Origin of the sequence: Pseudoalteromonas sp. APC 3691 (genome assembly GCF_030408135.1) — a bacterium.
Taxonomy (GTDB): domain Bacteria; phylum Pseudomonadota; class Gammaproteobacteria; order Enterobacterales; family Alteromonadaceae; genus Pseudoalteromonas.
The window spans coordinates 1-55,172 of record NZ_JASDCB010000016.1; the positions used below are offsets into that span (position 1 = coordinate 1).

Below are 55,172 nucleotides of genomic sequence, written 5' to 3' on the forward strand. Positions count from 1 at the left end.
CCAATGAGTATGTTCGTTAATCATAATGTGCCCTCAAACAAGATTTGAAGATCTGATCATGACATTGAGATTTAGTTCAAAAAAATCCCCGCTAATTTCTTAGCAGGGATTTGTGTATAAGAGACAGCTCTTAGGCGGCTCTGTTTTTTTAATTTGCTGATTTGAACTATCTGGAATTTCCGGATTGTTGGATTGAGCTGTAGGATCTTGGTTAAATAGAGGGGGCTCGCTATCACCAAACATATCAGGGCCGTTGTCTTGCTCTGTGCTTTCTGGTTCTGCTGCCGTTTCTTCTACTTGAAACGTATCATCAATGCCAAATTCTTTACGCAGTTCGCTGTACGCTTGTCGGTTAATACTTTCTGGTGTATCACTATTAAACTCTTGATACGTTTCAAACGATGATTCAGCTAGGGCTTTATCAATGGCTGGTTCATAACCTTCTTCTATTTTAGCCATGGCAACATCAAAGCCAGGCGAGCCTTTTTTAAGGCCCTGCTCTTTGGCTTGGCTCTGTAACCATTTGCGTTTAGTGGTTTTTAGTATTGGTGGTAGCTCGGCTGATTGTTCAGGATTAACAGCGTCTTGTTCACTATTTTCAAGTTTTTGCTCTGGAATAACACTGTTTTGTTCATTTTTAACTTCAATTTGTTCATTCGTAACAGTCTGGCTATCCTGCGTTTCAGTGCTGGGCATTTCTTTAGCCAATGGCACTAGTTGTTCAATAGGCGCATTTAAGCGGATCACTTTTACTGGCTCGCCTTTTTCGCGGGCGGCTAGCCACTGGTGATGTCCGTCGAGTACATATCCGTCATTCGATACCAATATAGAGCGATTGCCGCCCTCAAATTCCATTGCCTTTTTAACTTTGGCTGGTGAAAATTCTTGCTGCGTTGGTTTTAATGAGCTTGCTTGCACCTCATCTTTTTCATTTCCAATATCACGCGCTTTCATAAAATTGACCATGGCTCCGCGATTTTCAGCTTTGATCTGTGGCATTTCTGAACGCGGTATATTTTTGGTGCCGCTCTCCTTTGTAAAAGATTGCCACTCATCATCAAGCATTTCACCTGCTATGTTTTTATCATCTTCATCTTTACCTGGTGCCGCATCAACGTTTAAAGATAAAGCTTCACTTTCTTGTTGGGCTGGTTGCGCTTGATCGCCCTGTTCATTTTGCGCAACCGTATCAGTTTCAGGGCTTTGCTCCGCTGCTGCCTGTTCTAAATCTTGCTTTGTGCCATCATCGCCTTTAATCGTCCAGCCAAAACCATTATCAAAACTTACCGCTTTTGTTTTGTGGCCGGCTCTGCGTGCTGCTCGCGCTTCTTTACTCAGTAGCGCATCGCGCTTAGTCTTGAACGGTTCGCCACTTTTAGCAACGTTTACACCGCTTTCATTGCCTGCAAAAACAATATCTTTTTGAGGTAATAAATTTTGCGAGTCTTTACCGGCTTGTTTGATCTGCTCTGCTGCTCGCTGTTTTGGTCGGCCATCTTCACCAAAAATAATATCCTTTTGATCAATACCTTTAGGCTGTGACTCAAGATCAGCTTGTGCTTGCTCGCGCATTTCACGGTTTTTAGTTTGCTCTGTCGTTGGGAGCTTGCCTTGCTCTGGCACTACTTGGCCGTCTATTGGTGCATTGTCTATCCCTTGCGCGTTTTCCGCATCAGGGCCTAATAACTCGCCTTCGTGTTGGTATTTAATAGGACTAAAGCGATCCTCTGGCGTTGGTGACTTGTCAAACGCTGCCGCTTTTACTCGCTCGTCTACAGTAGGTGCGTTGTTGCCTGCTTCTAAGTCTCTTAGCGACTGTTGCGCTGGGCTTGTAAGCATATCACCATACTGGCCGGCTGCTTTTGCTGTCTGGTCAAAGCCTGCTTGTCTTGCGGCTGTTGGCGCATCGTAATCAATATCATCATTTTTAAATACAGGCGTTTCGGTATCTTCTGGTATTGTTTGCGCTTGCTCTGTTTCTTGTGATCCCGGCTGATTTTGTTGGGCTGCGGCTGTAAACAAAGGATCATCAATGCCGAATTTTTCTTTCATTGTACGGGCGACTATTGCGGACGCTTCAACCTCTGTAAAACCTTGCTTAATGGCTGAGTCGTATTGCTGCTTTTTAACTGTTTCAATGGCTTCTTCTGGTGCTGCGCCTGCTTCTACAAGCTGATCAACACCTTCCTTAACGGCTTCTGCTGATTTTTGTTGGTATCCCATAACCTTTTGCGCCGTTTCTGAGCCGGTACGCATAACGCCACCAACCAAGAGGCCACCAACAAAGGCTTCGTCTAGCCCTTCAAATTCATCAACGCTTTTGCCAGCACCCCATTGCGCTAGTGCTTCTTGCCCTGTCTCAGTTAAACCCTCTGCGCCTGCGCCTTTCAGTATGCGCTTAGCAAAGGTTGGATCGCGTACCGCTTCGACCAGCTCACCACGGCCCATGCGTTTAGCCGTTTCGACTACGCCATCTTTTAAAATGTCTTTACCAAGTTGGCCCATGCTAACTTTGATACCTAAACGCTCAAGTAACATTTGCCCGGCACCGGACGCAACCGCTTTAACTTCGTCTTTTTCGCCTTCTGGTTGTTTCTCGTAAGCTTCGTTAGCTAAGCCGCCCGCCATACCAAACGCACCAACACCGGTAGCCGCACCCGCCATGTAGGGCAGTGAGCCCGCAACTAGTTCGCCTGTGTAGCTACCTAAATCGCTGAGGCTTTCAATGTCCTTATATGATTTTACTGTCGGCTCGTACTGCTCTTGCTCTTTAACGTTACGATCAATGCCTTCTTGAGCCCACTGCGATAACGCTCCGCCTTGACCTATTGCACGACCTATAGCACCCGTTTGTTCTTCCTCTGGCACTCCAACGTCAGTAAAGCCCTTAACGGCTCGGTACCCAATCTCTTGTAACTTATCAACACCTGCCCCTAGTGCTGCAGACATACCTCCTTCAGCTTCTGGCTTTGCAAAGGGATCGATAAATTCAATTTCTTTATTAGTAAATGGGTCTAATATTTTATTGGCCATTTGATAAGTACCCTTGTTGGATAGCTATTTGCGTAGCTTGTTGTTCAGTAAGATTTTTGTTGACTTCCATAAATTTATTGATAACACCGCTTGCATCGACACCATCTATCTTGCTTATATATTTAGCTTTATTTTTTCCATTTCCTGCCTCTGGCGGTTCTTCTATGGCTTTTTTGCCATATATCTCACCTAGCTTATTCTTGCGCTGCTCAAATTGGCTCCTAACTGCCGCTATCGCTTCCTTTTTATCCGCTTCTTCACTTGAGTCTTTTTCAGGTTTTCCATAGTTGTATTCTATTTCAGCAAGCGCACTAGATTCGTCCTCGATTATTTTTACCCTTGCCTTTCGGTACTCGGACTCTTGAGGGGCTTCTTTTTGCTGTACGCTTCTTCTTCCAAAGTTTGCAGCAACTTCGGTCCCCATTTTGTCCCAGTATTCAGGGCGCTCTATCATATCTGCCATCATTGCGCGTGTTTTGATGGTGCTAACCAACTCTTTAGGCGTATAGGTCATTACAGGATCATCGCCCTCTGACGTTCGGCCCTTAGTCATTGGCTTTACTTTTTTTGAGCCATTTTCATAGGTAACTTGTAACGCCAGGGCTACGCTCCCATCTTCACGTTCTGCCGGCACAAAACCAGCAAACTCAACATTAGCAATTTTTGACTTTACAGCTTCGTCATACTGGCCAATGGACGCTTTTATTTTGTCGCCAAACACGCCATCAAATAGCTTGATGGTTTCAGGGGAGTTGGCTTGTGCCATATTTCCACTTTTAATAACGGTATCAAGCTTTGTGCTTAATCCTTTTACCGCTTCACGATATTCAGGTTTCATGTAAGTACGCGGGTCCATGCCTTTGTTGCGCGAAAGCACATCGTTTAAATCTTCCGGTATCCGGCCTGTTTCTCTGAATGACTGCCACGCTAAAGGTATTGCTGGCTGGTCTTTTTCCCATATATCTTGTTGCGTTTTATAGTTTTGCTCCCACTGCCTTTGTTGCTGGTTAGCTTCTAGTGTTTTATTGCGATATTCACTATTTTGATTAGCTTGGTTTTCACGAAACTTAACGTCCTGCTTGCGGTTTTGAACGCGCTCATTATCAAGCTGAGCTTGTCTGTCTAACCCGTCTTGATAACGCTGATCGTTTCGCTTATCCATATCAGCAAGGCGAGCTTTATTGTCCTTGCGTGCTTGATGGCGCTCCATCATTTCAAAGCCCTTTAACGCCCCGTCTACAAATGCGCCTGCCATACATTACCCCTTAAAGTGAACCCGCAACTAAACCAACCGCCGCACCAATAGCTGTTCCCCAGCCAGGCATAATCATTGTCCCAATCATTGCACCTGAACCAGCGCCACTAAGTTGTGCGCTTTTTTGCTGCTGCTTTAGGTTTTCGTTAGTCATATCGCGGTTTTGTTCCATATCAGATAGAGATTTAAGCGAGCCTGTAGCCTTATCTTTTGTGCTTTGACCTGCTTGCAGGATTGAATAAGCCATTATTTACCACCTATATCAGCTAGAGACTTAGGCGCGCCGCCTTGCCCCGTTAGAATTGAGTTTTGCAAATCATCTACTGACTCGCGTGTTTCGTTATTTACAGAGGCCGTTGTAAGGCTTTTTAATAAACCTGTATTGGCGCTGCTTTGCTTTGTTTCATCTGGCGTTAAACCGTATCGCCCCAAGCGTTGCGACTCGGCCACTTTCGATTGATTGAAAGAAGTGCTTATATTTTTTTCATTGCGCGCCATCTGTTCATTTAGCAACTTGTCGCTTGTCGCTAGGCCAAACAATTCCTCCTGGACCGGCAAGAAGCGCGTTTTATAATCTTCAAATTGCTGGCGAGTTAGATCGGCTAAGGCGTTTTGATATTTATCGGTTCTAATGCTTGAGCTATCAACACTGTAAATATCGTAATCAAAATCATCTTCCATAGATCTCTCCTATGTAGTCCAGTTGTTAGGGTCGTTATTTGGCGTGCCAGTGATCACGTTATCCATATCAGCAAGGCCGGTATCCGCTGGCAAGTTGTTGTAATAACTACCTGCCGCACCTGCAACTGCGCCAGCCGCACCTAAAATAGAGTCACTTTGTTGTCTGCTATTGCTTGCATCGTTAAACGCTTTTCGTTGTGAGCTGCCGGCTATATCGCTTAGCGTTGCTGTCGCTTCCTGTGACTGCCCTTGCCCCATAGCCATTACATTTGCCATCTTGCCTGTGTAGCGCTCCTGCCCCGCAACTTGTGAACGTGATTTTGCATCGCTTGTTACTGACGCTTCGTTGTCGGCCATATCACTAACAACGTTTTTGAACTTGCCGCTATTTGGGTTTATGCCGTTCGCTTCCATACTTGAAAGTGCGTTATTGCTGGCATCTGAAAAGGATTTTTTATAACCAAGATTTGTATTCTCGGCTATGTCATCGTAAACGCTTGCGTCATTGGCTTGCTTTGCTTCGTCAATAACTTGGTTTTCAAACGGCACGATGCTTTCTTGGTAGTAAGCCCATTCTTCGCCGTATACTTTGGCAAGCTCTTTTTCGTACTCTGTTTCTTTGACTTCGTTGGACTTACCCATGAATGTTAATCCCCTAAAAAGTGTCGCCACACGGTTAAATCATCACGCACGCCAGCGTGAGCCCAGCCATGTGAGGGAGCTACTTTGTTAAACCCGCGTCTAGCGGTTGCAAATTCGATAAATTGAGCCTTGCCGCACTTAGCAAGCCTAATGATGTGATGTAGGTAACGCTGCGTAGCATTCCCGCCGTGGCAAGACGCTACAGTTATTTCGATAAAGGTTTGGTTTTCAATATGGCGAGGACGCAAAATAAAAAAACCATCCGGCACCAAAAACAAAAAAGCCCACTCGTTTGAGCAGGCTTTATTGATTTCTTGGTATAGGTGCGGGTCGTTTGCAATGTTGCCTATTCGAGTTATTGGCTCTTTAAGCCGATCACGGTGTTTATCCCATGATACGCATTGCAGATAAGACTTTTCCATTGTGTAGAAATACTAACCTATATTGGGGGGTTTATCCATTATGAAATTGAGCTCGCCTTTTTAAACACAGAGCATCGTATATCTCCACCCACAGTAGGGAACCCATCCCTATAAGATGTAGACTGATTTAATTTTGCTGTATATGTTCTTGATGTATTTGCTGGTATGTCGTGGATAAAGTTACTAAATTCCTCACCCGCTGATGCCTTTTTTCTTGATACTATCGAGCTTGACCCGCTTCGATAAAAGTCAACGGTTCCGTATATGGGGCCGCCTTCATAAGCCGCGTAACCACTGCATTTTATGCCGGTTATCTCTACCTTTCTTGCAAATGGTTCAGGTGAAATGCTAAATGAAACAATAGTGTCTCCGCTGCTATTTATCGAAAGAGAAATACCCTCTTTTATAAGCACATCATATACATCACCTTCAAGATTTTGAGCATATACGGTGCCGTAAAAGCTCGCATTCTGCCCAAACAGCGAGTTGATATACGCCGTATCTATTTGCGCGCTACCAATAGCGCCATTGGCAATGTAGGTAGTTACATTTGAGCTCAATATTTTACTAAGTCCTGCGAATGGCCCAAGTGAAGGCTTGCCAGTTATGCTGTTGTAAGCGAGCGAGTTTAAGTAAGCTAGTGAGCCCAAGCTCGGCTTTCCTGTCACTTCGTTGTAAGACAATGAATTTTTAGAGGCTAGACTTCCAAGTGTGGGTCTGCCGCTCAAGTCTGAATAACCTAAACTACTTAAAAACGCGAAAGTTCCCAGGTTTGGCCTACCGCTAAGCTCGTTGTAGCCAAGCGAGTCTTTAGAAGCTAAATCGCCTAGCCCGGTCACTTTGGATGAAGGTATTGCGCCGGTGGATGACATTACAACGTTGCCGTTATTATCTTTAATGGTTACAGATTGAAGCGTGGCGCTTTTAGCAAGCATGTTCCCGTTCGGGTCAATCGAAAAGTTACTGCTGCGAGCGCCGTTGCTTGGGTTGTAGTTAATTGATGGTGTTGTCAGTCTTGAGCTAACAAGCAATCTATTGGCAAGCAAATCGTCAGTAACAAGGCTTTTTATAAATGCCTCGTCAATAATTGCAGTATTAATAACTGTCTTACCATCTGACACCGCGAATACTGGCGTTAAATCATCCCCGCTCTCATTTATAATTGCGAACTTTGCTCCCTTAATTGCAAATAAAGGATCGGCACCATCATTGATAAGACCAAAGCTACTCTCAATACCGTTAACGCTAGTATTAACTCCCCACATAGCTTCAAATTTTTGATCGTTACTTACAACTGTATTACCAATGACCTGAAGTGTAGCCCCTACACTATCTCCGTTCTCATCTTCAATAATAGATCTTAGGGTGTTTATTGAGGCTGTTCTGGCGCTGTCGGCTGTTGCCTTTGTGTAATAGTTATTTTCAATATCGGACTTAAAAGTTTTAAAATCGTCATTTGCTGATTTTATGGATGCGCTTATACCTTCTATAATCTGAGCTGTTGACGTTTCAGCATCGCTAAATGTTTCCTCTAATCTAGCTATTGTTGCCCTACTATCATTAAAGCTTGTATTTAAAATAAACAACTGTTTGGCTGTGGATTTCTGCTCGTCTGTAAGCACCTCTTTAGTTATAAGTAAATCGGCTTCAATCGCTAACCTTCGCTCAATGTTCAAGTCGTTTGCTAACGCGTTTTCTATAACTGCGTATGGCCCCTGCTCATACTCAGACCTTAACCTTTGAGTGAGGCTTGCTTGTGATGAGTCGCTATCTGCCTTTGTCTGATAGTCGTTAATCAGTATTGCGCCAATGCTGTTACCGTCAGGATCTTCTATTTCACTTTTTAGTGCTTGCGTTGAGGCGGTTATAGCCGACTCTGTATCTACCTTTGTTAAGTAGCTTTGTTGTAATATAGCCTCTCTATCGTGACTTACTTTTGACTCAAGCAATAAATTAGCTTCTGAGATACTATCTCTTAACAATGTTTTTGTTACGTAATTAACGGTTATGTTAGAAGAAACATCATCCACCACACCTTGAAGTCTAGTTTCTGCTGCTGATATGGCGAAATTAGTATCAATCTCGGTAAGGTATGCACTCTCTAAAAAAGCCTGGTTCTCATTTATTTTAGATAAAAGCTGATCTGTTTTTTGTGTGGTGGCTTCTGTCTCACTGGCAAACGCAGATCTTAGTTGTGTTATTGATGCGCTACTATCGTTAAATTCCGTGCTTATTTTTGTTATTGTTTTCGCTAGCGCTGATACGCCATCCGATATAGCCGTCTGCTGCTGCAGTATATTTGCCTCCGACTCAATTCTTTGCTGATTGCTAATGTCGTTTGCTAACGCATTCTCTATAATAGCATTATTTATATTTGAGTAAGAGCTATTTAACTGCTCAACCGTTGAGGATATGGCGCTGTCTACGTCAGATTTTGTATATATCTCATTAAAAACAAAAGATCCTAAACTATCACCCTCCGGGTTTTCTATTGTACTTTTTAGCAATTGCGCCGCTGAAGCTATCGCTGCGTTTGTGTCTACAGTCGTCATGTAGTTATTAGTAAGTGACGAGCTAACACCCTCTATAGTGGTGCCTAGCGATTCGCTTAATTGAGTTACCGCATCATCAACACCCGCTTTTGTGTAGTAATTTGTAATTAAGTTTGCGCCAATACTGTTACCGTCAGGATCTTCTATTATTGATTTTAACTGAGTTCCATGGGCAGAGATTGCTTCGTTTGTTTCAACGGTGGTTAAATAATCATTAAATAGCAAAGCACCAACACTACCACCATTAGTATCTTCAATTGCTGATTTCAGCTCATTAGTGGCTATTGATATGGCGCTATCGGCTGTCGCTTTTGTGTAGTACGTATTCTCAATATCGCTTGTTAAGGCAATGCCATTCTCTTCAATCAAAACCTTTATGGTTTCAGCGGCAGCGGCTATAGCTTCGTTAGCCTCTGTCTTTGTTAGGAACTCCGCAGTTATTCGCGCATTAATTCCTTCAACACTCGACTCAAAATCAATTAGTTTTTGTGTGTTGTTTCTCCAATTTTCATCACCAACCAGGGCCGCGTTTATAATCTGCCTTGCTATGGATTCGGTTTCATAGCTTATAACCTCTAAGCCCTCCCTTGCTTCGTCTGCGTATTGCTGCGCATCCTCCACTTCGCCATCAAGCCTTGCAATATTGTCGTTTATATTGCCAATATCAATAATGTAGCGATCTGACAGCTCGCTTATACTCTCCAAATCTATATCCCTAAGAGTGTCCTCAACAAATGATATTTTTTCTATGTCGCTAGTTAAAAACTCGCCTAAGTGGCTTTTTTCTATTTTTCCACCTAGCTTATTAAGTATTTCCTCCGCTGAATCCTGCGTTTCTGCAAACACAGCACTTGTAGCATGTATTGGCCCTTTCATATCTGCTACGTTAACGAACCTAACCCAATAGTAAAAAGCCGAGCCCATATTTACTGTGTCGCTAAAAATATCAGTTACCTCAGTAGCAATAAGAGTCGCGTCAGAAAAAATATTACCCTCAGACCTCCAGATCTCTGCGTAAGCGTGTCCTCTATACGTAGGGCTGTCCCATCGTATTGCTATAAATGTAAACCCACCAACACCAACAACACCTAAAGGTTTATGTGGGGCCTCAATACCTCCTGTTGTGGTTATGGGCAAGCTGCCATTATTGCCGCCACTTCGGGCATTGTTGATTAATGCCTGCCTTTTCATTTCATCAAGGTTAATCAAATCCTTGTAGAGTAAAGCCCTGTTCCCTAAATCTCCCCTTTGACCGGTTAGTATTTCGATATTTTCAGTTATAGCGCTTTCGCTTGGTGTTTGGCTGGAATTTCTGCTTATGCCTGGGAACCCACTCTTTGATGTAGCCATTAAGAAACAACCTCTCTCATTGTCGTAGATAAAGTGACGGTATGAATAACTCCTTTCCCAAAAATCTCAACGGCCCAAGAATCCCCTCTTGCCTGCGGCAATCTAAATGCCGCGCTCGGCATATCACCAATACCAATATTTAAAACGGCTTCGTTATCTGCGTAAACAATGAGTCCGCACTTATCTAGATTAACACCTCGAACTAACGCGCAAGAAAAGCTAAAATCGTTTGATTGATACTCTTTTGAACGCCACTCGTAACTTACCGGCTCGATACCTCCCTCCCACCGAAACACTGCTCCGCCACTACCAATATAGAGATTATCGTCCTCTAGGTTATTAAATCCATATTTGGCCGTGTTTGTAAAATGCCTAAAGTCACCCGTTTTCGGATTGAATATAAACCCTTTATTCAAATCTTCACCATAAAAAGCAAGGTACTTACCCTCTTGGTGATAAGCTTCTATTGTTTCTGGTTTAAAATATTTCCATTGCTCTTTAGTGATCACACTACTGGTTAGAATTTGCATTCCGTTTGTTGATAAAGACACCAAACCATCAGGGCTAGCATATATAATGGCCCCTTCAATTATTACCGCAGACCGCTTACTGGAACATGACTGTGTAAATTCAAGCTTTTGGCCTGTCATAGAGCTAGGTGTTATCCCGCTAAATAAATACGGATACCCTTTTGTTAGCACAGCAAGCGTATTCCCAAGCGCCTTAACGGTAACTATTTCATGTTCTGTTGTTTGTTGGTAGCCAGTCGGCCAAGCGTAAGGCAAGTAAGCCTCACTAAAGCAAACTGTACTATCAAAGAAACCAGCTAAAATACCGTTAGCCATTGTTGTTAGCCCTATCATATTCTCGTTAGGCATTTCGTAGTCGTATGTATCAAGTGACGCGCCAAGCTCACTTGTATTAAAGTCGTCAACAAATAAATCTTGCGATATTAATATCTCCGCAACAAAAAGATAATCCGCAACACCTCCACCTGTGGCTGTTCTGTATATTCTACGGCTAGTTATGTTTGAGCTGTTTGTGTTTGGCGGTGAAAATGAAAGTGTCACAAAAGTACCTTCTTCATCAGGGTACTTTATTTCAATTGCGTTTGACGCTTCACCTGGCGGGCCTTCCTCACCTTGCTCAGTAACAAATGTATGTGTGTAATATCTTGTTTCATCATCGTTAGGATCTGCTCTTAAATCTTCATCTTCAGGCGCCGATTCGCTTACCACTCCTATTATTGGCACTTCTGGCGCTTGAATGCCTAGCTTGTAGGCACTGGCTGGCATGTTAGTTCCTTGAAAGATCGTGTTATTAGTTACTTTTGGGTATCCGTCACCAGTAAAATAAACGCGACTCCATGGATCGCTAGCTACCGGACTTGCCACTGCGTTAACATCAACACTCCAAGAGAACCAATATTCATTTTCATGTAAATATATTGTTTTAGTATCATCGGGCACAGGGGCGGCTATTTCTAAATGCTCTTTTAATGGTGATAAATTTCCATTATCAAAGTGACAACCAAACGCTTTTGTTGCCGCTTCGTTGGGTAGTAGGCGCGGATCTAGTTTTGGAATTTCACCGCCAAATGTTTTTATAGTAATAACCGGCACAATTAAACTCCTAAAAAAGTTGCAGATCAAAGCCCGCAACCAATTGATTTTCAGGCTAAAAAATAACTTCATCCATAGGCATCAGCGGGAGACCTAACCCACCCTCATACTCAGAACCATCGTAAAGAATATGCTTGTAAGGTGCGTTTGGTTCAACCGCTGCGCCGTAACTAAGCGGTCCACCGTAACAGTATCGAACTAATGCGCCCTCAGCCCAAGCATCTTCACTTTTGTTTATTTTAAGTTCAGAGTTAATGATTGAAGCAACAAAACCTGAGCGAGTCCAAGTTCCGCCCGCATCTTCTGATATTTCAAAGCCATAAACGTCAGAATCAAAACCATCAGTTCTAAGCCCTGTGCCTGCGTTCGGAAGGCTAACGGCAACAGTTAGTGTTGTTCTTGACGCATTCACACTAACGCCTTGTATGTATGGGTCTTTTGACGTATCGAAGCCTAAACCTCTTGCTACACCAATACCACACCGGTAACCTAGTCTCCACGTACCTTCTGATATATCTCTGTCTTCATGTGGTCCACCATACCCATTGTCACGGATAGCCATATCAACTGTCTCTGGTCCTGCTGTAGCAAATTCATGAAGATCACAGAATGAGCGTTGTACTTTACGACATGCGTCAACGTACTGGCCTGAATCACCGTAATCATAATCATAAGGACCCTGATCTGACGTAGTGGCCCTTGTTGCTGGCATAACGACAAAGCCATAGCCGTTTTGAAATAAGTTACCAAAATGATGCCCGTCATCCGACTTGTAATCGCCAGTGTTAAATAAGAGCGCATCAAACAGCTTGGTATAGTCATAACCCAATACCTGTTCGTTTGTGTGCCAAACCCATAAAATCGAGCTTATTCTATTGCCACGTTTTTGAGCCATACAATCTTCTGTATCCGACCAACGTCTACCAGGATCAGCGTCAACCAGCCATTGCGTAACACCTGTGCCTGATTGAGCATTGTTTAGCATTAGTATTGGTGCGTTAAGTTTTACCCCAAGGTAATTAAAGAATGCGGCTATACCGTCTGGAATAGGATTGCCATTCTCATAAACAAACGTTCTCCACTTGCCTGCGTAGTTAGGATCAACATCAATCATCATTGACGCTTTAACGCCTGCGTTAAGTGTTGCAACATCAGCTTCTGAGTCTGACGTACTCATAATTCTAAATTGAGATTGATTAGGCGCAAATACCACATAGCCAGCACCAATACGTTTAGGCATTCTATGCTTTATCGCCCCGCTTCCGTCCGCAACTTCTATATTCAGCCACTCAGACTGTACCGGTGTTATTATCTCACCACTAAACGTACCGTTATCCACGCTCATAAACACCCAGTCAGAATACCCTATCGGACTAACAAGGCGGGCTTTAACGCTTGTAACGCTTGTGTGGCACTTGCCCACAACTTGAATTATTGGATGTTTATTACCATAAGGGGCAGCGAATACATCACCATCATGTATTGGCGAGTTTAATATCCAACTATTTTCAGACTGTCTTGCAATCTTGTTGCCAGGGAATACCGGAGCCCCGATAATGATAGCTGGCATTGAATCAACAAGATCTGTGTAGCCAGGAGCGAGCGGGACACTATCACCGTTAGCCAAAGTATGGTTAAATTGTCGAGCCATTTGAGCGGACGTTCCTAAGAAGTCGCTAATCTCAGCGCCCTTAGCTACGCTTAATAAGTCCTCGTCACCTAAAGTGGTTGGGTATATAAACATGCTATGCAAGCCACCGTAAAAGCGAGAATGTTGACCGTTAGATGCTGTTTGATCTTCGCTTTGTCCTAGTGTTGTAAGTGTATTAGCCACCGAGAAATCAAGTATATTAGGGCAGAATACATTGTTAGCATTAGCATCCTCTACAGAAACAACCTCTAACGTGTTCACATCAATGTAGCTAAATACAACGCTATCGTCGGCTCGTTTTCTTGCACACAAAATAATATCGCCAGTGCCAGAATACGGTAAAAGCAACGTCAACCGATCAGCTGTTGTTCCCTTGTAGTTAAATTCAAAGTGATTGTTTTTAGCGGTGTTGGTGTTCATACCACCATAATAAGATATATGAAAACATCGTGAAGCTGTTGCCGGACCACCAGCAATACCAAAGCGGTGAATGCTGTTCAACTTCTCATTAGGCATTCGGATTTTTAAAAGTATTGTTCCGCCGGTATCGAATACATCACCCATACTTTGAAGTACGTTATATTGAACTAAGTTAGGTGTATCTATATGGCCGTTGTATTCTTTTATTTCAACACCCTCAGTGTCACCCCAAGCTAAACCGCCATCACCACTCCATTTAACTGCCGTTATATCTTCAACTGTCCGAGATAAGGCTGATATGTTCGCGTTAACTTCTGCTATTTTAGTGTCAACGCCTTCTCTTGCAGCATCCCATTCGCTACGACCTAGAGCGGCGGCATTGGCAGCGTCAAGTGTCATTTGGAAAGGTGTTTTAATATCGTGTTTTTTCCCATGACTATCAGTAATAGAAACACTTTCACCCTCAGAATTAAGCCATTCTCTAATTTCATCAAGAAGTAATTGCTTTTGATTAAACTGCGTAGCAATTTGCCCAGCAATTCTTGTTAAAATCGTTCCTGAAGTACTTCTTTTTATAGCGTAGCTGCCAAGGGTAACGCTTTCACCCTCGAATGGCCTATCTATAAACAGCGTAGTGTCACTGTCTATACTCACAACTTCATACCAAACGTCAGAGTCAACCGTAAACGAATCACCTATAGCGATAGCAGTTAGATCGTTTACCCAATTAGAGCCCGTACCTGTAACCTCTTGAGATCCATTTATAATTGTCACTTCGCCTTCGCGATACCAAGAACCAGAGCTAGCCATATTAGTTACCTTTTTGTTGTGTCATCATTGCTACATCAGCTTGGTTTTTTTCACCTAACTGACTTCTAAACGCGTTCATGTGCATTTGACTCTTGTTTGGATCTGCTGCGTATTCAGCGTCTTTTGCATACGCGCGATATAAAATCCATTCAATAATGGCGTTGACGTAAATGTCATCGAGTGCGATCACTTCGCCAGTGTCGTTATCTTCAACAGTGATAGAGGCTGGCGCTTTAGAGTAAACAAGGGTTAAATTAATATCAGCAACAACGCCAGGGTAAACGTAGAATGTTTTAGGGTTTCGCTCGTCATAGATATAAAGCTCAACTTCGGTTGCTGTTTTACCTGCGTACCATGTGTCATAGTTATCATCGAGCACTTGTCGGTTATATGGACCGCGAATGGCTTTGCCGCTTTCGTTACGTGTTACATCAATAAGTTTTAGCGCATCTGCTGGGAGCGCTTGCTTAACACCTTCAACACACGCAAAATCGTCAATATCCACGGTGTAAGAGTCAGGACGGCGCAAAACAATGGCTCGTTGAGCGTCATTTAGATAATTTAATAGCTCGTCTTTAGGCCAACGAGTGTAGCCCGGATCGTTTAACAGCTTATTTACGCGCTGTAAGATTTCGTTTGATGTAATAATAGCCATTAGTAAAACACTCTTGTTTGTGAAGGTCTTTGCTCGTCCAGGGCTTCGATAGCAACTTGAAAAGCATCTCGGTAGCCATCGGTAAAACGGCGTTTAAAGTAATCAGACTTTGCCAGATCGGTCCATGCAGTATTAGGCATCATCAACAACGTTGACGCGGCACCATCTGCGATAGCGTCAGCCCAGCGGTTAACGATAGTGTTATCCGCATCAAAGTCATTAGGTAAAAGGAATTGCGGGGCGATATGGTAAAACACACGCACTTTAGGCGATGTGCTGATCACGGTTACTGTGCCATTTGACGACACCAAGAAGTCATCTGAGCTTTTAAGCTCGTTACCATTGGCATCTAAAACAAAATCAACACTGACAAATACGTGATCACTATCAATGTTAAGCTCCCCGCTTTCGCCTTTCTCAATTTCTTGAGTGCGAGCTAAAAAACGAGACTCATAACAAAACTTTTGATAGGCGCGACCTAGCTGGTCTCTCGCCATTTGGTCAAGAACGCCCCCGCAGCGTTCGCGAACTAACGGGATCAAGCTAGATAATTGCGCCATGATTATTCGCCCTGGTCTGTATTTTCGCTATCAACAGAAGCGCGAAACGCATCACGTACTTTTTTGCAGTATGCTGGTACTGGTTTTTTAGCACCTTCAATAGTTAAGTCGTGCGCTTCAACAAATGTATTAAGCTGATTTGAGCTGTACTTGCCTAAGTCGATTTCTTCGCCATCAACGGTGATTAACATGCTTGCATCAAGCGCTTCTTGCTTTTCAGCTTCTTCGCGTGCAATGCGTTCTTTTTCGGCCTGCTCCGCTAAAAACTTTTGTCGCTCGATATAGCCTTTAGCATCTTCTTCAGCAACCCAAACTTGGTTAAAGTCTAAAAAACGCTGAACAAGCTCAGACGGTACAGCCGTTGGCTCGCCTTGCTTGAAAATAGTGCGGGTATTACATACGGTGTCTTTTTTAAAAGGCTTCTTACCGATGTAAACGATATTCGTTGTATTGCTCATGGATATTCCCCAATAAAAAAGCCCCGCAATTAGCGAGGCTTGATTTAAACGTGTATCTAAAAGGCTTAGTAACCTTTGTAGCGGTACTCTAGTTGAAGTACAACTTCGCCGGTTGCCGCAGCCGATCCCGTATTTTTAACAACTAAATCACTTGGACCTTCATCGCCAATATATACAGGCTTAACAAATACGCCTGCATTGCCAGCGCTTGCAGTATCAAAAGCGGTTAAGTCCTTTTCACCACCTGAATGATCAACAACCTGAACTGTTAGCTCAGTGTCAGCGCCTAGCGCATCGTTAATAATACGAACGCCAGTGATTTGAGTACCGATTGGCAAGCTCTCAGAAGCAATAGTTGTAGCATTAGCCGCTAAAGCAGCAATCGAAAGTGTTACCAGGTGTAGCGATAGATTACCGGCGGCACCTTTATAAAATGTTTCTTTCATAATTTTATCCAATTATTAAAAGTTAAAATGAAAAGCCGGGTTACTCCGGCATAAAGGGCTTACTGTAGAGATACAGCCGTATCAATTACCATCGTGCCGTAATCGTTTACGCGACCTGTTTTGTCAGAGAAACGTACTTTCTTACAACCATTCATCCATACGATAGCTGTTTCGTTCGCGTTGCCGTGGTCGGTTTTCTCTGTAGTCATAGAGAAGTGCGAGCCTGAATCAGACTTACCGTAAGCATTCGCAAGCGCTTGACCACCAAGCAGGATTGCACGATCGATAGTTGTACCCGCTTCAACAATTTTAGTTGTCGCTAACTTATCGTTGTTCGATACAGTCACTTTATCACCTGCAAAGAAGCGTACAGGCTTACGATATTGACGAACAAGAATGTTGCGCCACATGATCACATCACCTTTGAATACAGGGTGATTGAAACCTTGGCCGCGTTTAATTGCGCGTGATTGTAGCTCTTGTAACTTTTTATCAGTCGCAGAAGCCCAAAGATCACGCCATTGTCGCGGTGTTACGAATAACAAGAAGAACGGCGACTCGTTAGCCATTTGGTCAGCTTCAAAGCTAATGTGCTTCATTGGATTAGCTTGTTCTTCCAAAATAAGCGCTAAGTCGTCCAGCTTTTCAAGCGTCATAATATCCGCAGCATCAATGCCTTCAAAGCTAGTCGCATCACCGCCAAACTGGTGACGGTCATACGTTGGTGCCATCACATCGTTAACCATGATTTCTTTAAATTCTTCATGGTTTTCAAGTGGAATGATGATGTCATCAGGAGCAAATGAGCCGCGCGCACCGGCCAGGTGATACATAGCAACTTCATCTTTAAGGTCGTTGTAGTAGTTACCAAGCAACGTTTTAGCTGTGCTAAGCAAGTTGTGCTTAGTACGCTTTTGCGACATTTTACCGCCGCTATCAACCATCTTACGGCCTTGGTCAATACGCAATTCAAATACTGTTTTGCTCAAGCTTTCGCCACGGCCTTCCAGTTTTTTATCGCCCATTGTTGGTAAACCGCTTAGGTTGTGGAATAAATCCATTTCAACCGAATCACCGGCTTGGCTTTGCAAGTCGTTGATCATAACCACTGGCGCGCCCTTTTCAGTTTGCTTTTTGCCGTGGGCCATATCAGCTTTAGCCGCTTTTGGTGCCGAACCCGTTAGCATGTTCACGAACGTATTTTGACGGCGTGTATGTGTAAACAGGGCAGCGCCAAACGCTTTAGCCGCTTGTGCTTTTGTAATTGTGCTCATTTTAATTTCCTAGAGAAAATCTGACGCGCTCTCAAGCATCGCTTCAATTTGCGCTTCGGTCATGCCTTCCATTTCTGCTGTGATAGTCGCAGCATCTTTGTCCAGTAAGTTTGCGTTAGCGCTCATATCGCTGGCTTGTGTGCCTACGTCAGTGGGGGTATTTGGGATTGGTGCAGAGTTTGCGTTGCTTGGCTTAGGCTTGTGCTGTTCACCAAAGGCGCTTTGTACGCGCTTTTCAACTTCTTTAAATCGCTCTGCTACAGATTTGTTTGCAAACGATGGGTCTTTTGCGAGCTTGTCATCAATAACCTTTGCCATATCCCACTTATCAACGTCACTTTCCATCCACTGTTTTAAGTGCTGTGAATTAGAAAACGCGTCTTGCACTTCATTTTGTGAAGTAGGTTGTTGTGGTGCCGGCTGGTTTTTGGTGCCGTATTGCTGAATTTGATTAGCAAGTTCACTAACTAATTCGCCTAGCTCTGGGTATTCGTCCTTTATGCGTTCCATTAGCTCAGGATCTTTAAGCATTTCACCTGGTAGTTTGCGTGGATCTATTCCAGCCTCTTTAAGTTGGCTGCTATGTAGCTCGGCTACACGTTTAGACTCTGCAAACTGGCTTTCAAGCTCTGCTTTTTCGGTGGCTAGTCTTTCGCGTTCTGCCTCGGCTGCTGCTGCGCGCTCTCGCGTTTGCACAAGTACGTCATACGGCAAACTGTGCTGCCCGTTCTTGCTGCTTATATCCGTTGCTTCTACGTAATACTTACCGTCAATTTCAACAAAACCTTCTGGTGCTTCACCTTCTTTGGTTGACGACACCCCTTCTACGTCTGTTTTAGCTGGTGTTTCGCTTACTTCCTGCTTTGACTCTGGCGCTGGTGTTTCTTGTTTGATTTCTACTACAGGCTCTTTTTCGCCATCTTCGCCACCAAACAACGTATCACCATCAATATCAAGACCAGCTAGTGCCGCCTCAATTTCTTCGTCAGTGCCATTTGCTAATATCTCGTCTAGTTCGTCCACTTTTATTACCCCATCGACCATTTAACGTATGGTTACGAAAATTAAAATTTAGGCGTATCGCTGCCCTTGCGAGTTTGTGCATCGCACAAAAAAGCCGCCTCTGATTGCTCAAAAGCGGCTTCGTTTCTGCGTAGTACGTTTTATCTGTATGGTTTGCGGAGCTTTACATTGAAACCTCCCCAGCTAATTACTGTAACTCGCCGGCCATTTTTTAAATAAGGCGCAGGCCGTACCGCGTCATTTGATTTTTCTATCTTAGCCGGCTCAAACGCTGGCATTATGTATTTTAAAAACCAGTGCTTGAGTATGTTCATGCTTACCCCGCGTGAATGGCTTGTTTAACTACGCTATGAAATAGCGCATCTTTGACTTGCTGTTTTTCTGGCAAGTGATGAAATGGCTTCAGGTGCTCATGCGTTTTGCTTTTGATTGAGCGTTTAGGTCCGTACTTCCAGCCGGCAACAATCATTTTTGCAACCCAAGCGTCATGCCATGCTTTAGCATCAGCATCGATATTGATAATTAAAAACGCCACATGCTCAATAACACCGTCTTTTTCTGGCTGCTCTAGCTCATGCCAATGCTTTAATGGCTCACGAATTACCGCTGTGTAAGCTTGATTAACTTCGTGACACATTTTTGCAATGGCTTGTATTTGTTCAATGTGATCTTCTGGTATGTGCCCTATGCTCTCTAGCTGCTTCATTGCTACACCTGTATTGCGTCTAGTTGCTGTTGAATGTTTGCTTGTACGTTTGATTTCATTGCCGCTATTTCAGCATTGCTTCTGCGTACTTCACTTAAAATCTTTTCAGTTTCAGCTATCAACTTGTCGTCTTTAACTTCTTCTGTTTCAGTTTTCTTCTGTAATTCAATAATTTTTACTTTTAGCTGTTCGCGCTCAAGAGTTAGCTTTTCAAGATTGCCTTGAATTTCTTGCATTTGTAGCTGTTCCATTGCCTGTGCTTTTTCAGCTTGGGCTTTTGCTTGTGCAAGTTCTTCTTCGCTCATATCTTCTTGAGGCTTAGGTATGTTTAACGCCTGGCGTAGAGTAGCTAAAAATTCCTCTTTATTCGGTAGGTCCATTAGTTCAACGAACATAGGCATTGTCGCTGCTTGTGCTTCTGGCGGTATTTGCGCCATTACATTGCTTAATAGCGTTGCTTGTTGTTGGCGATACGTTGGCGTAGCTTTAACCGGTGCTAATGCTAAGTGGCCTTTCCAGCGCGCAACATCGTTATTGCGCTTACCTTCTTCATTAGGCTGGTTAAGTACAATCTGCTTGCGCTTGGCCTTGTCATCACGGTTAACAGTTACCGGTATGTTGTTTTGAGGTTTTAACGCTTCGATAATGTAAGCAAGTAGCAAGTCGCCAACTCTGTTACGTGAAAAGTGAAAGTTATCGTTTAATTCAGCAAGTGTTGTTGTGCCTTGCTCAACCAAGTTAGAAATAGCAACACCACTTGTCGCATTACTGTCTTGGCCTAACATGGAATTATAAACGCCGGCTGTATCCTGGATTAACTTCATATCGTTTTGCATGAGGTTAAATTGCTGCGCAGCTATACCTACATCGTTTTGAATGCTTAACGCGTCAGAGGCTTTTAGTTTATTTTTACGCTCCGGGTTTAATGGTATATAACCGTCCGGCTTTTCAACTTCTTCTTTTAATCTGTCATTACTTAATTGTGTCGCATCTTCATCGGCAACAATTCTACGTGCTTGCAGTAAGTAGTTAAGGCGTATAATACGCGCATTAATACCGTCTTGCGCTGGCACCATTCGACTGATAAGGCCGTAAGGTTCGCCGCTTGCATCTTTTTGGTAGCCAATGAAAGGCACTAAGTTATACATGCCGCCCGGCGCTTCACTTGGTCTGTCGATAATGCGATGAGGGCCAACAAACCACGCTTCACGAACATTAGGGAAAGAAGCGTACTCAAGTTGTACTTTACCGCTTTGCACTGCCGCTTGGTGTATTTGATTCGTTTTATCGTATTCAATAATGCGCCCGTCACTCATTTTAATAACGTGTGCACGCTTCCATACTTTGTAGTAGATAACCTGCAGTAATACGCGGTTACGAGTTTGGTCTAGCCACTCGCTTTGTCCGCGAGTCCAACTTTGACTGTCGTGCCATGCTGAATGTAACGCGTGTTCTTCTACATGCTCTTTATCAACTGTGTTGTAAAAATCTTCCCACAAATTAACTGAGTTTTTTAAAATCTCTTTGTGATCAGGGAAAGTTGCAAGCGCTTCGTCCAGGTCCATCCATTTTTTACGTAGCATCCAACGTGCATCGCTGCGATCTGCTTCTTGTGCGTTCCAATCCCACCACACTTCGCGGCGGTGAATAAACTTAACACGATAAGGTGCGGCAAAAGGAATAGGGTTTTTTGTGACTTCTACCCAGCCAATGCCAGCTTTTAATTGACTAGCATACGCATCTGAACAAGCGCGATCAGCATGAGATAAACGCCACGCGTCCTTAAACTTCTCATTTAGGCCTTTTGCCAGTTCTTCGCCGTTTTCATCATCGGCCACAATCATTAAATCAGAGCGTGAGCGAGCTTCTAAACCAAGTACGCCATCAATAGTAGGCCCAATCATGTTGTGCACTATTTCTGGCTGTCCGCGATCCTGCAATACTTTTCGTACTGCCTCGCTTAATTGGTCGCCATCATAGTAAGCGCAAGCCTTAGTTGCTGGTGTGCGCCAATCCGGTTGACTATCTATATCGCCTAGTAGCGTTAACAGCTTATCTAGCGTAAAGCCGTCTTTATTTGATTTTACGTGATCAGCCATTTGTTATCGTGCCATCCAATGATTAGGGTTATGTGGTGCAGGTGTATTATCTTTAATTAGTCGCTTAGGCATTCTGACTCGCATTTCTTGTGCAATTGCATAGCTCATTACTTGGTCATCAAAGCCGCCTTGTTGCGCGCCCATTCGACCTTTTTTGTCGTAAACAAACGTATTAAGCTCGTTAACTGTACCGCGCCAAACAATGCCGTCTTTATCGTGAGTAAGCAGTTCATCAAGCCCACTCGTTAAAATTGGCTTTGACTGTGCGCTTGTATGCCAGCCTACCTTGCGTGTTTCTTCGTCCGTATCTTCACGATCAATGTGTTCTTCCGTGTAAATCCGGCTAGTTGGGTAAATCTCAACAAGCTCTTGAAGTGTTGCATGACCGTGATTGTTTCGCTCAACGCCGATATAGGCCTTGTTATACATAAGTCCGATATGCTTGTTTATATGTGCAAACCGCTTAGGGTCTATATGACCGAACCAATGTGCTACCTGTCGCCCGTCCGATCTGGCAACAACGTCTAATGAGCTGCGATCGCCGTGTTCCAATCCTTCGGCAACATCGGCACCGATCGCATAATCTTCGTTCTCGTCTGGTAATTCCCACACAAGAAAGAAACCAAGTGTTGATTGAGCCAGCTTATCGCCACCTTTAGCGCTTAAATCAACTTTGCCGTTCATTTTTTTGCGCTTGCCGGTGTATGGCTCAAGATCATAAACAAGTAACGGCTTAACGCATCGCCCTTCGGCACGCATTAAATCATCACTATCAAACACTTTACGGCCTGACGTTAAGAATGCTTCCATCGGTGTAGATGGATATTCCTGCTTCATCTTGCCTTTTTGGTTGCGCTCCTTGCCTATGTACCAGCTAATTTGCTCGTCTGTGAGTATTGCGCCGTTAGCTTTCTCAACCGCTTTAAAGTATTTAGCTTTTTCCTTTGATAGCTTTAAGCCACCCGGCGGCACAGCTGCTACATACTTAGGATCATCAAACCAAGGGTAAAAATGAAATTTAAAGTCTTGCGGGCCAAGCATTAAGCCTGACGCTAAAAGCTCCATCGCATCGACTGACATATCAAAGAAGTTACCGCTTGCGCCTTCTGCTGTTGACTCTATAAAAATATAAGAGCCTTCATGTACCGCATTCAGTGAGCCCGACTGAACCTCGTCTGCTCGTAATGGGTAGTTAGCGCATATTTTGCCGTATTCAGATACATGCAAAACCTGCAAGGTTCCCGAACGGAAAGAAACAGCGACTCGAATCCATGAGTCATTATTAAACTTAATGCCGGTGCCTGTTTTACTTTTAACTGAGCGCTTACCTGTTTTTAACCAACTTGGTAGCCGCTCATAGGGATACAATATCTTTGAGGAAAATATTGCGCCGGCTTCGTCCTTGCCCTGGGCAATTACCCCGCACTGCCTATTGTCGTTAAACATGGCATGGTCCAGGATAAAAACCTGTATTGCTGTACTAAACCCCAATTGACGCGCTTTTAAGATGATGTTTAAAAACCACATCGACATAAACAACACGGTTTGCGCTATACGACAACGAAATAAAACCTCACGGCCTTTCTCGTCCGCAATGATGTATAAGTTGTTTATTCGCCACCACCAACAATCAAGGTATGGCTCGCAACGCTCTAACAGCTCAACTTCATCTAGTTCAAAGCGTTCTTCTGGTGTTAACCAAGTGCTTTTAGGGTATTTAGCTAGTTTGGGTTGCATTACTGACTAACCACGGTATCTAAACCGCCTGTGCGTTTATCAATGAAATCATCAAGCTTGCTAGTGCCGCCAGCTTCTTTGCGTGCTTTTGCTGCTTCATGCTCTGAAATTTCTGCTTGATATTTGCCGCGCTTGGTTGCGTTAACCAGCGCTTGTGTTTGTTGTTTAATGCGTGACGTTTCAGCAATCAACTTGCCGCGTGCCAATGTATCTGTTTCAAGGCTAGACAGCGTTTTAATTATCGACTCAACGCGCTGAACGTTCCTATCAAGTGCATTCTCAGCCTTAAACATTGACTCATAGAGCCGCGTTCTTGCTTCGTTATTAGTGTCGGGATCATCTAATAGCTTTTGAATACCATGAATAGCATCCATTACTAAATGAATGCGTGCTCTACAGAGGTCTAGCTCATCTTCTAATGATGTGGCTTCAACGAGTTCGTTAATATCGTTATTGAAATACTTTGTGTATCCGCCATGCTTAACTAAATGCAGATTTCTACTGCCGGGCTTAACACCCGGCTTTTGCTTTCCTTCCTTGGTTTTACGCTCTTTCGCTTTTGGTGGTTTCTTTAAGTTGGCTTGAGGGAGTTTTATATATCGTCTGGCGGTCGCGTAGTTGATACTGTTACTTTCGCAAAATTCACGCGGCCCTATACCAGTTTCAGCATGCTCTTTTAGAAATAGCGCGCTTAAATCGTCCCATTTTGACACTACTTATCACCGTTGGAGTCCTTGAGCTCACTAAGTGCACGCTCGTCATCTTTTAACAGCTCCGCCATTCTGGCACGATGAAATTCCGCATCTTCAGCACGTTTTGCTAGTTCAAGTTGGTGACGTTTATGCTGGCTTCGCCAATTAATAAAAAACGTAGCGGCTGTAAAAATTATGCCGAGTATTAGCGCAATTGTATTTAGCGATAAAAGCCCGCCTGCTGCGGTGCCAATACTTGCGGTGTAACTTGCCACTGTTGTTGATTTATCCATTGTTCTCACTGGCCCACTGTTTGATTCGGTTAATGTTTTCATTGCATTGGTCTATAACGAACTCTAAATACTGAGCATATGCGAGCAATCCAGCGTTCATATCAATGTGCTGTTCTTCGATATTACAATTTAAGAGATATTCGCCCGGCGGAGTTAAGTACTGGTATTGCGTTTGTACTACCGTTTTTGTCACAACTTGCGGCTCTTGCGTACTTGAGCAAGCGGACAGCATCACAAGGAACGCTATCATTAGCCCATTGATTAACTTTCTCATTGCTAGACTCTCGTAATTGTTCGATGCTGAATTGCGCTTGATGTAAGCTACCTGTTAAGTTGCTCACCTTTGTTTCATATTCTTGATTGATTCGTGATAATGATTCGCGCTCACGTATCAGTTTGATGTTTTGCTCTTCACCTAATTTAACGCTTTGAGCTAAGTATTCTGATTGTATGGACAGGCTTTCAATCGTTGCGTTTTTAGCTTCGATAGTTTGATTAGCCAGCTTTAGATCATCGTCTAATGAAGCGAGCTGATACGCTGAGTAAGCAAGTGCGGCAAGTAACGCTGCTATAACGATCTTTTCAATGTTGAGTAGCTTTAGCATTGTTCACGCCCTCAATACACATTTTGCGCTCTTGTTCTCTGCGAGTAATTAAGCCTGGTAGCTTTTGGCCTTTAGCATAAACCCAGCGTGGTAATTCATCACATGCACGCAAACGTTGACCTTCGTTTAAATAACGTAGTAATGAGCTGCGGCGAAAATTGCCACTGCCGATATTGTAATGAAATGATAAGTAAGCCATGTGCTCGCCTTGGCTTAGCTCTACGTTCACAGCGTCCATTAGCATGCTGTTATGCTCGTCCAAGTCTTGAGCCAACAAGCCTAAGCATTCATCTTCTGTGTAGGCTTTTCCCGCTATAGCTGTTTTAGTATGACCATAGCAAGCTGTTTCAATACCAACGGGATCTAAATAACCTGTTAGCTCTTTACCTTCAAACGTTGCCACTGTTACGCCAGCTGCCGCAAGTACACCAGACAAACCAAGTGCGATTAACTTTCCTGCTTTCATTGTTAGCCTTTTGTTTCGCGCATAAAAAAGCCCAACTGGTTAAGTCGGGCGAAATGGGTAGCAACTACGTAGTACAGAAACGAAAAAATCCGCCAAGTCATAAACTAAGCGGATTTCTTCAACATGGAAAATAGTATATCAGGATTGGGGGGTTTGCAAGTTAATCATCCCACCTTGGTTTTGATATATGGCAATCGTTAATCCAATTAAACAATTGAGTTAAACGATTTTGAGCCTCTTCGTATTCTATACGCCCTAAATCAATAGACTTCCAAATATCAGATAAAACATCAGGAGCTTGCATTGGTATACCTATATAAAATTGACCGCGCAACATATCAAATAACACATCACCATCAGGACTTGCATCTTTGTTATCCCATATAGATCCAGTTCCACCAATTCCCCAACCACAAAGCACAAACTCCAATTCAACAGTTTGCATACTGTCTCTATTCTCATTCCAAACTTCTACTTTAAACAACATAGCTTTACCTTAAATAGTATTTTTTATACTTCCTCGATGCATGCGCACAGAGCTGGCTACAACACCTTCTAAAGTGAATTCGTCACCACCTTTGAGTACGTAAGGTTCGTATTCATCACTTGCAGACAGTAATTGATTGTTTTTAAGGTCTGCTATTTTGCAAACATACTGACCGTTTAGTACAGCAACTATTACGTCACCAGGCTCAACGTTCAAGCTTCTATCAATCAAAAGCACATCACCATCAAATATACCAACACCTTCCATCGAACGACCGCTAGCTAAACCATAAAAGGTCGCGTCTTTGTTTTTTTCAATTAAGCCTGTTATACCGTCGGGTAAATCACTAAGTGAAATGAGTTTATTAAAATTACTCTCAAACATTATTAAACAACTCGTTTTGAACTGGATCAGGAATATGTATTAACTTAAAACCTTCATATCCTGTAGCAACTTTGAGAGACTCAAATAGTGGCTTAGCTGTGTCATGGAAGTCGCTTTCCATCACGATTATTTCGTTCACTTTACCTATTATATCTATATTTGACTGTTCAATACTTTGTGCAAAAGGGCTAGAACTTGTCATGACTTCGAATTTAAATGAACTAATCTTTTTCCTGTCTAAAATAAGCTGCTTTTCCATCTTTTCCGATATGTTTTTATAAATGGGCTTTACATAATTTAAATAATCTGAAATCTCGTCTTGAGAAAGGTTCTTTTGGGCATTTTGAAAAATTATCTCACCATCACTTGAAAGCTTGTGGTAGTTTGCGGCTGTAAGCATATCAAAACTTTTGACAAAATTAAGATCTATACTTTTAGACTTAATTTCGTGAGCCATAAAATATAATTTCGATAATGATTGGTGTAACTCCTTTGCTGAATGATGCTTACTTTGATCAATCCAAGAGTTACTTGTAAGCCAACCTACTACTAATAACATGTTTGTAGTATATGCGATAAGCACCGTATACACGGCAATAACAACATCGCTAAAACTGCCCCAACTACCATCTTTTACTTGAAAAGCATAAAACAAAAATAACAGAATAATAAGTGTTAAGTACCCAGCTGTTAACCAAATAAACCAGTTTTTAAACTTACCCATTAAGCGCTCACCTCTAATTTTTCAGCCAAAGCTCTTAACTTATAAGCAAGCGTTGCTTTGGTATCGTTCCTATTGAAATACGCTTCGAGATATTCTGCATCAATATGTATGCGCAGTGTAAATTGGCAGTGCTCGCCATATCCTACAGGCTGAACTTCTATGTTGGTGAGTTTATCTTGCATGGTTATGTCCTTACTTCATGCATTACTTCGACGCACTTGCGCACTGCGTTATCGGAGCGCATTTAATCGCACGTTTACGTAAATATAATTGTTATATATTTCGCTAATTATTATTAATCAATAAGTTATAGTCGCGCACATTGCGCAGTAATTTAGGCTCATAGCTTGGGCAGGCAGAAAGGGGTAGTATGTCTATGCTTATACGTTTCAATGAATTGGCCCATTTAGTTATATAAACCTAATATAGCTTGAGAAAAGTCTAAATCGAAGTATTGATGTTGTTAATATTATAAATGTAAGCGTTGATTTATTGGCAACTTTTCACGCGACTTTTTGTGATTCAATTTCATCACACAACTTAAATAGGTTTGTCGAAAGTCCAAGCTGAGTTTTAGCATCGCCAATTGTTATATCATCATCTAATATGTAATCAGACTGAGTTCTTGAAACTTTAAGTTGCTTTAGATAAATAGCAAGCCTCCTCAATTTCACTTTTTCAATCGTTTCATACTTATATGCTTCACCGTCTAAGTACTCAATAAAACTCTGGTGAGTTCCAGTTCCTTTGTACTGTATTGGTTCTTCCGAAAGAATCTCATTCACTCGGTGGTAAGCAGCATAATAAGAGTTTTTAATACTGCACCTATTTGAAATTTCTCCATTAGGGTGAGCTAATGAATATTCTGCCTGAGAAAAAAAATCATTTGCGCATACAGACATAGATATTTCCTTATAAGCCTAATTTGAAGGTCTAAACCTAGTGCTAATACATGTATTATAGAAATCAGACTCAAGGAGATTATCAATTAACCTTTCATTTAAAGAGATTACATCTTCAACAGAGTAATCAACTTTAAAATATATGTCTAAACCTTCCGATTCATATGAGTTTATCCCTGACCCCAAATATACTAATTTACACTGTTCTAAAGTTTTTATTGTAATGTCGAAATACTTATAGATTGTGCATTCACTAATATTATTTTGCTCTGAAAAGGAAGAGATAAACTCAGCTTTTTCTTTAGCGCCTTCGATCTGAACTTTAAATTGTTCCAAAGCAGTCTCCATAGGCTCAAGTTTACTCAATATATGATTTATTTGCTTAAAATCATGATAAGTACAAGCTTCATTTAAAGCTTCAATCAGCATTATAGGCGATAACGACTCTATATATTGATTGAGGTAGCTTTCTGCTAATTTATAATGTCCTAACAATTTAATTGCATTAACGTGGTTGATTGCAATAAAAGGTGTAATACCATAATTATAAGTTGCTCTTCTGATGTACTCTTCACCTAGGTCGAAGTCACCAAGAGCATAAGACATTAGACCTTTTAAAACCAGTTTAGGCTCAAGATCATCAATTGCATCAATTTCTCTTGTTAGCCTCAATTTTGAAAAAAGCTCAATCTCAAGCCCGCCACTTATATAATTAAATATTCGCTCTAAAATATTATTGGCGTTCGATTCAGGTTGTAACTGATGAGTCATCAAATTCCTTAATTCGTTGAAGAGTATGTGCCTAGACCAGAAGTGGTCGAAGATTATACGCTTAATACTATCCTTAGTCTAACTTTGAAGGACGTTTCCTATAGACTAAACATCCCACAATTATTTCTGCATGTAAACAATATGAGATAAGTTTAGATTAAAGTCGAGTTATATGTAACTAAATTAAATGTTCGATATATTTTTCATATTTTTTAGGTAACAGCTCATACGTCCCCCCAAGAATCCCACTTACAGGCAAAAAGCACACCTCTTTCAAGATAGACCACTGCGGAAAATAATAAATAGCTGCCAATGGAACTTGTAGAAATATGCTTTCTAGAATCAAAGCTTTTGTCCGCATAAATTTTAAGAGCTTCCTCACTTGATTCGATTTCAATTACATTTCTTTGGCTTGATTTGTTAGCTACTTTTTACCTTTCGTGCTCGAAGTATCGGTTTTAGTTTGAATATTTCCAATATCAGCATTCCCTTTAAATTCCCAGTTAGCAGGTCCTTGGGGCTTTGCACCAGGTGCAGCCGATGGTGTTGTATCAGCTGCACTCGTCGGTGTTTGGTTAGTCGTTTCGTTATTTTCAGCCATTTTCACTTCCTTTGTTTTAGATTTTATATTTTCGATTATTTTAACTTCGTAAATCTGAACGCCGCTAGTAACTTTTTGATAGATGTATAATGGAGAAGCACAAGCGAGAAGAACAAAAGAAACAGAAACTGCAACAGTAGAGCCATGTAAGTAATTACCACGCATGATATTGTTATTTCCATTTCTTTCTGAAGCTTCTGAAAAACGATTTTTTAAATATTCATCAAAATCAGTTTGTGCTAGTTCATTGGATTTATCATCCGTCTCACCTTTTTCTTTATGCCAGTCTCTTAAAGATTTGAAATAATCAGCAAGTTCTTTTGATGGTGGAATTTTTTGGTAAACATAACCAATGAAAGATCTCGCAATATAGTAGACAGTCCAAAGTTTGCTTAATGCACACAAGGAAACAAAAGTAATAAAAAGATATGTTTGAATATTGCTATTGAATTTGAAACCTATAACTACTGAAGACAATGCCCCGCCGATAATAGTTAAAGCAACAATAGGGATGTTGGTTGCGGAAGCAATACCATTTCTTTGTTCCATTTCAAAATCGTATTGTTTTCGATAGATTTCCATATCCATACATTACCTCCAAGCAGCTAACAGCTTTATCAGAGGGTACTTTCACTATTTTAGCGCGAAAAAAACCCTATCTTATGAACTTATATTAATAGCAAATAGTGTAAGCTATTACCAGCTATAAATATTATGCTTGTTGAAGTTTATTTCACTATGTAAAACAGGGGAAAGTTTCGTCTTAGTATCTATTAGCTAATGCCAATTAACCCTGAGTGACCGCTGTTAGCTCATAGCTGCCTGGATAATCCCCAAAAAATAATGAAACCCAAACTTATTCATCAAATGAACATGAGAACAGATTTGAGCTACTCAAACTTAAAGCTGCGCACATTGCGCACTTTAATTTGCGAAAATACTCTTAGTCGCAATCTTTTGATATTAGAATGTTTTAGATTAGAACGAACTCCAACCAAATACCATATGCTAAGCAACATCCTCCATCTTTACGCGTATATTCTTGAATATATCGCTTTCCCAGCAGGCTATTAAACGCAGTAGCTCTTTAGTAATGTCATCGTGGCTATCAGTGTAGCTTTTATGCCCGATACCTATAATCTTGCATCTACTGCGGGTTGATACTGTCTTTCTGCCCCGGCCATGGCATTTAATACATATTTCAGCGTTTAGGTTATTCGCCTTTTGCCCTGGCACTAAACCACTACCATCACACTCACCACATACAGGTTGCACAAATTCATGTATCGCAGCCATTACTATACCGTTTAGTGTTTCCGGTTTAACTTTGTACTGCTTTATCTTTACGAATAACGTTATGTGCATAGTAAGCGAGCGTACAACACGGTTAAGTCGCGTTTCTTCACCCACATAGCGAAAGTAAGCCCAATTGGTTTGGCATTGTGGCAAACCGGCTAAAGCATGGGCTGCTGTTCGCCAATCAATAACATCTTGTCCACTTCCACCAAATGTACCAGTGAGGTTAAGCGTTTTAGTTGTAAGCTTTGCAAGTAGCTTAATTGGTTGCATATTATCTCACTCCCATACGTTTAAATATAGCGGTAACTTCGCTGTGAGCCTTAAAATCTGCGGGTTTAGCAAGTAAACCTTCAAGCGCTAAACACGGCCAAGATAAGTCGTAAGTTTCAATCCCGCCCCGCTTTAGCATCCACCCATAAACATGCTGTGCGTGAGTCATTCTTAGTTGTAGCGGTTTATTATCCATAAAGCGCCACCAAAGCGGCATCGCGCTTATCTTCGTTGCTTCTGCCCTTCCAGCCTGTAATTTGATTGAAATACTTATCGCTTCTTTTAGCTTCCCGCTTTACCGGGCCTTTTAGTGGTGTAATCAGTTTTACTTGATAGCCCTGGCTTTCTAGCACTTGCTGTATTAGCGTGCCGGTCGCTTTACACTTGCCTACGTCCTGGCATATTTTCTCGCGTACAGCGCGTTTGTTTTGAACCTTCTTGCCAAAAAGAGGCTTTATAGCGCTTGGGTTCTCTAATTTTATTAAAATATTCTCTTTTGGCCCTGCTGCGGCTATGTATTCAAACATATCGACAAAGCTTAGCGACTCAAGGTGAATGATTGTTTTGCCCTGGACAACAGCAACACCGCTTTTTACAAAGTCGGGATCAATGCCTATCGTTAAATTCATTTAGCCACCTGTATTAATTCTTGCTCGAGTAAAAGCTTTTGTGTCCTAATCATGCCCTCGTAAGCGTATATAGTTAACTCGTTTGCACTTCCTTGCGCTACACGCCTATCAATAACATCGTGACACGCTGAACATGCGTAAGTTGCGTGAATATCATCACACTTCTGGCCCATGCCTGAGCCTTTGCCAACATGAGCAAGCACAACTGTTTCGGGGTTGCGGTTGCATACGCCAGGTATACGCACTTGGCATTGCTGGCCGCGTGCACTATTTCTTATTTTTTTACTAATGACTGACATTATTTGTCTCCCCGTACATAGCCAAGTGATAAAGATCGTCCGGCTGTGGTAGTAAAAGCTCTAAATATTCAGCGCAGTATTGCTCTAACCAATTTAGATACTCGCAAAACTCTTTTGTGTTTAGCTTGCGCGTTCGCTTGCGAACGATAATTGGTTCCTCGTTGCCGGCTTGAATAACTTTTACACCAAACTTTCTACGCACAAATACTTCGTGTACGTCCTCTGAGCTATTTTCTTGCCCGTAGTGCTCACGAAAATAATCAGCAATTATCTGGTTCCACATCCAAAGCAGTCTGTTTTGAGCTAAAGAGCGTTTTGCTTTGTGCTCTTTAAACTCAATAACAACATTTTTGCCCTGCTTTAAAATATCCCGAATAGCCTTGCCCACCTGCGGCATTAAGTATTGGACATTTGTTACGGTTAAAACTTTTTTGCTCATTAGGCGGCCTTGCCTTGTTTTTCAATTGGTCCCGGCTCTTCCTGCTGCGACGCCACTGTTTCTTTTTGGGCTTGCACCAAAATATGTGCGCCAATAGTGAGAAGTACATCTCGCATCTGTCTATCTAGCTGGTTTTTATCTGCCAGCACTGCTACGGCCTTGGTTAGATTGCCAAACGCTGCATCATGATTTACCTGTGCACCATCTTGAATAGCTTTTGCAGCCTGTGCCTTTGCGTTAGAAATAAAGCCATCGCAAAAAATCTCACCGGCGGCTGATAACTGAGTAAAAGTGCTTTTTTTAATTGTCGTCATAATTAGCTCCTAAGCTGTTTTTCTTGCGTTGTTAAATGTTTTTTCTAATTCAGCATTAAGCGAATAGCCTTGATTAGCCGGCACCTTCTTTGATGTGAAGTTGCCAGGGCTCGCTTTAACGTCTTGCATACGATTAGCCGCTTGCCTGTTTTGGCTGTGCGACTTGTTACGCTGTGCATGTTTGTTTTTTGCGGCCTCTTTTTGGTCCTTGATGTACTGCGGTACGCTATCAACGCCACACGCTTTAGCTGCTTTTGCCATTGCGCGATTAGCTTCTGCTGTTGCAAAGCCTAATTGCTTTGGTGTTGGGTTTTTAATTCCCTGTAAAGCTGCGGCCTTTGCTTGCTTCGCATCTGCCAGGGCCGATTGATAGTGAACACCTAAAATTTCTTTTAGCGCTCTAATAAATTCTTTTTGATCTTGCTCGTATGATTTAGCCATGAATTAACCCACATACTTCAAGTAAGCCGGTGGCTCGTTAAACTCGATTTTTAGCGGTATCGGACTTAACTCATTCTTGCCGTACTTATCAGCAAGTTTTGTATATCGGTCCTTAGCCATCTTTTGCCATGAGCTATCCGCTAGCGTTGCGCGAGCTGCTGCGATTTGCTGGTTAAGCCAATAAACTAAAGGCTCCGACCATTCTTTATCCTTGCCGTAATTTTTAATGCGCTGCTCGTTCATTTCAGCAATACACTGTTCTAGTGTTGGCATTCCGCGTGCCTGCAAGCATAAAATTTTAAATTCGATAGGATTTGGTGCGTGTCGTTCCGTTGCTGATCTTAATCGGGCAGCATCAAGCGCCATGCGAACGTGCTTAGCAACAATGCCCATACCGTAAAGCTGGCTAGCGTACTCATTTGCAAATAACGCTAGGTTACCGCGCCAATTAAAATCGCTGTTTGGGTAGTAAGCTTTAAGTCCTGGTAACACTTCGTCACCAATGATTTTAATAAGCACGCTGTTTGCTTGTGGCTTATCGCCATGCTGGATTGTTGGTAACTGGTTATTCATCACAACACCTCGTCGTCATGTGGTGAAGGAATGTGAGAAAGTGAGTCCTGCAAGTAAGCCAGCTGATCGCCAATGTTGTTTGATTGACGTTGGCCAGTGTTTGAATATTGAGTTTGGTTCGCGTTAGCTATCCAAGAATATTTAAAACCCTGCCAGTTTCGCGTTATGCACTCGGATAAACACTCATCGACACTGAGCCCGTTTTGAAAAGCAATTTGAAACTGAGCCCCAAAGTTGTTAATCACGGTTTGACTAACGCTCGCTTTTTTGGATTTACGCATAGCAATCCAGTCATCAAAAATTTGATTGCTAGGCATGGCTGGCCAAGTAGAAAAATCTAAAGATTCAAGCAGACTTTTTTTGTTTATTTTTTTTATATTATCTTTTGTATTAGTTTCTTTTCTTATGTGGCAGTCATTTTCGACTAGTTTTTTAGTCGTTTTTGACGAGTTAGCTAGTCGTTTTTGACTAGTTTTAGGGGTGCTTTCAACTAGTTGTTTTTGACTAGTGTTTATTTCTTGCCAATCGCTAACAACAGGGTTGATTCCAGTGTTTTTACCATCACGAAATAACACTTTCTTAGCGATCAAACCTTTAATTATTTTCCCGATATTCGTGCTATCAATTCCGGTCAAACTGCTAATTTGTGTATTCGTCATCCAATCATTTTTTTTCTGCCAGCGGTACGTTTTACTGATCACAGCAAATACAATTTGATACTCTCGCGCACTTAGCTTTACCGGTGGGTTTGCAAGCGTGTCAGTTAGCTTTTGGGCTAGCCTGTCATAACCTTGCTCAATATCTGCTTTCACATAACCACCTGTGTCATGTTGATTAATTTCGTTCCCTCGTTTATCAGGGAACTTGTAAACTTCTGCTAAATTGTTCATAATTATCTCGCTAAATTGAAACCCGCTATCCTGCCTCCTAAGCTGATGCGGGTTTTGTTTTACCTGCGAGTTGCGTAGTTTCTGCTACGTAACTCGCGCATTTCTGCGCAACCAATACACAAATTTGTTTTTATCGCCTTTTTACGCGCCTCTTGAATTTCACTACCACACTCAATACATTCATCTGTTGGCACTACTTCTGGGCGCTTTAAGTTCGCAATCTGGAGCGCTTCGTGGTGCTCCATTTCTTGCTGTGCGCTATCTGCTAAATCCATAAATAAAACCTAAAATTAAAACTGATTAAAAAGCGCCCTTTTGTCTGCTAGCATGCAAGTGCGAATTACTAAACCAACAAACAAAAGGACAAAAACATGAAATTCGATATTTCTTCTTTTAATGAAATTGCAAAGCCACTTTTAAATAAACTTGCAGAGCAATTCCCATTACCAATTCAAGTAAATACAAAAAGATATGAGATCCTTAATTCAGGACTCGAAACCGAATCACAACTTTTAAAAGCAACACTACACTTCCTACTTCAAAATAATTATCTATCAGCCCAAGCTGCAGGCTCTGACGGAGTCATAATTGACTACCAACTAACGGAGAAAGGCTTAACGCTACTTAAAATCAACTTTGAAAAAGAATTCAGCAAATCGCCTTCCGTTTACGAGCAAGACAAAATAGGCTGCTAACTCCCCGCTCATTTAACGGCTTACGAATCCTTTTTGTAGGCCTCTTACATAATTCGCAATATCAAGAACAAACCCATCACGCGCGTTACCATGAAAGCCCAAGGTGTCAGCCTCTTGGCCTATTAGATTGGCTAACCTCTCTGCTGTCTTGTCATATTCGATGCTGTCAAATAGCGCCTTTTCCGCCAATAAAGTTGCATCATTAGCTTTACTTTTTTCACTCATCACGCCACCTTCAACGATGCTGACTTAGCTGCCACTGGTTCATTAGGATCAGGCCTAACCATCTGTTCAATTTCAGCGATAAGTTGAAGCGCAGTAGTAATGATTGAATCGCCATTTTTTTGAATGGCATCAAAATCAGATTGAGTAATGAAACCTTTTTGACGAGCAAGGCGAAACGTTTTAGCGAAATCGCCTATTGTTTCTTGTTGCTTTAAAAGCTGATCAGCAACTTCATCATCCGACAAACCAACGTCCGGCAAATCTACAATTGTCTTGCCTTCGCTATGAGCCCAGGCATTTAAAATGCGGTTGTCACCAGTTATATGCTGAATGGCGATTGCCTCTTGCAGCGTTAATACGTGCGAATCAATGTTCGTATTAAGCTTGTTACTAAGTGTTGTTGGCGACTTAGCCATAACACGCGCAATTTCAGACACATTAAAGTCACCTGCTATGCTTGCGGCGGCTTCTAGTGGGCATCGAGCGCTTGGTTTTGCGTTTCTCGTACTCTTTTTAGATAAAAGCATTTATAGTTTCCTTACGCTGCTGATTTGGGTTGATCGCTTTCATAAAGAGAAAGATCAACCTTTAACGCGCCCTTAGTGATCATTTGCAATTCAAATGCACGACCACGAGGGACACGTCCGTCATTCGACCAATGAGTTATTGAGCCCTTGGTTAGTGGCGGCGTAAAAGCTTGAGCTAATTTCGACTTCCCACCAAAATATGAAACTGCATCACTAGTTCTCATGTGAACCTCCTAATTAATTTAACTGGGAGTATAGTTTTATGAACCCCGGAAAGTCAAGATAAACGAACCACTTAAATAGTAAGATGTTTAGATAACTATACTTTTAGGCTTTATATATGACATTTCAAGACCGACTAACTGAGCAAATGGCCGCTGTTGACATAAAGGCAGTTGAGATAGCAAGGAAACTAAAAATATCTAAGGGAACGGTTAGTCAATGGTGTACCGGACTAAACAAGCCACGTGGCGAGAATGCAGTTAAATTGGCTAAAGCTTTAAGGTGTAACGTCTCCTGGCTTATGGAGGGGAAAGGTTCACCTAATAAAAATGTAGAATTAGAGCTTGGGCCCGATTTGAGAGATCAAGCGCCGTTAATCTCATGGGTGCAAGCGGGAAAATGGAAAGAAATAGATATGGAAAGCTTGCGTCAAACCGACACCACGTTTTATCAGCATACCGCCAACGTAAGTGATGAAGCGTTTGCTTTACGCGTCAAGGGTGACAGCATGACCAGTTTTACCGGCGGCAAGTCAATACCCGAAGGCTCTGTAATTATTGTCGATCCAAATATGCAAGCAGAGCATGGTAGAGTTGTCGTTGCACGACTAGAAGAAAGTGACGAAGCCACGCTAAAGCAACTTGTTATAGACGGCGGAACCAAATACTTAAAACCGTTTAATAATAGCTATCCAACCATGTCAATAAACGGAAACTGCACAATAATCGGTGTAGTAAAACAAGTAATTCAGGACTTTTAAGGATTGATTATGCAAAGAATTATCTCGGCACTTTTTCTTTTTACAGCCTTCTCGACTAACGCTTATTTTTACTCAGGCAACGATCTCCGTGAGCCGATACAGCAATATTTAAAAGCCGAAGCAAGCGATAGTGACACAGACTACTCAAAAGCCTATGAATATAGGGGGTACGTGCTAGGGGTGTATGATTCAACAGCTCCTTTCTTGTGCATTCCAAGCAAAGTTAGTAGTCGTCAAATATTAGCTATGGTTGCAAAGCGCCTCAATAGCAACCCCGAAGACTGGCACTTACCAGCAAGAGCATTAATCCAAAGTTCATTATTTGAGTCCTTTTCTTGCCCAAGTGAAGATAAAAACTAAACAAAAACTTTTAATGATAACTAAAATGGTAGAGGCCGAATTTAAAAGTAACTAGAGCATAGTCAACACCCCCACTTTTTAAGCGCCAACCCTCGGCGCTTTTTATTTCCAACCTAAATAACAAACGTTACAAAATATTTATCAAGCTGAAGCAGGCGCGGTTAGCGCTTTCGTCATTTTAAATTAAAATAAAAGTTTAGTTTTATGAACTTTTTATTTGACAACTTAGTTTAGTTGTATAAACTAAATTCAAAGTTTAGAAAAACGAACCTTGAGATTTAAAATGACTATCAACACTAAAACATTCCCAGCACTATCACTTGAAGTAAAAACGCTTATAGCAACGCTTACGGCTGAATCATTCAACTTTAGAAGTCGCGTGCATGTAAACGTTGTTACTAATGCAAATGACCCATCTATTAGTGTTTTTATTTATGTTGACGGCAAGTGTGAAAAGTCTTTCTTAACAATGCTTAACGAAGAAAACGCGGCAACAGAATTAAAGAAAGTGCTTGATGCGACAAGAGAAAGCAAGCGCATAGGCACTTACACCCTACCTACTCTACTAGCGAGCTAGACCAATGAGCAACGCAAAAACACCAGCAGAGATCCAACGCTTATTAGCCGACCCGTTTGAAGAACACGATATTGAATGGCGCGTTCAACAAAGTGGCGTATCTGGCAAGAGTAATCCGTGGGTAATGGTTATCCCTTACATCACCAACCGTGCTATTCAACAACGCTTAGATGATGTTGTCGGCATTGATGGATGGAAAAACGAATATAAAGAAGCGGCAGGCGGCAAAGGTTACTTGTGTGGTTTAAGTGTTCGCTTTGGCGATGACTGGATCACTAAATGGGACGGTTCAGAGTATTCGCAAATTGAAGCATTAAAAGGCGCTTTATCTGGCGCGATGAAGCGTACAGCGGTTCAATTTGGCATTGGTCGCTACCTTTACTCACTTGATACCGAGTTTGCAACATGTGAACCGGTTGAGAGTCGATTTGCAGCTAACGGTGAGTTTATCAATATACCGCTTAATAAGAGCAATAAAAACGGCCCTAAGATGAGCGCTGAATGGTTCCCGCCCACTTTACCCGATTGGGCTTTACCTTCTGCCAAGTTTGATAAGTACCTAGATGCTATCGAGCAAGCAACCAGCCTGTTAACACTGCGCGAGCGCTACGAACAGGCGTTTAAATTCGCTCTAGCCGTTAATCGCATTGATATACGCGACAAGGCGATTGAAATTAAAGATCGCAAAAAAGCAGAGCTTGAAGCTAAAGAGCAAGAAAACACCTTGAACGAAAACAAGAAGTTTCACGCCTGGCTTAATCAATCTATCAAAGATCGCATTGTAACTGCGGAAAACGAATCAGTATTAAATTTGAACCATAAGCACTTATTACAAGAGCTAAAAGGTCATTGTCGAGCAACCAAAGTAGATAGCAGTAACTTTGTAGCTCAAGTCAACCAAGCGCATACAGAGGCGCTAAACAAACTTAAAAACGGAGTATAGAACATGACTGTCAATAAAATTGAAAAAGAAGTTAACGGCGAATTAGTTGAGTTAGTTGAATCAACTCAAATTATACCGTTTGTTTTTTCTGAGAGCGTAACCGAAACCACGCTAAAGGATTTGCGCAAGCAATATCCTAAAAAATTAAAGCTTGATATGAGCAATGATGATGACTTTAAAGAAGCGCGAAAAATCAGAACTGAGCGCAACAAAATTACAAAAGCGATAGACGAGAAGCGTAAGGCTTATTGCGCCGAAGTTAAAGAGTATGCCGACAAGCTGATCGGTGACATTGATAAAATTTACACTCCTTACATTGAAGCGTTTGAAACAGAAGATAAGCGCCGCAAAGAAGAAGCAGAGCGCATAGCTAAAGAGCGTGAAGCCTTTTTAAACAAGCAGCGTGAAGAAATAGCGCAAATGAGCAGCTTTGTTGACCAATGCAAAAATCAAGGTTCACAGTTTATTGCTGACACAATCGAAGCCGTTGATCTTGTTGATACCGAAGCGTTCGACAAAGAGCTTATTCACGAAGCTATCGACACCAAGAAAAACATTATTGAAGCGCTTAACAGCATGTATCAAGCGGCTAAAGCAACAGAAGCGGTAGCAGCAGAGCGCGAGCAGTTACGCATTCAGCAAGAAGCCATTGCACAGCAAGAGCGCTTACAAAAGCAAGCGCAAGAAATTGGCGAACGCATTAACAACCTTCGTAATGATCCAATGAATTACTTCGATAAATCTAGCGCAGAGATAGCCGCTCGCATTGAGAAGTTAGAGCAGTTCACGCCTACCAATGAAAAATTTGGCAATCGCCTTGATGAAGTTATTCAAGTGTTAGCTCAAGTTATTCAGCAGCTAAAAATGATGCACCAACAAAAGCTACAACTTGAGTCAGTGGCCGTTACTACAGCGCCAGAGCCGCAAACTCAAGTAAGCCAAGAGCCGGTTGAGCAAAGCGCACCTATTGAACAGCAAGAGCATGAAGCGCTAACCGAAGTAAACCGCATGTTAGACCAAGACGAGCCTTTACTTGGCAATGAGTTTAAATCAGCAGTGTTTGAAAATACAAGCGCGCCTACAGGTTATACGCCTCTTTCATCATGGCCTAGCAGCCAGGACCGCGCAGACAATGACGAGCTAGATCGTGTTTGTGACCAATTAGACATAGCAGAAAGCTACATCGAAGTATTAGAGCAGCGCTTAAACAAAGCGCACGCAGCATAAGTTTCCAACTCCGACCGAGCAAGCGCCTTCGGGCGCAAGCTCTTTTAATGAGGTTTATATGAAAGATTCAAGAGTTCCACAATTAAGAATGGTCGATCATTTACGCTGTGATGATATTCGATTTGGCCTAGCCATCGTTAAAGCGTCTAAGTTCCAGGGCTCAGAAGGCTGGACGTTGCCTGGCTGTAAATTCACTCGCAATAGAATTGAAGCCTATAACGTGTGTAAAAAGATACACAACATAATTGAAGCCGCAGGCGGTATTCCATTAGTAGCAAAAATTAAGCGAGCAGCCTAATGATGCACGACTACATGGCAATAACCGGAAACAGCTCAAGCGCACAGGAAAAGCAGAAGCGCAGAGATTTTATAAAGATGGTAGCAGTAAATACAGTGCGCGTTTTAGTGCTAGCCATGATCGTTTTAATAACAACTAAGTAGGCATAACAATGAAAAACATTCATGTATTCGCAGCAGAGCTGCCAAGTATTTCAGCTTTAGAAAGTAAGGTTGAGGAAGAACAAGGCGTTATTTTTACAACGCTAACAGATAACCAGTGGAGCAATTTGGGCTTTAAAGTAGATCGCCAATTTGTAGCACTGGATAACGGTTACCGCATTGATTTCACCTATAGCGCTAAAGACTACCCTAGAGCACAAATTTTAGAGCGCATTAATGAAGTGGCAGACACTTGGCCTCACGAGCCTAGTAAAGAAGAAATGGGGAAAATAGCAGAGCAGGTTAACGCGGACTTTTGCGCTCGCTCAATAGTAAAAACAGTTAACTTCTCAGCCTTTTATCACGAAAAAAAGCAAACGCTAATTTTTGATAGCAAAGCAGCATTAGCGCAACGTGCACTAGGTCTGCTTATAAAGCTGGTTGAATCAGTTGAAACCAAAACACTTCACTGTAGCGGCATTTCCAATTCACTAACAACCAATATGCTTGATCAGCTGAATAATTCAAATAGCGAATACGACACCAAGCTTTACTTTGCTGGCTTTGAGGTTGGCGACTTGTTGGTTATGCAAAATAAAGATAAAGACGTTGCACGTTTTAAAGGCGATTACCCTACCGAAAATATCAAAGAACTTATCGAGCAAGGTTACGAAATCAAAGAAATTGCTCTTTCAAAAGATGGGCTTTCATTCTACCTAAATCACAACTTCAAAATTAAAGGCGTAAAAGAGCTGTTTGAAGTTGAAGGAGCCATGTTCGATAACGCTGATGATTATGAAATACATAAGCAAGCGATAGCACTTGAGCTAATGACAGGTCATTGCGAGCAGCTAAGAAATGCGTTCGACAAGCAAAGCTCTACCAACGAGCAGGAAGATCTAGATCAAGACGATGGGAACGAGTCATTAATTACCGAACACGATGCCAAGTATAAAGACAGTAACGGCAATGACGCATTTTATGAAGAAGCAAAAGCGTTTGCCATAGAGCAAGGCCAGGTATCCATATCACGAACACAGCGCAAATTTAGAATAGGTTACAACCGCGCTGCGCGATTAATTGAGCAACTTGAAGATAACGGCATAGTTAGTGCGCCTGACTATAAAGGCCAGCGCACTGTTTTAATTAAATAAGGAGTAAATCATGGCTAGAGGTATAAATCGAGCAATTCTTATTGGCAACTTAGGCGAAGATCCTGATGTGCGTTACATGCCTAATGGCAATCCAGTAGCAAAAATCAGTCTTGCGACTAGCGACAGCTACAAAGATAAAAACACAGGCCAAATGGTAGACAAAACCGAATGGCACCGCGTTATTTTCTTTGGAAAATTAGCGGAAGTTGTGGGCGAATACTGCCGCAAAGGTTCACAAATTTACGTTGAGGGTAAATTACAAACTCGCAAGTGGACCGACCAACAAGGGCAAGAAAAGTACACGACTGAAATTATCGTCGATGGCTTTACAGGCCAAATGCAAATGCTAGGGCAAAGACAGCAAGGCCAAGCTAGCAATGCGCAAGGTGGGCAGCAACAAGGTAGTTACGGTCAAAACAACCAAGGCCAGCAAAATAACCAAAACACACAAGGTAATAATTCTTACGGCAATAGTAATAATAATTACCAGGGCAACAACCAAGGCCAAAACAGCCAGCAGCAAGGTGGTTTTGCCCCAAAGCAGAATCAAGGTGTTAGCAATAGCCAATACATGAACGGTGGCCAACAAGGCGGCGCATCTAACCCTATGGGTCCAGGTGCTAACTTTGATGATGACGATATTCCGTTCTGAGGAACAAGGAGAGCCCTATGTTTGAACAATTTAAAGGCAAAAAATTTAACCTTATTTACTCAGATCCAGCTTGGAAATTTAGCAATGAAAAAACCGGTGGAACAATGACAAGCGGTGCAAAGCACCAATACAAATCAACAATGAGCGTAGACGAGCTAAAAGCTATGCCTATTGATGATATTGCGGCGGACGATTGCATATTGGTTATGTGGTACGTAGGTTCAATGCCACAAGAAGCCCTGGACGTTGTTAAGGCATGGGGCTTTACGCTTAAAAATATGAATGGCTTTGTATGGAACAAGCTAACTGTAAATAACAACCCGTTTTTTGGTATGGGCTTTTGGACTCGCGCCGGTAGCGAGTCGGCAATTATCGCAGTTAAGGGCAAGCCGAAAGTAGCAAGCCGTTCAGTGCGTGCAGTAGGTAATTATGACACCGAAAGCCTAGACGAAATATTAGGCCGTGGCGTATTTTCCGGCGCTTACCCTATCGGACAGCATAGCGAGAAGCCAAACGAGTTTAGAGAAGCGTGTGTTGATTTGGCCGGCGATGTACCACGCATCGAGCTATTTTCTCGCAAGCGCGTTAAAGGCTGGTCGGTTTGGGGTAATGAAGTAGGCAAGCTTAATAAAAAGGCAAAAGCAGCCTAATGAAACCACGCACTAAACGCAGAGCGCATACCTGGTATACGCTAAATCAAGAGTCAGGAGCAATTAATATGAGCGGCAAAATTGTTTACCAGTGCGCTGTAAATGGTGTTGTTGGTAAGGCGGGAAAAGCAATAGCACTTTGCGGAAAGCATAAGTTAAAAGGCGGTTGTGGCGCACATGGCAATACCAAGTGTGAACATAAAGTTAGGTTTGCAATAAAAGGTGACACCCAATGAAAACCATACCAATGATATTTAATCAACAAATGGTTAAGGCGCTCGTTGATGGCCGTAAGACTGTTACACGTAGACCGGTTGAGTCTTGGAGGTTGCCTGTTGAATGCTCTTATCAAGACGACCGTTATCCAAACTCAAAGTACATGAGCACTGCAAGCAACCATTCTAGGTGGGGTTTTGGTGTTTTTGGTGAAACACCAGAGGCAGCAATGGAAAATTATAACGGAGAATACAAAAGCTGCGCACCATACAATAAAGGCGATCTGATTTGGGCTCGTGAAACATTTAGGCAATTTAATAGCTCTGACGAGTGCGGTTGTAGTGATTCACCTTGTGGTTGCCCAAATAACGGAACTTATATTTATAAAGAAAATGGTGATAGTGGTGAAAGTAAATGGAAACCATCTATTCACATGCCAAGAAAAGCCAGCCGCTTAACATTGCGCGTTACAGACGTTCGCTGTGAAAGATTGCAGAAAATAGGCAGGCAGCAAGTTATCAAGGAAGGATTTAACGATTGGACGGGTTTTGCCTTTGCATGGTCTTGTATTTATTCAAGTTCAGGAAAAGGATGGGATGAAAGCCCGTGGGTGTGGGTAATTGAGTTTGAAGTTATACACAAGAACGTTGACGAGGTGACAGCATGAACAACGCAAAAATAAAAGCCCTAGCCTTACAGCATGGCTTTAAATTAAAAGAGCAAGAAGGCGGTGAAATGGATTTAAACGAATACGTTTATTCATTCGCCTGGGCTCTACTTCAAAGCGGTAAGCCTAACGTATCGCATAAAGACTACTTGGCTGATTTATTAAAGGATGCCGCTAATTGTGTGCCGGAAAAAAGCGTAGGTTATCGAGTGACTATTTACGCTAATGATGTAAGCGCAGATGAACCACGTTTTCAGTGGGACTTTTTCAACGGTGTTGAGCGTAGCAATTTTGAGTGTCGCATACCGGACACACGCGAAGAATTAAACAAAGCCCTTAACAATGCCAAAGGCTGTATGAAGTCGGCTTGTTATAGAGCTATGAACCCTGATTATGCCAAAAAATTAGCATAGGTGACTTATGAGAATTGGACAAATTAGAAAGATAACATTTTCAACTTTCCGTGGTGGGTTAGGTGCAAACGGTGGTTTTTGCGAATTTGATTCACATACAACCAGAAAATGCAGGGTTGTAATGGGCGCTTTTAAGCAACTAAAGTGGCAAATAGTAAAGATAGATAAGCATCAGCAGGATTGGGATTATTATTTTAGAACTGATCAACACGTTTTGGATTTAATGGAATTAAATGAAGTGATAGGTGATTTATGAGCAATTACACATGCAAAAAATGCCAAGCCAAGCTAAGAGCCAGTGAAGCGTATGAATATCGCGGCGCGTTTGCTTGCGAGGCTCACTTTGATGAAGTTATTGAAATACGCGACTTCGAGCGCAACCAAATCATTAAAGAAGAACACAACAAAACCCAAGCGTTTAAAGGGTTAGATTTAAGCGACAGCGCAATTGGCAAAGCAAACAAGCAACTTTTAAAACAAAAAATTGAAATAGCCGGCAACGAAAGCCAGCGTCTAAAAAATTATGAGGACAGATAAAATGCAAGCATCACTACATTCAAGCGAGTTACTAACTAGCTTTATCCACTCTTACAATGAAGAACAGAAAGAAATTGAGCAACAAGAGCAAATCCACGCGATATACAAAGCTAACGTGCAAGATGAAATAGCTTTACTTAAATCTAAATTAGAAGCTGAAAAGCGTTTAACAACTAAGTTGAAAGAAGATATTAATCAAAACAATATCGATCTTAACAAAGCAGCTAAAGCGGTGGAAGATGGTCTTGTCATTGCAAAAAAACAAACTGCGCTAAAAAAAGAAGTCGAATCGCTGGAAATTAAGAACGCCAGATTGCACGAACAACTTAAAGCGGCACAAAAGAAAGTTGCCGAATTAAACCAGCTCAACCCTAAAAAGCTAAAAGAGCAAAGCAAGCGCCAAAAAGAAGCAAACGAAAAAGCGCAAACACGCGCTAAAAAACTGGAGGTTGACAATAAGAAATATCGCAATGAAAATCAAAAGCTTGAGATTGCGCTAGCTAAGGCTGTTAGCACTGTTGTCGAGCTAAGGAATGACCTAGATCGCAGTTGCGGCACTGGCCTTTACCACAATGGCGAACACCATTTAACTATATGGCCACAAGCTATAAAAATAGAGCGTGAGGATGGCTCACACTTTGAAGGTCGCACACTTCTCTACTTGCACCAAAGCGGCAGAGGCGGACTGATCGCGCAAGACTCAGATATGAACGCGCACTTATGTTCAGCACCAAAAGGCGGGTTAAGACCAAACAAAGCAACACTTGAGTTTGCTAGCAATTGGCTAACGCAAGTAAATACAGTGCAAAGCGGCAATATAACAGATGCAGATATGCTACCAGTTAATTTCAACTCTCAAGAAGGTGATTTATGAGTTTACCAACAAGCCAGTACCTAGCAACAAAAGACGTAGCCGCGCTGTTCGGTGTTAAATCTAAAACTATTTTAGAATGGGAAAAAGACGGTAAATTCCCGCCGGCAACAATCATTGGAAAGCCTAAGCGCTGGGACACTGAAATAGTTGAGCAGCATCGCCAAGCGCTTAGAGATCAAACTACCCGCCTTTCAGCATGACAACCCAACGGTTAACCCACTCCGTTAAACCTTCTAACATTGGCGATTTGTTATATATCGCCAATACCCCTTTCATCTTATGCCCTAGTAGTTTCTCAGTGAACTGCAAAGGGCATCCCGCATCAGTTAAGTGTGTTGATATAGTCCGCCTTAAATCGTGCATTCTGAACGGCGCAACACCTTCAATAGACTCGTAACAAGGCTTAGATATTTGGCTCACGCTTGAGCCGCTAGCGGGATGATCCCCATCACGGTTAGGAAACATATAAACGAACGCCGGCGATTGAGCTTTTAAATATTCCAGGTCTTTAATAAGATCATCCGGTATGGGCCTAATAATAGAGTGCAAAGCCCCTTTGGTGTTTTCTCTTTGCGTAGTGAAAAGTTTATTATCTAAATCAAAGTCTGTTTTTTTCGCGCTGCATAGCTCGCTTATACGACAACCAAACACCATTGCACAACGTAAAAGAACTTTGTTTCTATCAGTTATATTTAGTAAATCTATGTTTGACCAAATTAATTGACACTCTTTAAGTGATAAAAAGTGCTCACGCGAAGCATAATCGCTAGCGAAGTCGCTTGGTCTTAATGCTTCAAATTGCGAGTTATTAATAAAGCCCTGACGAATGCAAAAACGAAATATCGATCTAATCTCAATAATCGCAGTAAAAGCAAAGCCCTTACCTCTACCCTTTTCGATTGATACATCACTCATCGACTTAAAGAACGCTGTAAAATGCGTTTTATCCATTAGTGATACATATTGATTGCCCCAAGTGTCATTTATACATGATCTTATTCTTGTGCTTATACCTTCAGGATTATCTCGCTTAGGCAGGCAATAGTTTTCAAACCAATAATCAAAGCAATTATAAATAGTTGGGTTTTCGATAAATTCAGCTTCAACCGATTTTATTGCCGCCATGTTTCTAGGATCTAAATTTTTATCTACTAACGACATTTGTGCTGCGCATTCTTCGCGTGCTTGTGCAAGTGTCATTGCTGGGTAGGTGCCTAATTTATACCTAACTTGCTTACCGTTAATTCGATAGCGTATTTGAAATGAGATCTTTCCCCTTGGGGAGATCCTAAGCGATAGGTTATCGCCGTCTGTTATTTCAGGCTTACCGGTATACTCTTTACCGTTTAAGCTCTTTAGTTTAGCTGCTGTAATGTTCATTGAGGCTCCGACTCTGAGTACCAAATGTGACCAAAAAAAGGGTCAACTTTAAAATGGTACACAACTTAGGACACAAAAGTCACCAATAATAGCGGCTTACAAAGGTTGTTAGCGGTAGATAGAGGGCATTAAAAGCGGTGTAAGTTGTTGTTTTTTAGATAATAAAGGTCGTTATAGGAGGATAAAAATATATAGCGGAATATGACTAAAGGCAATGAATCATTAAGTTTAATAATTGTTTTACTTCTGTTTGAAAGCCTAATGTTTCTTTTTGTGCTGCAGTCATTTATATATCTCCAATTTGCAAAGTGTCTGCGTTATGCACTTAATATGGGGTGAGGTGTTAGAACTTCAAGGGAAAAATCAAAAAAAGGTGAAACGAAAAAATAGAATATCTCGTTTATCTAAAATGGGTGCGGACAATTAATATGAATCTTTTCGCTTGTTGTTGGATGTTCAAAATATAAATCGCTGGCATGTAATTGTAAGCGTCCTGCCATGTACTCACTTTGTGCACTTTTATATAAATCACAGCCTAAAATTGGGTGCCCTATAAACTGGCTGTGTATTCGTAGTTGATGGGTACGTCCGGTAACGGGCGTAAATTGCACTAAGGTTCTGCACGGTTGTTTAAGCCGCTCAAGCACACTGTATTCACTCACCGCTACTTTGCCCGTCGCTTGGCAAATTTTAACTCGCGGAAAAAGCAGCTTATCCTTTGCTATTGGCGCAGTAATTTCCCCCTCACTAACAGCCAAGCACCCTTCTAGCATTGCTACATAACGCTTTTGAATAGTGCGCGCCTGAAACTGTATATTAAGATGCTTGGATGCTTTGGCGTTTAATCCAACAATCATAATGCCCGATGTACCCAAATCTAACCGATGCGGTAACTTAGCCTCAGCAAAAGCGGCTGTTAACCCTTTTTGACCATGCACTAAACGGTAATGTACTGAGTCCCAGTTAAGCGGGTTTTTACCCGACAAACTTAATAACCCACTGGGTTTATTGATCAGTAAAATATCGTCATCTTGATATAATATTTCAATAAACCCAGCGCATTTAGGCGCTACAAAGTCATCAACTATAATGTGTGGTTCTGAAGGTGTATGCGATGTTGAGTTATCTATTAAGTTAATCATTAAATTAGTCAATATCTTTCGAATGAAGCGCTTTTAAAGCCAATACTTGCTCACGTAAATCGTCTGCTACTACTTTGTCAGCGGCAATCGGGGTACCTACTGCAACCGACACCAAAGACCATTTTAATCGTGGTAGTTGCCACTTAGCTTTTCGGCTAAACATACTTCCCCACAGGCCCCCTAAATGCACAGGAATAACGGGCACAGGTGAGCGCTCAATAATGCGCTCGATTCCACGGCGAAAAATATCCACTGATCCGTCACTGGTTAGTTTTCCTTCAGGGAAAATACCAACAAGTTCGCCTTTATTAAGCGCAGCAGCCACTTCATCAAAGGCTTTTTTAAACGCTTCTGGGTTGGTTTTTTCACTGTTAATGGGAATAGCCTTAGCCATTTTAAATAACCAATGTAGGGCCGGTGAATAATAAATAGGGGCAAATACCATAAACCGGATAGGCCTTGGTGATGCGGCTAAAATAAACATCCAATCAACAAAGCTCACATGATTACACACGACAACCGCAGCGCCTGCATCAGGTATATTACTTTCACCTTTTGTACGCACTCTGTACATACAAATAGCTAAAATATATATAATAAATCGTAAAAAGAACTCTGGTACTTTGGTATAAATATAAACAGAGATAAGTAAGTTTAGCCCAGAAAGTAACAGTAGCAACTCTGAAATACTCCACTGAAAAACAGACAGCGTTACAATACTTAAAACAGCACTGCCCACCATAAACAGTGCATTTAATACATTGTTAGCCGCTATAACTCGTGAGCGACTCGACTCTTCAGTACGCTGTTGAATAAGCGCATACAGCGGTACAGTGTAAAAACCAGAACCAATACCAATGCCTGCCATCCATACAAAGTGCCACACCATATCGCCTGTTTTTAATAGCTCCTGAAGCGTCATTAACTCAGGGTGTTGAGGTAAATAAGAGCTAATGGCTGGCTCTTGGCTCAGTAAGTATAAAAACAAGGTAATTAAGATAGCGCCAAAAGGCACAATTCCTAATTCTATTCGAGAGCGAGAAAGCTTTTCACACAGTAACGAACCAATAGCAATACTTAGTGAAAACACAACAAGTGCGCTAGTTACAACCAGTTCATCACCACCCATTGTGTGTTTTACATAATTTGGTAGGGACGTTAAAACGATGGCGCCAATTAACCAAAACCAACTGATCCCAAGGACTGATTTACCAACCGATTCTGTTTGCGAATTAAGTGCTGAAAATACGTTTTTTGTGGATGAAAATATATTATAGGTAAATTTTAAGTTAGGCTCGTTTGCTTCACTAGTGGGTATAAAGCGACTGCTCACATAACCCATCACGGCCAAGACTAATACTGCAATACTTATAAGCGTAGGCCCTACTGATTGAGTAATATAATAAGTGCCAAAAATTGTACCCATTAGTATGGCCACAAACGTGCCTGATTCAACCAAACCATTCGCTTTTGTTAATTCATTAGGTGCTACGTGCTGCGGTAAAGTAGAATATTTTAATGGACCAAAAAACGCACTTTGCACGCCCATTAAAAATACGGTGGCTAACATTAGCCACACATACTGCGTTAAAATAGAAACTGCCCCAACAACCATAATAGGGATTTCACATAGTTTTACGATTCTGATTAGTTTGGATTTTTCTGTTTTTTCTGCAAGCTGCCCTGCCATCCCTGAAAATAAAAAGAACGGAAGAATAAATAACCCAGCAGCAATATTTGAATAAAGTGCGCCATCTGCAAGCGTTGCAGCCTGAAATATCAATAGAATAAGCACTGATTGCTTATACACGTTATCGTTTATCGCTGAGAAAAACTGCGTAATAAAAAGCGGTAAAAAACGCTTACTACCGAGTAATGCACCTTGATAGGGTTGGTTATCTTTCATTGTATTCCTTACTAATTAGAGACATAGCCCAAAAATAAATTAGATTGTTTTTAAGCTTACCTTAAAAACGAAAAAGCCTACATGATTTAATCATGTAGGCTTTGGTAATTTGTTTTCAAATAGTGACTTAGAGCTAGTCTTGAGTAACTAGGCGCCTGCCGCTAAAGGCATGCATAAGTGTTCTACCATCTACTAAATCAAGCTCGCCCCCCACAGGAATACCGTGAGCAATACGCGAAGCACCTACTTTGTATTTATGACAAAGCTGAGCAATATAATGTGCGGTAGTATCGCCTTCAACCGTAGGGTTAGTCGCTAAAATAACCTCATCAATATCGCCTTGAGCAAGCTTTTGCTCTAAAACATCTAAGCCAATCTCTTTAGGACCAATACCGTCTATTGGCGATAAGTGACCCATTAATACAAAGTATAAACCTAAATACTGCCCTGTTTGCTCGATGGCAAGTACGTCAGTCGGCGATTCAACAACACATAATATACCGCTGTCTTGGCGTTTTGTACTTAAACAAATATCGCACTGAGCTTGTTCGCAAAAAGTACGACAAGACTGACAGTGCCCTATGGCTGTCATTGCTTTAGTGAGTGCATTGCCCAGCTGAGTGCCTCCCTTTCGGTCGCGCTCAAGCAGGTGAAAAGCAATACGTTGCGCTGACTTTGGACCAATGCCCGGTTGACAGCGCAGTGCTTCTATAAGCTGATTTAAACTATCTGAAAGTTGCATTATTGACTTAAAACGGCATTTTCATACCTGGTGGTAATTGCATACCGCCAGTTACTTTACCCATACGCTCTTGTGTTTCTTCTGCAACACGGCGAACAGCATCGTTACATGCTGCTGCAAGTAAGTCTTCAATCATGTCTTTGTCGTCTTCCATCAAGCTTTCATCAAGCTGAACACGACGTACATTGTGGTTACCAAGCATAGTTACTTTAACTAAACCTGCACCGGCTTCACCAACAACTTCTAATGTTGCGATTTCGTCTTGGGCTTTTTGCATGCGATCTTGCATTTGCTGCGCTTGCTTCATCATGTTGCCCATTCCACCTTTAAACATAACTTTCTCTCTTTCTTTTAATACATTAATTAACATGAACATAAGGGCGATTGTAAGTAATTACAATGCCTGAATACTGTTTTCGTCAATTTCGGCGCTAAATACTTGCTGAAATTGTACTATGTTTTCATCCGATGTGATCACATCGATTGCTTGTTGATGACGTCCTGCATCTATTTTTTGCTGAATAAGATAAGGAGAATCAATAACTCCCTTAGCAAAATTAATACTTAACGACACGTTATGCTCATAAATACTCGACAATGCGGCATCTAATCTTTGGCGAAGCATCGGTGTATCTAAATGCTTTTGTGATTCATCAACGTCTATATGTAAGCTGTTGCCTTGCTTGGTAAATATTGAATGCAACGCAAATTGGCGCATACGACCACCTAGCCCCATACGTTTAATTAAATAAGCCCATTCATCTTGTTGATGTGCAAATCTAATTTCACTAATTGGACTTTGAAAATCATCAGGCACGGGAATGCTAATTTCCTCGGGCGCTGCTTCAGGTACTTTTTGAGGGTTTATTTGCTCAAGTAGCTCTGGCGCTAGATTTTCGGTAATTGTTTGATGCTTTTCTTTAAAATCAACTTTTCGTGCTGGTTTTGTATTAGCGTGACCATGTGCCTGGCTTTCGCTCCCTGTTAGTGGGAGCTCATGCTTTTTTTCACTTGCACCTGCACTATCATTTACCCAAGGTGGGGGATCGCTAGGTGCTACGTTTGTAACGCTGTTGAGCTCGTTTGTATTTTCAGCGGTGCTATCTTGGTTAACACTTTGAGCTTTAGGCATTCTTGGCTGGTGTTCAGGCTTTTTAGCGGGCGCTTGGTTTGGCTGCGCTGCTACATTATTTGCAGAGGTGCTTGTACTCTTGCTTGATAACCTACCCGCACCCGATATGTTTCTGTCACGTAAAATACGAGCAATGGCAGATTGCGCCTGCGCTTCTTGTTCAGCTATTGGCGTACTTGCATTGTAATTTGTTAAGGGCTCTGGTGAAGACTCTGAGTTTGCAGTAGGTGCAGGTTTAAAACCCTGATCTACAGCGCTACTCATTATATCGTCAAATTGCGAGGCCAGCGTTTGTTCAGCATCACTATGGAGCATATAAGCTTCATCTTCACTTTGTCGCTGGGCTTGAGCATCTGAAATAACATTGGTTTGTGGTTGCTCTTTAGCTAAAGCCTGTTGCTTTGAAGCGTTTTCACTTTGTTGAACCGGTTGCTCTACTGCAACTTGGACAGGCTCATTATTACTTTGCACGACTTCATTATTTGATGACTGAGCGGCAGGGTTAGCTGAAGGCTCTATCTCAACGGTTTTAGGCTGCTCTGCATTGCTAACTGGCTTAATATTACTTACTGGAGCACTGCTTTGGCCAGCTACGGTGTTTTGCGATGTTTTATTTTTATTTAATATATCTCGCAGTGCATTTGCGCGGCCTTGTTTATTTGGGGCCGGCTCTTCGTTTGCTGTGTGTACAGTTTGTTGCACATCTGAAGGCTTAAATGCTAATAATCTTAGCATTATCATTTCAAAACCTAAGCGAGGCTCTGGTGCCCATTGTAAATCTTTTTTACCATTTAACAGTAACTGATAATAAATTTGAATTTGTTGTGGGCTCGTATGTTGTGCAACTTGAGCAATATAATCTACATTTTTTTCATCTAGCCCTGCCGCTTCAGGTACTAACTGGGTTAGTTGTGTCAAATGCGTAAGTGCAATTAAATCATCAAGCAATGCCACATAATTAGGATTACGACTTGCCACCTGCGCAATCTCATCCATTAACGCAGCGCCATCTTGTGCAAGTAATGCTGCGAGCAAGCTTTGGCTGTAATGAGCATCCATTAAACCAAGCATTGTTTGTACTGCTTGATTATTAATATCACCATTTGTTTGCGCAATAGCTTGGTCGGTTAAGCTAAGTGCATCACGCATACTGCCATCAGCGGCTTTTGAAATAATGCTAAGTGCATCGGTATCAAAGCTAAGCTGCTCTTGAGTAAGTACGTGTTCAAGCTGTGTTTTAATTTCACTTTGCGACAAGGCATTTAAGTTAAATTGTAGACAGCGAGATAAAATAGTAACTGGTAATTTTTGAGGATCGGTGGTCGCCAATAAAAATTTCACATGCTCTGGTGGCTCTTCAAGCGTTTTTAAAAGCGCATTAAAGCTGTGCTTAGAAAGCATGTGAACTTCATCGATTAGGTATACTTTATAACGTCCACGAGTTGGTGCATATTGAACGTTATCAAGTATTTCGCGAGTGTCTTCTACTTTTGTACGAGAAGCCGCATCTATTTCGAGTAGGTCAATGTAGCGCCCTGCTTCTATATCCAAACAGCTGCTACATTGTCCACACGGATTTGCAGATATACCTTCATCGCAATTTAAGCTTTTAGCAAAAATACGTGCAATGGTGGTTTTACCTACACCGCGGGTTCCAGTGAATAAATAAGCGTGATGCAGTCTATTTTGCGTAAGCGCATTTACAAGCGCTTGCTTAACATGAGACTGCCCAACCAATTCATGAAAGGTTTGAGGACGCCATTTTCTCGCTAGAACCTGATAACTCATCGATTACTCGCCTTCGAATTCAACCAATTTTAGGATTTTAATACCCATTTTTTTGATGCGCTGCTCGCCACCAAGTTCTGGTAGTGATACAACAAATGCTGCATCTGTGGCTTCGCCACCTAGTTTATTAACTAACTTAGCAGTGGCTTCAATTGTGCCACCAGTTGCTAATAAGTCATCAACTAGTAATACTTTGTCGCCAGGTACAATTGCATCTACATGCAGTTCTAGCGTGTCTTCACCGTACTCAAGTAAGTAATCTTGGCGAATAACTTCGCGTGGTAACTTACCTGGTTTACGTACTGGAATAAACGGAATGCCTAACGCATAAGACAATGGCGCACCAAAAATAAAACCACGTGATTCTGTGCCTATGATTTTAGTAAAGCCCTGATTTTTATATTCTGCGATAAACGCGTCAATAGTTGCTTTAAAGGCTTCTGGATTTGCCATTAAAGTGGTTACATCGCGAAACATAATGCCCGCTTTTGGATAATCAGCAATTGTAGTTATGCTGTTTTTGATAATTGCTGGTGTTACTTGAGTCATAATTTTAACTGCTCAATTGTTTATATTACAAAGCAGGTGATTATAACCTTAACTAACCTTTAATTGCGAGTTTGGCGTTATTATAAAAGAAGTATTAAATATGGACGGGGTAATTAAAATAAAGTGGTTCAAGGCTGAAGTTAGCAACAGCCTTAATACACGCTATACATTTTACGTTAAGCTAGTGATCCAGCCTAATATTGCATTTAAACAACCAATCCCTGCAAATACAGCTAAAAAAGCAAGAAAGTAAGTAGCGTTGAACGGATCTTTAAAGTCTTTATCATCTGACATTGGTACAACCTTTTATTAAGCACGGCAAATAAGGCTGCCATAATAGACGATGTAAAATCATCAATAAAGACCTTAATCTTGATTTTTTGTCACAATTACACCGCGTTCAACCATTGCATTGAGGGTAACCAATGCGCCTTGAGCAATTTGATCTGCATTAAACTGTGGTGCATGAGCGAATACCTGTTGGCACACGTCGTCAAATGTCGCTCCATCACTTGCCTCAATAGTTGATAGCAACAAAGCAGTCATCGCATTCGTAGCCAGAAATTGAACGTCATCATCTTCATCTCTATATACAACAAAATAATTAGGCTGAGGTGATGGCTCTTTTGGTTTAAAGCGATTGCTAATATTTTGAACTGGAAATTGATAACTTAAATTTCTTGCCGTTTTCGATAAATACAAAGCAGAACTAGTAAGCGCTGTTGTTTGTAATTTTTGCTCTTGCTCATCTTCGTGTGCAATTGATACATCTAGCTCTACCCATTCATAGTGTGCAAGTTCTAGCATAAACACGGGATCGTATTTTTTCATTTTATAATCACTTGATAAGTAATTAATAAACTCCCCTGCTATGTCTAAAAAGTACGGCGAATGACAATCATATTCGCTAAAAAACTGGCG

67 protein-coding genes and 2 pseudogenes (1 of these 69 running past the window's edge) are annotated in these 55,172 nt (G+C 41.8%); 18 read left to right on the forward strand and 51 right to left on the reverse strand.

Annotated features, from left to right (window positions below; genetic code table 11):
• Positions 1-99: 99 nt before the first annotated feature.
• From QL998_RS07175 to QL998_RS07365, 39 genes are all read right to left on the reverse strand, one after another.
• Positions 100-3,033, reverse strand: a complete 2,934-nt coding sequence (locus QL998_RS07175; protein WP_290192401.1) for a hypothetical protein — start codon at positions 3,031-3,033, stop codon at positions 100-102.
• Positions 3,023-4,288, reverse strand: a complete 1,266-nt coding sequence (locus tag QL998_RS07180; RefSeq protein WP_290192402.1) for a hypothetical protein — start codon at positions 4,286-4,288, stop codon at positions 3,023-3,025. Before QL998_RS07180 ends, QL998_RS07175 begins: the two co-directional genes overlap by 11 nt.
• A 10-nt stretch (positions 4,289-4,298) precedes the next feature.
• Positions 4,299-4,535: a hypothetical protein gene (locus tag QL998_RS07185; protein WP_290192403.1), complete on the reverse strand. Its 237-nt coding sequence runs from the start codon at positions 4,533-4,535 to the stop codon at positions 4,299-4,301.
• Positions 4,535-4,969, reverse strand: a complete 435-nt coding sequence (locus QL998_RS07190; protein WP_290192404.1) for a hypothetical protein — start codon at positions 4,967-4,969, stop codon at positions 4,535-4,537. The genes QL998_RS07185 and QL998_RS07190 overlap by 1 nt, the downstream gene beginning before the upstream one ends.
• A gap of 9 nt (positions 4,970-4,978) precedes the next feature.
• Entirely contained in the window at positions 4,979-5,611 is a 633-nt protein-coding gene (locus tag QL998_RS07195) for a hypothetical protein (RefSeq protein WP_290192405.1), read from the reverse strand.
• A gap of 5 nt (positions 5,612-5,616) precedes the next feature.
• Positions 5,617-6,033 (reverse strand): hypothetical protein, encoded by a 417-nt coding sequence (locus tag QL998_RS07200; protein ID WP_290192406.1) that lies wholly within the window; start codon positions 6,031-6,033, stop codon positions 5,617-5,619.
• A 38-nt stretch (positions 6,034-6,071) separates the two neighbouring features.
• On the reverse strand, positions 6,072-9,935 hold the full coding sequence (locus QL998_RS07205; protein WP_290192407.1) for a hypothetical protein: 3,864 nt from the start codon (positions 9,933-9,935) through the stop codon (positions 6,072-6,074).
• Complete coding sequence (locus QL998_RS07210) at positions 9,935-11,557, reverse strand: hypothetical protein (protein WP_290192408.1); 1,623 nt, start codon at positions 11,555-11,557, stop codon at positions 9,935-9,937. The genes QL998_RS07205 and QL998_RS07210 overlap by 1 nt, the downstream gene beginning before the upstream one ends.
• A 55-nt stretch (positions 11,558-11,612) precedes the next feature.
• A complete protein-coding gene (locus tag QL998_RS07215) occupies positions 11,613-14,438 on the reverse strand; it encodes a hypothetical protein (protein ID WP_290192409.1) in 2,826 nt (941 codons plus the stop codon).
• A gap of 1 nt (position 14,439) precedes the next feature.
• The gene (locus QL998_RS07220; protein ID WP_290192410.1) at positions 14,440-15,093 is read right to left on the reverse strand and encodes a DUF6682 family protein; all 654 of its coding nucleotides are present in this window, start codon (positions 15,091-15,093) and stop codon (positions 14,440-14,442) included.
• Positions 15,093-15,653, reverse strand: a complete 561-nt coding sequence (locus QL998_RS07225; RefSeq protein WP_290192411.1) for a hypothetical protein — start codon at positions 15,651-15,653, stop codon at positions 15,093-15,095. The genes QL998_RS07220 and QL998_RS07225 overlap by 1 nt, the downstream gene beginning before the upstream one ends.
• Before the next feature lie 2 nt (positions 15,654-15,655).
• Complete coding sequence (locus QL998_RS07230) at positions 15,656-16,111, reverse strand: hypothetical protein (RefSeq protein WP_290192412.1); 456 nt, start codon at positions 16,109-16,111, stop codon at positions 15,656-15,658.
• 65 nt (positions 16,112-16,176) lie between these two features.
• Complete coding sequence (locus QL998_RS07235) at positions 16,177-16,557, reverse strand: hypothetical protein (protein WP_290192413.1); 381 nt, start codon at positions 16,555-16,557, stop codon at positions 16,177-16,179.
• Between the two features lie 59 nt (positions 16,558-16,616).
• Positions 16,617-17,831, reverse strand: coding sequence for a N4-gp56 family major capsid protein (locus tag QL998_RS07240; protein ID WP_290192414.1), 1,215 nt, complete (start codon positions 17,829-17,831; stop codon positions 16,617-16,619).
• 9 nt (positions 17,832-17,840) lie between these two features.
• Positions 17,841-18,854 carry a hypothetical protein gene (locus QL998_RS07245; RefSeq protein WP_290192415.1) on the reverse strand — a complete coding sequence of 338 codons (1,014 nt, stop codon included), beginning with the start codon at positions 18,852-18,854 and terminating at the stop codon, positions 17,841-17,843.
• 316 nt (positions 18,855-19,170) lie between these two features.
• Positions 19,171-19,560, reverse strand: coding sequence for a RyR domain-containing protein (locus tag QL998_RS07250; protein ID WP_290192416.1), 390 nt, complete (start codon positions 19,558-19,560; stop codon positions 19,171-19,173).
• A gap of 2 nt (positions 19,561-19,562) precedes the next feature.
• Positions 19,563-21,659: a hypothetical protein gene (locus tag QL998_RS07255; protein WP_290192417.1), complete on the reverse strand. Its 2,097-nt coding sequence runs from the start codon at positions 21,657-21,659 to the stop codon at positions 19,563-19,565.
• Positions 21,660-21,662: 3 nt separating this feature from the next.
• Positions 21,663-23,396 carry a terminase gene (locus tag QL998_RS07260; protein ID WP_290192418.1) on the reverse strand — a complete coding sequence of 578 codons (1,734 nt, stop codon included), beginning with the start codon at positions 23,394-23,396 and terminating at the stop codon, positions 21,663-21,665.
• Positions 23,396-24,109 carry a hypothetical protein gene (locus tag QL998_RS07265; protein ID WP_290192419.1) on the reverse strand — a complete coding sequence of 238 codons (714 nt, stop codon included), beginning with the start codon at positions 24,107-24,109 and terminating at the stop codon, positions 23,396-23,398. The genes QL998_RS07260 and QL998_RS07265 overlap by 1 nt, the downstream gene beginning before the upstream one ends.
• Complete coding sequence (locus QL998_RS07270) at positions 24,109-24,423, reverse strand: HP1 family phage holin (RefSeq protein ID WP_290192420.1); 315 nt, start codon at positions 24,421-24,423, stop codon at positions 24,109-24,111. The genes QL998_RS07265 and QL998_RS07270 overlap by 1 nt, the downstream gene beginning before the upstream one ends.
• An 80-nt stretch (positions 24,424-24,503) precedes the next feature.
• Positions 24,504-24,986 carry a hypothetical protein gene (locus QL998_RS07275; RefSeq protein WP_290192421.1) on the reverse strand — a complete coding sequence of 161 codons (483 nt, stop codon included), beginning with the start codon at positions 24,984-24,986 and terminating at the stop codon, positions 24,504-24,506.
• The gene (locus QL998_RS07280; protein WP_290192422.1) at positions 24,964-25,452 is read right to left on the reverse strand and encodes a lysozyme; all 489 of its coding nucleotides are present in this window, start codon (positions 25,450-25,452) and stop codon (positions 24,964-24,966) included. Before QL998_RS07280 ends, QL998_RS07275 begins: the two co-directional genes overlap by 23 nt.
• 160 nt (positions 25,453-25,612) lie before the next feature.
• Positions 25,613-25,897 carry a hypothetical protein gene (locus QL998_RS07285; RefSeq protein WP_290192423.1) on the reverse strand — a complete coding sequence of 95 codons (285 nt, stop codon included), beginning with the start codon at positions 25,895-25,897 and terminating at the stop codon, positions 25,613-25,615.
• 51 nt (positions 25,898-25,948) lie between these two features.
• Entirely contained in the window at positions 25,949-26,323 is a 375-nt protein-coding gene (locus tag QL998_RS07290; protein WP_290192424.1) for a S24 family peptidase, read from the reverse strand.
• Positions 26,316-27,047, reverse strand: coding sequence for a hypothetical protein (locus tag QL998_RS07295; RefSeq protein WP_290192425.1), 732 nt, complete (start codon positions 27,045-27,047; stop codon positions 26,316-26,318). The genes QL998_RS07290 and QL998_RS07295 overlap by 8 nt, the downstream gene beginning before the upstream one ends.
• Positions 27,047-27,229 carry a hypothetical protein gene (locus QL998_RS07300; RefSeq protein WP_290192426.1) on the reverse strand — a complete coding sequence of 61 codons (183 nt, stop codon included), beginning with the start codon at positions 27,227-27,229 and terminating at the stop codon, positions 27,047-27,049. The genes QL998_RS07295 and QL998_RS07300 overlap by 1 nt, the downstream gene beginning before the upstream one ends.
• 321 nt (positions 27,230-27,550) lie before the next feature.
• Positions 27,551-27,949 carry a hypothetical protein gene (locus tag QL998_RS07305; protein ID WP_290192427.1) on the reverse strand — a complete coding sequence of 133 codons (399 nt, stop codon included), beginning with the start codon at positions 27,947-27,949 and terminating at the stop codon, positions 27,551-27,553.
• Positions 27,950-27,967: 18 nt separating this feature from the next.
• A complete protein-coding gene (locus tag QL998_RS07310; RefSeq protein WP_290192428.1) occupies positions 27,968-28,720 on the reverse strand; it encodes a hypothetical protein in 753 nt (250 codons plus the stop codon).
• A gap of 424 nt (positions 28,721-29,144) precedes the next feature.
• The gene (locus QL998_RS07315; RefSeq protein ID WP_290192429.1) at positions 29,145-29,909 is read right to left on the reverse strand and encodes a hypothetical protein; all 765 of its coding nucleotides are present in this window, start codon (positions 29,907-29,909) and stop codon (positions 29,145-29,147) included.
• Positions 29,910-30,329: 420 nt separating this feature from the next.
• Entirely contained in the window at positions 30,330-30,890 is a 561-nt protein-coding gene (locus QL998_RS07320) for a hypothetical protein (protein WP_290192430.1), read from the reverse strand.
• A gap of 1 nt (position 30,891) precedes the next feature.
• A complete protein-coding gene (locus tag QL998_RS07325; RefSeq protein WP_290192431.1) occupies positions 30,892-31,086 on the reverse strand; it encodes a hypothetical protein in 195 nt (64 codons plus the stop codon).
• Positions 31,079-31,519, reverse strand: a complete 441-nt coding sequence (locus QL998_RS07330; RefSeq protein ID WP_290192432.1) for a hypothetical protein — start codon at positions 31,517-31,519, stop codon at positions 31,079-31,081. Before QL998_RS07330 ends, QL998_RS07325 begins: the two co-directional genes overlap by 8 nt.
• On the reverse strand, positions 31,516-31,818 hold the full coding sequence (locus QL998_RS07335; protein WP_290192433.1) for a DUF1364 domain-containing protein: 303 nt from the start codon (positions 31,816-31,818) through the stop codon (positions 31,516-31,518). Before QL998_RS07335 ends, QL998_RS07330 begins: the two co-directional genes overlap by 4 nt.
• The gene (locus tag QL998_RS07340) at positions 31,805-32,257 is read right to left on the reverse strand and encodes a recombination protein NinB (RefSeq protein WP_290192434.1); all 453 of its coding nucleotides are present in this window, start codon (positions 32,255-32,257) and stop codon (positions 31,805-31,807) included. The genes QL998_RS07335 and QL998_RS07340 overlap by 14 nt, the downstream gene beginning before the upstream one ends.
• On the reverse strand, positions 32,257-32,571 hold the full coding sequence (locus tag QL998_RS07345) for a hypothetical protein (protein WP_290192435.1): 315 nt from the start codon (positions 32,569-32,571) through the stop codon (positions 32,257-32,259). The genes QL998_RS07340 and QL998_RS07345 overlap by 1 nt, the downstream gene beginning before the upstream one ends.
• A 9-nt stretch (positions 32,572-32,580) precedes the next feature.
• Entirely contained in the window at positions 32,581-33,012 is a 432-nt protein-coding gene (locus QL998_RS07350; protein WP_290192436.1) for a hypothetical protein, read from the reverse strand.
• 3 nt (positions 33,013-33,015) lie between these two features.
• Positions 33,016-33,585 carry a hypothetical protein gene (locus tag QL998_RS07355; protein ID WP_290192437.1) on the reverse strand — a complete coding sequence of 190 codons (570 nt, stop codon included), beginning with the start codon at positions 33,583-33,585 and terminating at the stop codon, positions 33,016-33,018.
• Complete coding sequence (locus QL998_RS07360; protein ID WP_290192438.1) at positions 33,585-34,475, reverse strand: replication protein; 891 nt, start codon at positions 34,473-34,475, stop codon at positions 33,585-33,587. Before QL998_RS07360 ends, QL998_RS07355 begins: the two co-directional genes overlap by 1 nt.
• A 59-nt stretch (positions 34,476-34,534) precedes the next feature.
• A complete protein-coding gene (locus QL998_RS07365) occupies positions 34,535-34,750 on the reverse strand; it encodes a hypothetical protein (protein ID WP_121953873.1) in 216 nt (71 codons plus the stop codon).
• A 96-nt stretch (positions 34,751-34,846) separates the two neighbouring features.
• Between QL998_RS07365 and QL998_RS07370 the strand changes: the two genes are divergently transcribed.
• Positions 34,847-35,170, forward strand: a complete 324-nt coding sequence (locus tag QL998_RS07370; RefSeq protein ID WP_290192439.1) for a hypothetical protein — start codon at positions 34,847-34,849, stop codon at positions 35,168-35,170.
• Between the two features lie 12 nt (positions 35,171-35,182).
• Here QL998_RS07370 and QL998_RS07375 read toward each other — a convergent pair whose 3' ends face one another.
• The 3 genes from QL998_RS07375 to QL998_RS07385 are packed head-to-tail and all read right to left on the reverse strand — an operon-like array spanning position 35,183 to position 36,146.
• Positions 35,183-35,395, reverse strand: coding sequence for a hypothetical protein (locus QL998_RS07375; protein ID WP_290192440.1), 213 nt, complete (start codon positions 35,393-35,395; stop codon positions 35,183-35,185).
• On the reverse strand, positions 35,395-35,922 hold the full coding sequence (locus QL998_RS07380; protein WP_290192441.1) for a phage regulatory CII family protein: 528 nt from the start codon (positions 35,920-35,922) through the stop codon (positions 35,395-35,397). Before QL998_RS07380 ends, QL998_RS07375 begins: the two co-directional genes overlap by 1 nt.
• 11 nt (positions 35,923-35,933) lie before the next feature.
• On the reverse strand, positions 35,934-36,146 hold the full coding sequence (locus QL998_RS07385; protein WP_138686903.1) for a Cro/CI family transcriptional regulator: 213 nt from the start codon (positions 36,144-36,146) through the stop codon (positions 35,934-35,936).
• A 116-nt stretch (positions 36,147-36,262) separates the two neighbouring features.
• Between QL998_RS07385 and QL998_RS07390 the strand changes: the two genes are divergently transcribed.
• The 17 genes and pseudogenes from QL998_RS07390 (at position 36,263) to QL998_RS07470 (ending at position 45,812) form a co-directional block, all read left to right on the forward strand.
• The gene (locus QL998_RS07390) at positions 36,263-36,904 is read left to right on the forward strand and encodes a S24 family peptidase (RefSeq protein ID WP_290192442.1); all 642 of its coding nucleotides are present in this window, start codon (positions 36,263-36,265) and stop codon (positions 36,902-36,904) included.
• 9 nt (positions 36,905-36,913) lie between these two features.
• Positions 36,914-37,264: a Rap1a/Tai family immunity protein gene (locus QL998_RS07395; RefSeq protein ID WP_290192443.1), complete on the forward strand. Its 351-nt coding sequence runs from the start codon at positions 36,914-36,916 to the stop codon at positions 37,262-37,264.
• Between the two features lie 283 nt (positions 37,265-37,547).
• Positions 37,548-37,841 carry a hypothetical protein gene (locus tag QL998_RS07400; RefSeq protein WP_290192444.1) on the forward strand — a complete coding sequence of 98 codons (294 nt, stop codon included), beginning with the start codon at positions 37,548-37,550 and terminating at the stop codon, positions 37,839-37,841.
• Between the two features lie 4 nt (positions 37,842-37,845).
• A complete protein-coding gene (locus tag QL998_RS07405) occupies positions 37,846-38,784 on the forward strand; it encodes a Rad52/Rad22 family DNA repair protein (protein WP_290192445.1) in 939 nt (312 codons plus the stop codon).
• 3 nt (positions 38,785-38,787) lie between these two features.
• Positions 38,788-40,011, forward strand: coding sequence for a hypothetical protein (locus QL998_RS07410; RefSeq protein WP_290192446.1), 1,224 nt, complete (start codon positions 38,788-38,790; stop codon positions 40,009-40,011).
• 58 nt (positions 40,012-40,069) lie between these two features.
• A complete protein-coding gene (locus tag QL998_RS07415; RefSeq protein ID WP_290192447.1) occupies positions 40,070-40,309 on the forward strand; it encodes a DUF1317 family protein in 240 nt (79 codons plus the stop codon).
• 151 nt (positions 40,310-40,460) lie between these two features.
• Positions 40,461-41,297 (forward strand): annotated as a pseudogene (rdgC, locus tag QL998_RS07420) (recombination-associated protein RdgC); the annotation flags it as partial.
• Positions 41,298-41,417: 120 nt separating this feature from the next.
• A pseudogene (locus QL998_RS07425) lies at positions 41,418-41,603 on the forward strand (DNA translocase FtsK); the annotation flags it as partial.
• A gap of 10 nt (positions 41,604-41,613) precedes the next feature.
• Positions 41,614-42,255, forward strand: a complete 642-nt coding sequence (gene ssb, locus QL998_RS07430; RefSeq protein ID WP_290192448.1) for a single-stranded DNA-binding protein — start codon at positions 41,614-41,616, stop codon at positions 42,253-42,255.
• 17 nt (positions 42,256-42,272) lie between these two features.
• Positions 42,273-42,905 (forward strand): MT-A70 family methyltransferase, encoded by a 633-nt coding sequence (locus QL998_RS07435; RefSeq protein WP_290192449.1) that lies wholly within the window; start codon positions 42,273-42,275, stop codon positions 42,903-42,905.
• The gene (locus QL998_RS07440) at positions 42,905-43,141 is read left to right on the forward strand and encodes a hypothetical protein (protein WP_290192450.1); all 237 of its coding nucleotides are present in this window, start codon (positions 42,905-42,907) and stop codon (positions 43,139-43,141) included. Before QL998_RS07435 ends, QL998_RS07440 begins: the two co-directional genes overlap by 1 nt.
• On the forward strand, positions 43,138-43,788 hold the full coding sequence (locus QL998_RS07445; RefSeq protein WP_290192451.1) for a hypothetical protein: 651 nt from the start codon (positions 43,138-43,140) through the stop codon (positions 43,786-43,788). The genes QL998_RS07440 and QL998_RS07445 overlap by 4 nt, the downstream gene beginning before the upstream one ends.
• Positions 43,785-44,201 (forward strand): hypothetical protein, encoded by a 417-nt coding sequence (locus QL998_RS07450; RefSeq protein ID WP_290192452.1) that lies wholly within the window; start codon positions 43,785-43,787, stop codon positions 44,199-44,201. The genes QL998_RS07445 and QL998_RS07450 overlap by 4 nt, the downstream gene beginning before the upstream one ends.
• A gap of 7 nt (positions 44,202-44,208) precedes the next feature.
• Entirely contained in the window at positions 44,209-44,457 is a 249-nt protein-coding gene (locus tag QL998_RS07455) for a hypothetical protein (protein WP_290192453.1), read from the forward strand.
• Positions 44,454-44,738, forward strand: coding sequence for a hypothetical protein (locus QL998_RS07460; protein ID WP_290192454.1), 285 nt, complete (start codon positions 44,454-44,456; stop codon positions 44,736-44,738). The genes QL998_RS07455 and QL998_RS07460 overlap by 4 nt, the downstream gene beginning before the upstream one ends.
• Position 44,739: 1 nt before the next feature.
• Positions 44,740-45,612, forward strand: a complete 873-nt coding sequence (locus QL998_RS07465) for a hypothetical protein (protein ID WP_290192455.1) — start codon at positions 44,740-44,742, stop codon at positions 45,610-45,612.
• A complete protein-coding gene (locus tag QL998_RS07470) occupies positions 45,609-45,812 on the forward strand; it encodes a helix-turn-helix domain-containing protein (RefSeq protein ID WP_290192456.1) in 204 nt (67 codons plus the stop codon). The genes QL998_RS07465 and QL998_RS07470 overlap by 4 nt, the downstream gene beginning before the upstream one ends.
• On the opposite strand, the gene QL998_RS07475 is transcribed toward QL998_RS07470, so the two are convergent.
• From QL998_RS07475 to QL998_RS07515, 9 genes are all read right to left on the reverse strand, one after another.
• Complete coding sequence (locus QL998_RS07475; protein WP_290192457.1) at positions 45,793-46,992, reverse strand: integrase family protein; 1,200 nt, start codon at positions 46,990-46,992, stop codon at positions 45,793-45,795. The genes QL998_RS07470 and QL998_RS07475 overlap by 20 nt on opposite strands.
• Before the next feature lie 404 nt (positions 46,993-47,396).
• On the reverse strand, positions 47,397-48,134 hold the full coding sequence (locus QL998_RS07480) for an RluA family pseudouridine synthase (protein ID WP_290192458.1): 738 nt from the start codon (positions 48,132-48,134) through the stop codon (positions 47,397-47,399).
• Positions 48,135-48,138: 4 nt separating this feature from the next.
• Positions 48,139-50,040, reverse strand: coding sequence for an MFS transporter (locus QL998_RS07485; protein WP_290192459.1), 1,902 nt, complete (start codon positions 50,038-50,040; stop codon positions 48,139-48,141).
• 133 nt (positions 50,041-50,173) lie between these two features.
• On the reverse strand, positions 50,174-50,782 hold the full coding sequence (gene recR, locus QL998_RS07490) for a recombination mediator RecR (protein ID WP_290192460.1): 609 nt from the start codon (positions 50,780-50,782) through the stop codon (positions 50,174-50,176).
• 7 nt (positions 50,783-50,789) lie between these two features.
• Positions 50,790-51,116, reverse strand: coding sequence for a YbaB/EbfC family nucleoid-associated protein (locus QL998_RS07495; RefSeq protein ID WP_002962306.1), 327 nt, complete (start codon positions 51,114-51,116; stop codon positions 50,790-50,792).
• Between the two features lie 60 nt (positions 51,117-51,176).
• Positions 51,177-53,702: a DNA polymerase III subunit gamma/tau gene (dnaX, locus tag QL998_RS07500; RefSeq protein ID WP_290192461.1), complete on the reverse strand. Its 2,526-nt coding sequence runs from the start codon at positions 53,700-53,702 to the stop codon at positions 51,177-51,179.
• Between the two features lie 3 nt (positions 53,703-53,705).
• Positions 53,706-54,251, reverse strand: coding sequence for an adenine phosphoribosyltransferase (gene apt, locus QL998_RS07505; protein ID WP_024605327.1), 546 nt, complete (start codon positions 54,249-54,251; stop codon positions 53,706-53,708).
• A 171-nt stretch (positions 54,252-54,422) separates the two neighbouring features.
• Positions 54,423-54,545 (reverse strand): hypothetical protein, encoded by a 123-nt coding sequence (locus QL998_RS07510; RefSeq protein WP_002962301.1) that lies wholly within the window; start codon positions 54,543-54,545, stop codon positions 54,423-54,425.
• 72 nt (positions 54,546-54,617) lie between these two features.
• On the reverse strand, positions 54,618-55,172 hold the 3' portion of the coding sequence (locus tag QL998_RS07515) for a putative DNA-binding domain-containing protein (protein WP_182197274.1). 198 nt of this gene lie beyond the right edge of the window; the window shows 555 of its 753 coding nt (coding positions 199-753); its start codon lies off the right edge, out of view — the gene reads right to left on this strand; the stop codon is at positions 54,618-54,620.

What these genes read in the sequence shown, in the direction of transcription:
- QL998_RS07475 (WP_290192457.1), bottom strand. Translation starts at nt 46,992, where the DNA reads ATGAACATTACAGCAGCTAAACTAAAGAGCTTAAACGGTAAAGAGTAT.
- QL998_RS07280 (WP_290192422.1), bottom strand. Translation starts at nt 25,452, where the DNA reads ATGAAAGCAGGAAAGTTAATCGCACTTGGTTTGTCTGGTGTACTTGCG.
- QL998_RS07230 (WP_290192412.1), bottom strand. Translation starts at nt 16,111, where the DNA reads ATGAGCAATACAACGAATATCGTTTACATCGGTAAGAAGCCTTTTAAA.
- QL998_RS07195 (WP_290192405.1), bottom strand. Translation starts at nt 5,611, where the DNA reads ATGGGTAAGTCCAACGAAGTCAAAGAAACAGAGTACGAAAAAGAGCTT.
- QL998_RS07250 (WP_290192416.1), bottom strand. Translation starts at nt 19,560, where the DNA reads ATGAAGCAGCTAGAGAGCATAGGGCACATACCAGAAGATCACATTGAA.
- QL998_RS07310 (WP_290192428.1), bottom strand. Translation starts at nt 28,720, where the DNA reads ATGACTCATCAGTTACAACCTGAATCGAACGCCAATAATATTTTAGAG.
- QL998_RS07255 (WP_290192417.1), bottom strand. Translation starts at nt 21,659, where the DNA reads ATGGCTGATCACGTAAAATCAAATAAAGACGGCTTTACGCTAGATAAG.
- QL998_RS07175 (WP_290192401.1), bottom strand. Translation starts at nt 3,033, where the DNA reads ATGGCCAATAAAATATTAGACCCATTTACTAATAAAGAAATTGAATTT.
- QL998_RS07450 (WP_290192452.1), top strand. Translation starts at nt 43,785, where the DNA reads ATGAACAACGCAAAAATAAAAGCCCTAGCCTTACAGCATGGCTTTAAA.
- QL998_RS07375 (WP_290192440.1), bottom strand. Translation starts at nt 35,395, where the DNA reads ATGAGTGAAAAAAGTAAAGCTAATGATGCAACTTTATTGGCGGAAAAG.
- dnaX (WP_290192461.1), bottom strand. Translation starts at nt 53,702, where the DNA reads ATGAGTTATCAGGTTCTAGCGAGAAAATGGCGTCCTCAAACCTTTCAT.
- QL998_RS07300 (WP_290192426.1), bottom strand. Translation starts at nt 27,229, where the DNA reads ATGCAAGATAAACTCACCAACATAGAAGTTCAGCCTGTAGGATATGGC.
- QL998_RS07180 (WP_290192402.1), bottom strand. Translation starts at nt 4,288, where the DNA reads ATGGCAGGCGCATTTGTAGACGGGGCGTTAAAGGGCTTTGAAATGATG.
- QL998_RS07185 (WP_290192403.1), bottom strand. Translation starts at nt 4,535, where the DNA reads ATGGCTTATTCAATCCTGCAAGCAGGTCAAAGCACAAAAGATAAGGCT.
- QL998_RS07390 (WP_290192442.1), top strand. Translation starts at nt 36,263, where the DNA reads ATGACATTTCAAGACCGACTAACTGAGCAAATGGCCGCTGTTGACATA.
- QL998_RS07510 (WP_002962301.1), bottom strand. Translation starts at nt 54,545, where the DNA reads ATGTCAGATGATAAAGACTTTAAAGATCCGTTCAACGCTACTTACTTT.
- ssb (WP_290192448.1), top strand. Translation starts at nt 41,614, where the DNA reads ATGGCTAGAGGTATAAATCGAGCAATTCTTATTGGCAACTTAGGCGAA.
- QL998_RS07455 (WP_290192453.1), top strand. Translation starts at nt 44,209, where the DNA reads ATGAGAATTGGACAAATTAGAAAGATAACATTTTCAACTTTCCGTGGT.
- QL998_RS07235 (WP_290192413.1), bottom strand. Translation starts at nt 16,557, where the DNA reads ATGAAAGAAACATTTTATAAAGGTGCCGCCGGTAATCTATCGCTACAC.
- QL998_RS07200 (WP_290192406.1), bottom strand. Translation starts at nt 6,033, where the DNA reads ATGGAAAAGTCTTATCTGCAATGCGTATCATGGGATAAACACCGTGAT.
- QL998_RS07350 (WP_290192436.1), bottom strand. Translation starts at nt 33,012, where the DNA reads ATGGCTAAATCATACGAGCAAGATCAAAAAGAATTTATTAGAGCGCTA.
- QL998_RS07480 (WP_290192458.1), bottom strand. Translation starts at nt 48,134, where the DNA reads ATGATTAACTTAATAGATAACTCAACATCGCATACACCTTCAGAACCA.
- QL998_RS07285 (WP_290192423.1), bottom strand. Translation starts at nt 25,897, where the DNA reads ATGCAAACTGTTGAATTGGAGTTTGTGCTTTGTGGTTGGGGAATTGGT.
- QL998_RS07275 (WP_290192421.1), bottom strand. Translation starts at nt 24,986, where the DNA reads ATGCTAAAGCTACTCAACATTGAAAAGATCGTTATAGCAGCGTTACTT.
- QL998_RS07360 (WP_290192438.1), bottom strand. Translation starts at nt 34,475, where the DNA reads ATGAACAATTTAGCAGAAGTTTACAAGTTCCCTGATAAACGAGGGAAC.
- QL998_RS07385 (WP_138686903.1), bottom strand. Translation starts at nt 36,146, where the DNA reads ATGAGAACTAGTGATGCAGTTTCATATTTTGGTGGGAAGTCGAAATTA.
- QL998_RS07410 (WP_290192446.1), top strand. Translation starts at nt 38,788, where the DNA reads ATGACTGTCAATAAAATTGAAAAAGAAGTTAACGGCGAATTAGTTGAG.
- QL998_RS07380 (WP_290192441.1), bottom strand. Translation starts at nt 35,922, where the DNA reads ATGCTTTTATCTAAAAAGAGTACGAGAAACGCAAAACCAAGCGCTCGA.
- QL998_RS07260 (WP_290192418.1), bottom strand. Translation starts at nt 23,396, where the DNA reads ATGCAACCCAAACTAGCTAAATACCCTAAAAGCACTTGGTTAACACCA.
- QL998_RS07295 (WP_290192425.1), bottom strand. Translation starts at nt 27,047, where the DNA reads ATGGGTAAGTTTAAAAACTGGTTTATTTGGTTAACAGCTGGGTACTTA.
- QL998_RS07225 (WP_290192411.1), bottom strand. Translation starts at nt 15,653, where the DNA reads ATGGCGCAATTATCTAGCTTGATCCCGTTAGTTCGCGAACGCTGCGGG.
- QL998_RS07395 (WP_290192443.1), top strand. Translation starts at nt 36,914, where the DNA reads ATGCAAAGAATTATCTCGGCACTTTTTCTTTTTACAGCCTTCTCGACT.
- QL998_RS07465 (WP_290192455.1), top strand. Translation starts at nt 44,740, where the DNA reads ATGCAAGCATCACTACATTCAAGCGAGTTACTAACTAGCTTTATCCAC.
- QL998_RS07205 (WP_290192407.1), bottom strand. Translation starts at nt 9,935, where the DNA reads ATGGCTACATCAAAGAGTGGGTTCCCAGGCATAAGCAGAAATTCCAGC.
- QL998_RS07445 (WP_290192451.1), top strand. Translation starts at nt 43,138, where the DNA reads ATGAAAACCATACCAATGATATTTAATCAACAAATGGTTAAGGCGCTC.
- QL998_RS07365 (WP_121953873.1), bottom strand. Translation starts at nt 34,750, where the DNA reads ATGGATTTAGCAGATAGCGCACAGCAAGAAATGGAGCACCACGAAGCG.
- QL998_RS07460 (WP_290192454.1), top strand. Translation starts at nt 44,454, where the DNA reads ATGAGCAATTACACATGCAAAAAATGCCAAGCCAAGCTAAGAGCCAGT.
- QL998_RS07355 (WP_290192437.1), bottom strand. Translation starts at nt 33,585, where the DNA reads ATGAATAACCAGTTACCAACAATCCAGCATGGCGATAAGCCACAAGCA.
- QL998_RS07240 (WP_290192414.1), bottom strand. Translation starts at nt 17,831, where the DNA reads ATGAGCACAATTACAAAAGCACAAGCGGCTAAAGCGTTTGGCGCTGCC.
- QL998_RS07400 (WP_290192444.1), top strand. Translation starts at nt 37,548, where the DNA reads ATGACTATCAACACTAAAACATTCCCAGCACTATCACTTGAAGTAAAA.
- QL998_RS07415 (WP_290192447.1), top strand. Translation starts at nt 40,070, where the DNA reads ATGAAAGATTCAAGAGTTCCACAATTAAGAATGGTCGATCATTTACGC.
- QL998_RS07290 (WP_290192424.1), bottom strand. Translation starts at nt 26,323, where the DNA reads ATGTTTGAGAGTAATTTTAATAAACTCATTTCACTTAGTGATTTACCC.
- QL998_RS07320 (WP_290192430.1), bottom strand. Translation starts at nt 30,890, where the DNA reads ATGCAACCAATTAAGCTACTTGCAAAGCTTACAACTAAAACGCTTAAC.
- QL998_RS07305 (WP_290192427.1), bottom strand. Translation starts at nt 27,949, where the DNA reads ATGTCTGTATGCGCAAATGATTTTTTTTCTCAGGCAGAATATTCATTA.
- QL998_RS07335 (WP_290192433.1), bottom strand. Translation starts at nt 31,818, where the DNA reads ATGTCAGTCATTAGTAAAAAAATAAGAAATAGTGCACGCGGCCAGCAA.
- QL998_RS07370 (WP_290192439.1), top strand. Translation starts at nt 34,847, where the DNA reads ATGAAATTCGATATTTCTTCTTTTAATGAAATTGCAAAGCCACTTTTA.
- QL998_RS07190 (WP_290192404.1), bottom strand. Translation starts at nt 4,969, where the DNA reads ATGGAAGATGATTTTGATTACGATATTTACAGTGTTGATAGCTCAAGC.
- QL998_RS07345 (WP_290192435.1), bottom strand. Translation starts at nt 32,571, where the DNA reads ATGACGACAATTAAAAAAAGCACTTTTACTCAGTTATCAGCCGCCGGT.
- QL998_RS07330 (WP_290192432.1), bottom strand. Translation starts at nt 31,519, where the DNA reads ATGAATTTAACGATAGGCATTGATCCCGACTTTGTAAAAAGCGGTGTT.
- apt (WP_024605327.1), bottom strand. Translation starts at nt 54,251, where the DNA reads ATGACTCAAGTAACACCAGCAATTATCAAAAACAGCATAACTACAATT.
- QL998_RS07315 (WP_290192429.1), bottom strand. Translation starts at nt 29,909, where the DNA reads ATGGATATGGAAATCTATCGAAAACAATACGATTTTGAAATGGAACAA.
- recR (WP_290192460.1), bottom strand. Translation starts at nt 50,782, where the DNA reads ATGCAACTTTCAGATAGTTTAAATCAGCTTATAGAAGCACTGCGCTGT.
- QL998_RS07215 (WP_290192409.1), bottom strand. Translation starts at nt 14,438, where the DNA reads ATGGCTAGCTCTGGTTCTTGGTATCGCGAAGGCGAAGTGACAATTATA.
- QL998_RS07435 (WP_290192449.1), top strand. Translation starts at nt 42,273, where the DNA reads ATGTTTGAACAATTTAAAGGCAAAAAATTTAACCTTATTTACTCAGAT.
- QL998_RS07340 (WP_290192434.1), bottom strand. Translation starts at nt 32,257, where the DNA reads ATGAGCAAAAAAGTTTTAACCGTAACAAATGTCCAATACTTAATGCCG.
- QL998_RS07405 (WP_290192445.1), top strand. Translation starts at nt 37,846, where the DNA reads ATGAGCAACGCAAAAACACCAGCAGAGATCCAACGCTTATTAGCCGAC.
- QL998_RS07485 (WP_290192459.1), bottom strand. Translation starts at nt 50,040, where the DNA reads ATGAAAGATAACCAACCCTATCAAGGTGCATTACTCGGTAGTAAGCGT.
- QL998_RS07495 (WP_002962306.1), bottom strand. Translation starts at nt 51,116, where the DNA reads ATGTTTAAAGGTGGAATGGGCAACATGATGAAGCAAGCGCAGCAAATG.
- QL998_RS07325 (WP_290192431.1), bottom strand. Translation starts at nt 31,086, where the DNA reads ATGGATAATAAACCGCTACAACTAAGAATGACTCACGCACAGCATGTT.
- QL998_RS07270 (WP_290192420.1), bottom strand. Translation starts at nt 24,423, where the DNA reads ATGAAAACATTAACCGAATCAAACAGTGGGCCAGTGAGAACAATGGAT.
- QL998_RS07440 (WP_290192450.1), top strand. Translation starts at nt 42,905, where the DNA reads ATGAAACCACGCACTAAACGCAGAGCGCATACCTGGTATACGCTAAAT.
- QL998_RS07220 (WP_290192410.1), bottom strand. Translation starts at nt 15,093, where the DNA reads ATGGCTATTATTACATCAAACGAAATCTTACAGCGCGTAAATAAGCTG.
- QL998_RS07470 (WP_290192456.1), top strand. Translation starts at nt 45,609, where the DNA reads ATGAGTTTACCAACAAGCCAGTACCTAGCAACAAAAGACGTAGCCGCG.